Source organism: Haloactinospora alba (genome assembly GCF_006717075.1).
Taxonomy (GTDB): domain Bacteria; phylum Actinomycetota; class Actinomycetes; order Streptosporangiales; family Streptosporangiaceae; genus Haloactinospora; species Haloactinospora alba.
This window is the reverse complement of record NZ_VFQC01000002.1, coordinates 339,112-396,782: the sequence shown is the minus strand read 5'-3', so window position 1 is coordinate 396,782 and position 57,671 is coordinate 339,112. Positions and strand designations below refer to the sequence as shown.

Genomic DNA, 57,671 nt, shown 5'->3' with positions numbered 1-57,671 from the left:
CGCGTCGCGCCCGGCTGCCACACCGCGAAATCGGCACCCACCGGGTCGGTGAACTGCGCCAGCCGTCCCTCACCACCGACGTCGCCGGGCTCCACCCGAACCGTCCCGCCGGCGCGCCGCACCGTGCTCGCGGTCTTCTCCGCGTCGGGGGTGGCGAAATAAACCGTCCAGGAAGGCCGGGCGCCCTCTTCGGTGAGCGGGCCGACAGCGGCCACGGTCCTCCCGCCCGACCGGAAGGCGCCGTAACCGCCCGGCTCCGGGCCGAACGGGTGGTACTCCCACCCGAACACCGCGCCGTAGAAGGCGACGGCGGCGTCGGTGTCGGTCGCACCCAGGTCGATCCAGCACGGTGAACCGGTCGCGAAGTCAGTGGTGGTCATGGTTCTTCCCCTCGTGTCGTTACTGGTGCCGCCAGCATGTAACCGCGCACCACTGACATTCACCCGGCGGAAGTTTCCGAACACGCCAAATCTTTCCCAAACCGGCCGGACCGCCCGGCCTGGAGGGCCCCCTTCCCGAAGCCGAGCACACACCCGGCCCGTTCCGCCGCGGCACAGCCGGGGCGACGCGGCGGAACGGTGCGGTACTGCCGGTACGGGTCACGCGCGGGCGGTGTCCAACACCCGTTCGGCGAGCTCGAGAGCGCCGTCCACCTCTGTGGCGACGTTCATCATCTCCACGAACGCGTGGTCGACCCCCGCCTCGCGTTCCGCGCGCACGAGGGCCTCGGCGATCTCGTCGACCGATGCGGTAGCGGTGGGATACACCCGCAGCACCATGCCGAGTTCGGCGGGATCACGACCCGCCTCCGATGCCCTGGTGCGGATGTCCGCCATGGGAGCGGTGATCGCCGTCGGGTCGAACGGCCCCGTCCCGGGGGCGACCACCGGCAGCCACCCGTCCGCGCGGCGGGCGACGCGCTGCATGGCCGCGGGGGCGAACGCGCCGAGGTACACGGGAGGGCGGGGGCGTTGCACCGGTTTGAGGTCGCTGTGGGTTGCCGGGACCCGCCAGTGCTTTCCCTCGTACTGGGCCGGGTTCTCGGACCAGAGGACCTCGAGGGCGTCCAGACACTCGTCCAGGCGCGCTCCACGCTCCTTCATGGGCACTCCCGCCGCCTGGTACTCCTCGGGGGACCACCCCGTCCCGAACCCGGGGAGGAGCCGACCACCGCTGAGACGGTCGATCGTGGTGAGGGAGCGAGCGAGCACCGCGGGCGCGTACCAGGGGGCGTTGAGGACGTTCGCGCCGACACTCACCCGTTCGGTGACCGTCGCGGCCACCGCCATGAGGGCGAAGGGGTCGAGGACGGCGTGGAACTCCTCGGGGATGGAGTCCGAACCGAAGTACCCGACACTGGGGTTGACCGGACCCAACAACCGGTCACCCACCCACAGGCTGTCGGCGCCGATCCGTTCGGCCTCGCGCGCGAAACGTGCGACGTCGTGCGTCTCGTGCGCGAGTGCTCCCATCTGCGGCAGAGTGAAGCCAATACGCATCAGGACCTCCTGTCCCGAACACTCCGGTTCCTGGGGGTAGCAACCGGAAACCCAGCACCATGCGGCTCCTCGTCACACGGGCTACCTGCCCCGCGGTCACTCAACGCCGCATGGACGTACACCGAGTGGGCAACATCACCGCACGCCCCGCCATTCCCCGGCTGTCGCGGATCGAGGAGAACGCGCGCGTACCTCCTGGCGAGCCGCTGGTCCGGGCCATAGCAGGGAGCGGGGAACACCAACGGCTCTACTCCGGAGGAGGACCGGGGAGGAAACGCACGGCGGGCCGGTTCCGGGGACCGTTCGGGTCCACCGTCGAACGCACGCCATAGACCTCGGCGATGAGCGACTCGGTGACGACCCGTGCGGGAGGCCCGGCAGCCACGGCGCGCCCCTCGGCCAGAACCACCAGCGCGTCGCAGTACATCGATGCCAGGTTGAGGTCGTGGAGGGCCATCACGGTGGTGACCGGGAGGCGCACGACGAGCTCCAGCAGGTCCAGCTGGTTGCGGATGTCCAGATGGTTGGTGGGTTCGTCCAGAAGCAGCTCCCGCGGTTCCTGGGCGAGCGCCCGAGCGATCTGGACACGCTGACGTTCCCCGCCGGAGAGGGTCTGCCAGGACTGTTCGGCCCTGTGGTCCAGGCCCACGCGGTGCAGGGCGCCGCGCACCACCTCCTCGTCGGAGGCCGTGGGTCCCGCCCAACCGCGCCGGTGCGGAATCCGGCCCAACCTCACCACGTCGGAGACCGTCAGGTCGACTTCTGTCGAGGAGTGCTGCTCCACCACAGCCACCCGGCGGGCCATCTCCCGCCTTCCCAGTTCCGTGATCGGTGTGCCGTCCAGACTCACCGCTCCCGAGCTGGTGTCGCGCACTCCCGAAAGCAACCTCAACAGCGACGATTTCCCCGACCCGTTGGGGCCCAACAACCCCACGGTCGCCCCGCTGCCGGCGGTCAGGCTCACCCCGTCGACGATCAGCCTCCCCCCGGCGGTCCAGGACACGTCCTGGGCGCACAAGCTCACAGCACACCCTCCGAAAGCGCGGTTACCACGGTCTGCGGGCACGGTGCAGGATCAACACGAACACCGGAACACCGATCAGCGAGGTCATCACACCGACCGGCAGTTCCTGCGGCTCGAACAGGGCGCGCGCCACAGTGTCCACCCACATCATGAACACGGCCCCTGCCAACGCCGTCGTCGGCAGCAGGAACCGGTGCCCCGGACCGACCAGGGCCCGTGCGGCGTGGGGCAGTACGAGCCCGACGAACCCGATCGCGCCGCACGCGCTCACCAGCACCGCGGTCAGCAGCGCCGCGGCGACCAGCAGGAGGGTTCGTGCGCGGGCCACAAACACCCCCAGAGAGGCGGCGGCGTCGTCACCGAAGGCGAACGCGTCCAGTGCGGTGGCGCGAGCGGCGAACACGAGGTACGCGACCGTCAGCGCGCCCGCGCACACCGCCACGTCGAGCCAGGAGGCCCCGCTCAGGGAGCCGAGCAGCCAGAACAGCACACCACGCGTCTCCTCGGCGGTCCCGGAGGAGAAGACGATGAACGACGTCAGGGAGGAGAAGAGCTGCATCACGGCCACCCCGGACAGGATGACCTTAGCGGTCGTGCCACCGGAGACCTTGCTCAGCAGCATCACCAACGCGAACGCCAGGCACGCTCCCGCGAAGGCTCCCACGGACAACGACAGGGTGCCGCCGACCCCGACGATCACCACCAGGACCGCACCCGTGGAGGCCCCGGAGGACACACCGAGCACGAACGGGTCAGCGAGAGGGTTGCGCAGCAGGGACTGCATCACCGCACCACACATCCCGAGCCCGGCGCCGCAGAGCGCGGCCAACAGGGTGCGCGGCAGCCTCAGGTCCCACACGATTCCCTCGCGGATCACCGACATGCCCGACTCGGAGCCGCCCAGCCGCGCCACGATCACCGACGCGACCTCGGACACGGATATCCCCGCCGGCCCGATGGTGATCGTCACCGCGATCGAGAGCGCGATCAGCGCTACACCGGAAACGGTGACGGCCGTGGTGCCGAGCCGGTGCCGGACACGCACGGTTCCCGGCATCGGTCACTCCCCCGGTGCGTCGTCGGTGAGGGCCGCCGCCACCTGCTCGATGCCCTCGACCGTGCGGATCGAGGGGTTCATCGCGGCCCCGCTGACCACGACGTAGCGCTCCTCCTCGACCGCACGCATGTGCTGTGTGACCGGGTTGTCCTCAAGGAAGGAGATCTTCTCCTCGGCACTCTCCGCGCTCTGGCTCTCCCGGGTCAGATCCCCGATGACCAGTACGTCCGGATCGTGATCGGCCACGCTCTCCCAGTTGACCTGCGGCCACTCCTTGGTCGTAGCGTCGAGGACGTTCTCGGCGCCGACCGTCTCGGTGATGATGCCAGGGGCACCACAACAACCGCCCATGTAGGGCGTTTCGGAGTTGGCGAACCAGTACATGACCGTCGTTCCGGAAGCGTCGACATCCCGGCTCGCCTCACCGACGCGTTCCTTCAGGTCCGTGACGAGCTCCTCGCCCCGGTCCTCGACACCGAACACCCGCGCCAGCTCCCGAACCTCCCCGTATATGTCGCCCATTCCCAGCGGCTCTTCACGGACGCCGTCCCCGGAGCCGCTGTTGTCCTTGACGCAGTCGGACGGGGAGACGTAGGTGGGCACGCCGAGGTCCTCGAAGTCGTCGCGTTCGGCGACACCACCCGTACCGAGAGTGGATTCGAACGACGCCGCGACGAAGTCGGGTTCCTCCTCGAGGACCCGCTCGAACGAGGGAGCGTTCTCGGCCAGACGGGGAACGCGCTCTTCCTCCTCCTCGAGCCCCTCCATGACCGGATCGGTCCACGTCGCGGTCCCCACCATGCGGTCGGCCAACCCCAACGACAGCATGATCTCGGTGGTCCCCTGGTTCAACGAGACCGCGCGTTCGGGAGCGAGACCCTCCTCCACCTCGTGGCCGCAGTTGTCGATGACGGCCCCCGCCGAGGTGTCCCGTTCCTCGGACGGGGTCCCGCAGGCGCCAAGCACCGTGACAGCGGCGAACACCGCCGTGGCGGACCGGATGGACGGGTACGTGGGCCGGAGAACGTTCGGATACACCGAAAACCCTTCTCACATGGGGTCCGTGCGCGGGACCCGTGTACATGGCACTGACCCGTGCCGCTGACGCGGGCCAGTGGTCGGCAGGTTTTCGGACTCGGAATCTCCCGGTCGGGGCGCCTTCCCGGATCCGTGTGGCCCAGTGGCGTCCGGCCCCGACCGTCATCCTCACCGCTGCGCGCCAGTTCCGGACTCACACCGGATTCCCTGTGCCCCACCGGGGACGGCCGACCGGGAGGGAGCGTATCAACCCGGGTGCTCCATCCGTTACGGGGCAGGGTTCCCCTCCGCCGCAGGCACTGCACCACCCGTTCACTCCGGGTCGCCGGTGACGACGAGGTCCGCACGGTGCCGGGTTCGCGCGACCACCTCGGCGTTGGGTTCGTCGCTGCGCGCCACCCACTCCCGCGCCTCGCGCGGTTCCTTACCGTGCCGCACGTGCCGCGCCACCAGTCGGGACCTGCGTTCCTCCTCACCGGGAGCCAGGAACCACACCTCGTCGAGAAGGCTCCGGACCTCGGCCCACGGCCCGGTGTCCAACAGGAGGTAGTTGCCCTCGGTGACCACCAGCGGCACCTCCGGGCCGACCGGAATGGCGCCCGCGTAGGACTCCTCGACCTCGCGGTGGAACTCCGGCGCGTACACCGTGTCGGGCCCCCGGTCGCGCAACCGCCGCAACAGTGCCGCGTATCCCGCGGCGTCGAAGGTCTCCGGCGCACCCTTGCGGTCCCGGAGGCCGAGGCGGGCAAGCTCGGTCTCGGCCAGGTGGAAACCGTCCATGGGCACCAGCGCCGCCGCCCCGGACAGCTCCGCGCACACCTGTTCTGCCAGGGTTCCCTTCCCTGCTCCGGGTGCGCCCGCGATCCCCAGCAACCGCCGGCCACCGTCCCGGGCCAGCGCCCGCGCCCGCTCTACCAGCTCCACGCGCGAGTACCGCCGTCGTGTCTCCCCAGAGGTCACGGCACCTCCCCACACTCCACAGCCCTGGTTGGCGTTTCCCAACCTAGGGCACGCGCCAGTACCGTCCCGTGTCGGTACGGCCCGGTGGTGGGGAGGTGACCCAGCGCTACCTGCCGTGGCGTTCTGACGGTCCCGAGCGTCCCGAACGGGCCAACAGGAAACCCGACACCGGAACGGGCAGCACGAGCGACGCGCACCAAATGTGCACGAGACACACGAGGGCCGCCCGGGCGTGGACCCGGACGGCCGTCAGGGATCGCATGACCTGCTAATTCGTTTGTGGAGCCAACTTCACACAATACGACCCCCGCCCCCGGTCATCGAAGGACCGACCATCGATCTGCCCTCCGGGCCTGTGCAGGGAAAACCGGGGGGTGAGGCCAAGCCCGACACTGCTAGGGCCAGCGATGGGAGTGACCGATGAGGTCGCCTCCCGCTGGGTCACCACCGTCGCGGTGCTGCTGCTGGCGCTGATCGCCGCGGTGGTCTCCTGGGCGAATCCGCGTGCGATCCGCGGGGCGAGCCCAGGATCGGCAGTCCGATTCCGATGACCAACGTGGCCACGCCGAGTTCCAGGACGGGGATGATCAGGGGCACGCCGATCGAGGCCAAACGGAAGGTGGACAGCGAGTAGAGGATGGAGGCCCCGACTCGGCACGGTCCCGGGGGGCATGCCCGGATATTGGGCGGCGGGTTGTCGGCCGACGATCCGGGCAAGCATGCCGGTTCGGGGTAAGGCTGGTACGACCTCTGGCGACGGCGCGGTACCGGGACGGCGTCGCCGGAGCCGGCCCGTCGCCGCGGCTCCGGCATCGGTGGGGATCGCATGGGGTGAAGGCGATCCACATGTACCTCGCGCTGCCGCAACGCACGTGGCAGCGCTTTTCATCATGCCGCTGAAGCCCACCTACCGATGCGAGCCGGACAGCCCCCGGTCGGCGGTGATGCCTGCACCAATCCCGCGCTGGCGCGCGCACGGGGTGCCTGCTCCCCAGCGCGGCTCCTAGGTTGTTGCTGCCGGTCACGAGCGCACCGGGCGGAGCCGGAAACATGACGACGAACACCTTCACCCACCCGTCCGACCCTCCCGATTGGAACACCGTGATCTCGACGAAAGGCCTGCATAAGAGATATACGAAGACGGTCGCAGTGGACGATCTGTCCTTCGAGGTCCGGCCAGGGATGATCACCGGCTTCCTCGGTCCCAACGGGCTCGGGGAACTCCACCACCATGCGGTTGATGCTCGGCCTCGACCACGGCGGGGGCGAGACCCTGTTCGACGGGGAGCGGTTTACTTCGATTCGTCGGCCGATGCACCACGTCGGCACCCTGTTGGAGGCCACGGGGTTCCACCCCACTCGCACAGCCCGCAACCACTTGAAGATGCTGGGGTTCCCCCTGGAGTGTGGACACCTGGTGTCCACACTCCAGGGGGAACCCCCGACGGAACACTGATCCCGATCGACCGGGTAGCCGCTGATCGGCCCTTCTACTCGGGCAAGCACAAGAAACACGGGATGAACGTGCAGGTGGTAATTGCCTCGGACGGCACACCGCTGTGAGCCTCGGGGGCTTGCTCGGATCGGTGCACGATGTACGCGCAGCCCATCTGTGCGGGGTATTGCGCCGGCTCGCGGACGACGGGTTGGTCGTCCTCGCCGACAGAGGGGATCTCGGCGCTGGCCATGGGATCCTCACCCCTTCCAAGGGACAGAACAAGCCCGAGCGGAGGAAGCAGATCAACTCCGAGCACACCCGCTGGCGCAGTACCGGTAGAGCGCGCCAGCGCTGAGCTGAAGAAGTGGCAGATCCTGCGCAAAATGCACTGCTGTCCGCTACACGCAGGGCAGACCATGTGTGCCGTTCTCGTCCTCCACGAACGCGAAGCCAGATGGAAAAGGATCAGGGGATCCGCACCTTGCGGTCCCGGTGAAGCGAATTCCAGAATAATTCGGGCAAGAGGAGTCCAAACAACGACTCTGTTGGGAGTTCTTCATGGGATCCGGCGCCAAGCGGATCTGGATCGCCGCCGCCGTCGCCATCGCATTAGCCCTGGTGGCGGGAGCTGACAACCTCATTCCGGAATCGTGGCCGGAATGGGCATCGCTGGCTATCGGCGTTGCGGTGATCGTCGGCGGGGTCGCTCTGCCTGTCGCATCGGAGCACCTGAACCGCGAGGCCATGAAGCGCTCCGCTGCTGCCCTCCCTACGGGCGTCAGGTGCGCCCCGGTCCGAAAGATCCACGATCCGCACCTCGGTCTGGGAGTCAATACGCCACGCACGCCCTACGACGATCGAGTCCCGTTCCTACCGTCCTATATCGAGCGGGAAATCGACCCGAAACTGCGTGAAACGCTCAGCGATTCGCATTTCGTGATCATTGCTGGCCCTGTCCGAACCGGAAAAACGCGAGCAGCGTTCGAAGCGCTGAAGCAGCCGCGTTGGCGCAGGCACTTCCTGGTCGCACCGGACCCGGCGGACAAGGAACAGCTCAACGCCGCGGTCGATTTCGTCATCGCGCACCGCAAGAGCGTGCTGTGGCTCGACGACGTCACAAAGTTGATCGATTCCGAGGGGTGGACCAAGCCACTGCGCAACGAGCGCATCTTCCGAGGTTCGCGCCGAATCGTCGCCACGGTGGCCAAGACCAGGGATCCGCGAACCCAGAGTTGGTCTTTCCCCAGTCCCCCCGAGCGCGAGGGGTGGAACGCGATCAGGTACGTGCACCTCCTCCCCGGTGCGGACACCAGTCCGAGAGACCAGAACGCCGCCGAGCGACTGGCGCTCAGCGACCGCCGGCTGGACGACGCGCTGCGCCAGTGGCGGGCCGACAATGTGGACATAGCCGAGCACCTGTCCAGGTCGGCCTCGGATTACGACGGCCACTGGAAGGGGTTCACACATCACTACCCCAAGGCCGCGGCCCTGGTTCAGGCCGCCTGCGATCTGCGACGGCTCGGAATGAACGAGGCACTTCCGCGGACACTGGTGGAACGCGCATCCTTCCTCTACCTGGACGGCTCATGTGCGAACGGCGCCGAGGCGGGATTTCGGTCCGCCTGGGATGAAGCGTTCGACCCGAAGCGGTTCCACGGCTCCGGCGCGGACGGCGAGCGGCCCGGACCGCTCGCTCCCGTCCTCGGCGCCCCCGAACGGTGCAGGCCAGACGAACACCTCGTCGACGCGCTCCAGCGCGACCAGGGGCTGCGAATCGGCGAACGTTCCTGGGGCGAGGTTGTCCGCGCCCTGGCATTCCTTCCCGAGGCCGACTCCGTGCTGCTCTCCAACGCGGTACAGGAGGCGTTCGTGCGCAGGAACTGGGCGCTGGCGCGCGAACTCGCGCCGCGACGGGTCGAGCGCGCGATCGACGAGGTCCGGTCTACAGATGAGGTCTTCTCCATGCGCGTCGAGCTCGCCGTGACCTCGCTGTACGAAGGACGGCGTCCGGAGGAAGCGAGGGAGGCCATAGACGAGATTCTGGCGTGCATGGAGGAGGAAGCCGAGGTGCCGCCGTGGTCGACGGTCAGTGCGCTGACCTACCGCGGCATCCTCGACATGGTCGGAGCGGACATCGGTGCGGCAAGGCAGGCCTTCCAGCGGGCGCTGGCGATCCTCGAGGCCGAGGTCGCCGGCCCGGAGGCCGACCCCATGCTTGCCCACCTGCGCCAAGTCGAGATCGGGGCACTGCTGGCCCAGATACAGGCCGAGGACAGTGCGGAACTGCGTCGACTGTTCGCGCTGTCCGAGGACGGCTACCGCAAGCTGCACCGCGAACTTCCCGCGCAGCACCCATATGTGCTGTTCGCGCAGGCCTGTGTCGGGATGGTCGCCTACCTTGTCGGCGACGACCGGGCCGAACCCTTCCTCAGCGAGGCCACTGAACAGCTGGCGCAGCGGCTGGAGCCGCACCATGAGTTCTCGGTGCAGGCGCGGATGATGCTGTGCACAATGTGGCTGGCCTCCGGCAACCCCGCCCCTGCCGAAGTGTACGCCGAGCAGCTGCTCGGGGATCTGGAACGAGCCCCCGACCAGGGATGGAACGGACGCCTGCTGGCCATCCAGGTGTCGTGTCTGCTCGGGCTCGCGCAGGCATCCAACCCGTTCAAGCGGGAGAAGCAGCCGGTTACGACGCTGCAAAAGGCAGTAGCGCAGGCCCAGGACCTGGGGGCGGAGTTCACGGTCGTACCGCGAGGCTACCTGGCCGCCATCTACCTGGCGAGAAAGCGCTACGAAGAGGCCTGCAACACGCTCCACCCGGTGCACGAGGCGGGCATGCTCGGCGAGCTGGTCTCGCTGCTGCACACCGACCTGAGCAGTGAGCTCATCCTCTTCTACCTCAAGACGCTGCTCACCCGAGGACGCGCTGAGCGCGTCGAGCCGGACCTGCGGCACGTCGTGGAGCGGTGCCGGGAGGACCTGCCAACCGACCACCCAGCGCTCCTTGAAGCGGTCTACCTGGTCGGTACCTGCATGGCTGAGCGAGGAGAGCACATCGAGGCCGAACACTGGTTCGCACAGGCGCTGGCGGTCGATGACACCGGTCAGCGCACCGCTCTCAGCGACACCAGTGACGAGCTCGGCACGTGGGGCCAGGCGGCCTCCCGACGCCTGGCGAGTGGAATGAGCTCGGCGAACGCGGCCATGGCGCGAAACATCGCCGGAGACGGCCCGACGGCGTCGAAGAGGCGCCGGAGTGTGCTGCAGCGCCGCCAGAGCAGGAAGCCAGTGGTTCCCTGCGTCTTCGCGGACTTCCGGACCGACTGGTCCTTCACCGATGAGTTGTGGCCCCCCGGTTCACCGGAGAATCTCGGCCACCTGGAGAAAGCCGCGGTGCAGCGCCTGACCGAGGGGAGGCCCGAGGTCGCTGAGCGGTTGATCCGCTCGGTCACGGTCGTCCGCGACCGCACCGGCAATGAGGGCGACGCTCCCTACGAGAGGAGCACCCTTATGGCCAGGGCCCTCGAGGATCAGGGGAAGCAGACCGAAGCCCGGCGCTGGCGCGAGAGAGCGATCCGCGAACAGGAGCGGCTGCTCGGCGCGACGGATGAGGCGACCCTTGAGGCCAGGGGCGCCCTCGCCGACGCGGACGGCGCCATCGATCGCGTGCGCGCGGTCGACCAACGCTTGCGGGTGGTCCTGGAACGGCCGACCAACCCGCTGTGCGACCCGCACCCGCCTAACCCGAACGCGATCTCGGACATCGAAGAGGAATACCGGGTGCTGCACCGGGAGTTCACCGAAAGCCTGGGAGCCCGGCACGAGTGCACTCAGCAGGCCGCTCACGGGATCGGGACGGCGCTGGCGCTGCAGGGACGGTTCAGCGACGCCCACGAGTACTATTGCGCGGCGATGCGGATCGATCCGCACAGTCTGCACCCCGCCGACGGCACCCGCCGCTGGCGGCCGCCGATGTGGTGGGCCCGGCGCATCGGTTCGTCCCCGTTCTGGGGTATTTCGTGGCTCGCCGAACGGATAGCGCTCAGGTCGCTTGCGGTCCGCCCGGACCGGTGGTTCCTCCTGCCCTCGGGGAAGGCGAAGAAGGCGCCGGCATCGGATCTCGAGGTGTCCGAGCAAGTGGGGATCTGGGGGTTCGAGCACCGCTGGGGGATGGTGGAACTCGCCTCGTGCGGTGAGAACGCTCTCGCCGGAGGCGACACCTGGAACGCGGCGCGGTACCTGCGCGAGGCTGCGACAGCACTTGAACGGGAATGCGGGCCCGACCACGTCTACACGGTCACGACGTTGGGCAAGCTCGGCTTCGCTCTGCAGGACAAGGGGTGCCTGGCGGAGTGCGTCCACGTGTTCCTCACCGTCGCTGAACGGGTGGAGCGCGTCCACGGCCGAGGGTGCGGACCGCGGCTGGCAGCTCAGTACCAGGCGGCGCTGTCGGCGTGGGCCGATGCCGATTTCGCCCGTGCGGCACGCCTGTGCGAGGCGGGGGAGGAAGGCGCGGCTGAGGCCGGCTCCCCGGAAACGCCCGTGAGGTCAGCACTCCGGGTTCTGCGGGCCGCGGCGCAGCTCGAGGCCGGCATGCCGCGCGATGCGGAGGAAACCGCCAGCCGGGCGCTGACCGCACTCCCGTCGGCTCCGCAGGCCGGGGACGCCCTCCCTGCCCTGGGCACACTCGCCGCGGCGCTCCACGGCTGCGCGATCGGTAAACAGGGCCGCGAGGACGAGGCCCGTCCGGTACTCGAACGAGCCGTCGCGGCACTGGCATCCCAGGAGAAGCTGAACGAGGCGGGAACCTGCGACCTGTTCCTGTACGTGTACTCCCAGCTCCGTGCCCGGGATGCCATCGATCCCATCGTCCACCGTGTCGACGATGACGCGATCGCTGCCCGGAAAGCGGGGGAGCCGATGGTGGGCCTGTGCGGATTCGAGTTCCAGCTCAGTGGGACCGACCTGGAAACGGTTCGGCACTGCCCGATCTGCGCCGACACGTTCGAGCGGCTCCCTGGGGAAGCCGCGGCACCCCCTCGCAGCCGCGGCACGTGCGAACAGAAGTGACAGGCGATGGCGCCGACGCCTCGTTCCCGTGGTGATCCCAGAGACTTCTGGAGTGACATGAAAGCACGCACAGCACACAGAACAGGCAAATCGACAGATATCGCCGTTCCTCCTGCGTCATCTCTTGCGGCGCCAACCCATGCTCAGCCCGGACCTCGGCAACCGTCTGCGCCCAGGAATCGCCGTCGTCAGCCAGGCGCCAAGACGCCTGCAAGGCAGCAACATCCCCCGGATCCTCGGTGTAATCCCCAATTCGATGCTCGTCACAGCTCCCCCTGAGGAGAAGGCCTACGAAAGGTCCAGAACCTCACGGTACGTAAACCGGTGCGCACCGTTCGGCCGACGCCGGTCACCGCACTCCACAGCAGTACCGGCCTACCTGCAACGTCTCGTCAACCGTGCTGACTACTAACCATCGGGACGCTGCCGTAAGGGACCAGGGTGAGCTGCGTTCACCCCTTCAGGCGAGCACTCAGGATGCGCAGGAGGCAGGCGCAATTCCACTGGCCACACGACCCCGCAGCGCCGCCACCCCGCCGTACCGCATTCGGCTCCACCAGCGCCCAGCGCTCTCTGGCGGCACGTCCAGGATTCGGGCCACCTGCGTGGCCCGTCCGTCAAGAGCGACCGGCATTCGTACGGAACAAGTGCCCGTTCCTCGGCGGTCCGCAAGCAAGGTCGGGGTGCCACCCGATCGTCTCGGGTGGCACCCCGACCTATGGACGGTTCAACGGGATGCGTCAGTCACGACCGTGAGGGGGCACCAAGAGTCACGGTTGAACGGTCACAACCGCATGCTGGTGTTCAAACCCACGGTCAAGCGGCTCTCGGTCCGTAAGTGCGTCCCCTTGCAACTCTGCAGGTGGCCTGCATCTTTACTTGTGGAGCCAAGGGGAGTCGAACCCCTGACCTCCGGTATGCAAAACCGGCGCTCTGCCAGCTGAGCTATGGCCCCGTCGTGTACGGAACAACCAGTGCGATTGTACCGCCTTCGGCGCCCTCTGGTGCGCTACGGGGCGACCATCCGTTGGGACGGGAAGCAGCGGAGGCGCAGGCGCCCGCAAGGGGACGAACGCACGCCCGCGTCTCCCGGCACGCAGACGACCGCCCCTAACACGCAGGAACGTGTCGTGGACGGTCGAACCACTGTGGCGTCAGCCCTCGTTCGCCGCCGTAGCTTCCGTCCACAGGTCGAGCTCGGCACGGTCGGCCTGGATCTTGCGGTAAACGGCGAAAGCACCGACGGCCACCAGCGCCAGGACAATGATCTTCTTCACGGCGTGGACCCCTTCTGAGATCACGGATATATCGGTCGGGTAAGGACGCGCAGCTCGGAGAGCCGGAGAGAGTCCGTCCGGGGCACCGGCCGGTCTCTCTGCCCGTCCACCCGAGCGAAAGGCGTCAGTAGAGAACTCTATGGGGTTATTCTCCTAGCAGGCTAGCAACCCCTCGACGCGATCCCGGTTCCGAGATGCCCTTTCCGTTCCACGGGAGGGGCGTTTTGCGCGCGTGGGCTTCCCGGAACCACTGTCCCGCCCCGGCTCAGCAGGTGGTGCGGGGCGGTTGTGCCCTGTCGGCGAACACGGGGGTTCGGCCCCTCCTCCGGGGGTGGGGAGGCTGCGCCCCGGCGGGTCGCCTCCTCATCCCAGCAGGGCCATGCGCCTCAACGTCGTGATCGTGTCCTCGGGGGATGAGGCCACCTCCGACAACCGCCGCCACACCTGCTGGCACCCGTCCACGCTCTCTTCCGACTCCACGATGCTGCCACCGTGCGGTGCGTCGACGAACGCGAGGGAGGGCTCCCCCTGGTCGAATCCCAGGATCGTGAACGTCGCCACTGCCCCGGCGTGCAAGCCCACAGCGGCCGGAAGGATCCGGATGTCGACCTGTTCGCAGTCGGAGGCGAGTTCGATCAGGCGGTGGAGCTGCGCGCTTCGCATCTCGGGGTCGGCATCGAGACGGTGGAGCGCGTCCTCCTCCACCAGAGCGTGGTACCGCTCCAGTGTTCCCCGTTCGAAGACCTCCTGGCGTTTCAACGAGGCGGTCACCATCCGCTCCACGGCGGAGGGAACGTGTCCCCGGACGCGCCCCAGCGCCGCGGTGTACTCCGGGGCCTGGAGCAGGTCGGGTATAAGAGAGCCGGAGTATGTTTCTATGGTGACGGCGCCCGATTCATTCCCGACATAAGCCGAAGAAAGAACATCTTCGTACTCCGTCCACCAGGGGTGGAGGCGGGATTCCCGAGCGAGGGTCAGAATCGCCTCACGCCTACCTCCTGTCACTCCGTACAACTTGAGAAGCGCGGACACCTCCATCACCGAGGGCCACTTCCGGATTCCGGTTTCGATATGTCCGAGTTTGGCGGGTGACCACTCGAGGACACCGGCCACGTCAGTAAGGGTCATACCGGCTTGAACGCGTTGTTTGCGCAATTCCGTGGAGAGCCGACGGCGGCGAACAGTAGGGCTCATCATAGCGTCCGATCCGCACACGCTGCGTACTGGTGTTGTGACACCAGAGAAACACTCGTTCCCGTCACGAGCAATAAGGGGAGAGGAATCGGACGCTGAAAACTCGGGTTTTCCGTTTCCCTATAGGCGGCCCTCGTATTTCTGCTCCGGGTGACCCGCAGGAAACGGTCATCCCGAAGAGAGAACCGACGGGAGCACGGTTCTCCGGATTCGTCGGCAGTCAATGTGTCAGTTTGAGCCCGACGATGCCGGAGACCACCAGCAGCAGGCACAGAAGCTTGCCGGCGCTGGCTCCTTCACCCAGCCACATCATCCCGACGATGGCGGTGCCGACCGCACCGATACCCACCCACACGGCATAACCGGTACCGACCGGAATGGACCGCAATGCCAAGGCGAGCCCTCCCATGCTCAGTACGAGCGTGACCGCGAAGATGAGGGTGGGCCACAGCCGGGTGAAACCGTGCGAGGCACTGAGCGCGGTGGCCCACGCGGTTTCCAGCAGTCCGGAGATGATGAGAACTACCCACGCCATATCCGCCTCCGAATCCCAGGTCCGCGCCGTCTTGTCTTTACCGGGTACGGCGCACCTCGTCCGGGAGGTGTATCAGGGTTGGACCGCTCGCAGTGGGAAACGGGAAACAGCGGTCGGGGATTCCGGTAGGGGCGGTGACGTGCGCTACCCTCGCATAAAGAAAGGTGAAAGGCACGTACGATACTGGGAGGGGGCTCCCGGGGTGCCCACTTCCTGTACGTACGAGGAACCCAATGAGTTATCCCATCAACGACACCGAAGAGCTGATCGCCAACGCTGAGGAGGAGTTCCCGCCGTCCCTGCGTTCCCGACTCATCGCGAAACTACGCATGGGGGCGCACATCGACGACGCGGCACGCGAGCTGGGCGTCACTCCGCAACGGATCTTCTCCGCGGCCCGCCTGCTCAGCGCGTTCGGGGAACAACTGGACTCGACTCTGACCGCGGAACGCGACCCGAGTCTTCCGCACGGTACCGTCACCGGCTACAACAAACGCTGCCGTTGTCCACAGTGCCGTGGGGCTGTTAACCGGAACGGGTAGCCCGGGAAGCGCGGAGTTTACCCTCATTTGGTTGGCCGGATCCGGCCACGGAAGCTTATTCACCGTGATGCTGGGGAAAGCACCCCGGCATGAACGAACGTGTGGACTGGGCAGCGATGAGCGACGAAGAGTTCATTGCACTGGTGCGCCAGCTGATGGACACTCCGGCCGATTGGGAACCCGAGGAGAACTAGGTTCGGCTCTGTCTTAGGCGGAGGGCGTCCTCCGCCGAGGGCTAGTGTGCCGGATCACTTTCGGAACAGCTGGGTTCCGCGCTTGTGACGTGCGGATTTGTTCCCGCCCGGGTCGTGCTTCCGGGAGGGTCCGCAGTGATGTCGCACTGCAGGTACGTCCAGCGGGAGTCGGTGTTCGCTGTTGTGGTGGGGTTACAACAGAGGGAATACTTTTCACTGCTTTGAGTAGTGTTCTGTGTGCGTAAAAAGTGGGGTGTGGGTGTGAGGGAAACCCACCCGGGTCTCCACCCCACACCCACACCCCATCACAACGAATGTCCGGCGGTGACCTACTCTCCCACCCCGCACCATAGGGGCAGTACCATCGGCGCAAGAAAGCTTAACGACCGGGTTCGGAATGGCACCGGGTGTTTCCCTTCCGCTCTCACCGCCGTAACCCACACCCACACACGCACACGCGCGCGTGGGGGGACACTCATGAGGGACCAACCACCACCCACAGGCAGCAGCAATCCGTGAAATAGTGTGCGCGAACAACCATGTATCCATGGTGGACAAGCCCTCGGCCCATTAGTACCGGTCAGCTCCACCCCTCACAGAGCTTCCACCTCCGGCCTATCAACCCCATCATCTCTGGGCGGCCTTACCCCCACACAGGGGCGGGAGACCTCATCTCCAAGCAAGCTTCCCACTTAGATGCTTTCAGCGGTTATCTCTCCCGAACGTAGCCAACCAGCCATGCTCCTGGCGGAACAACTGGCACACCAGAGGTTCGTCCGTCCCGGTCCTCTCGTACTAGGGACAGCCCTTGCCAAGTCTCCAACGCGCGCAGCGGATAGGGACCGAACTGTCTCACGACGTTCTAAACCCAGCTCGCGTGCCGCTTTAATGGGCGAACAGCCCAACCCTTGGGACCAACTCCAGCCCCAGGATGCGACGAGCCGACATCGAGGTGCCAAACCATCCCGTCGATACGAACTCTCGGGGAAGATGAGCCTGTTATCCCCGGGGTACCTTTTAGCCGTTGAGCGACACCCCTTCCACACGGTGGTGCCGGATCACTAGTCCCTGCTTTCGCACCTGCTCGACACGTCCGTCTCGCAGTCAAGCTCCCTTGTGCACTTACACTCACCACCTGATTACCAACCAGGCCGAGGGAACCATTGGGCGCCTCCGTTACCTTTTAGGAGGCAACCGCCCCAGTTAAACTACCCACCAGACACGGTCCCCCACCCGGATCACGGGCGCGGGTTGAGGTGTACGACATGATCAGAGTGGTATTTCACCAACGCCTCCACCAACACTGGCGTGTCAGCTTCCCAGGCTCCCACCTATCCTACACAAACCATCCCACACACCAATGTCAAGCTGTAGTGAAGGTCCCGGGGTCTTTCCGTCCTGCTGCGCGAAACGAGCATCTTTACTCGTAGTGCAATTTCACCGGGCCCATGGTTGAGACAGCGGGGAAGTCGTTACGCCATTCGTGCAGGTCGGAACTTACCCGACAAGGAATTTCGCTACCTTAGGATGGTTATAGTTACCACCGCCGTTTACCGGCGCTTAGATTCCCAGCCTCACCCCGCAGGGCTCACCAGTCCTCTTAACGTTCCGGCACCGGGCAGGCGTCAGTCCGTATACCGCGTCTTACGACTTCGCACGGACCTGTGTTTTTAATAAACAGTCGCTTCCCCCTGGTATCTGCGACCCAGCGCAGCTCCCACCGCACGGGTGTTCACCACACCGGGCTCCCCTTCTCCCAAAGTTACGGGGACAATTTGCCGAGTTCCTTAACCATGGTTCACCCGACCGCCTCGGTATTCTCTACCTGACCACCTGCGTCGGTTTCGGGTACGGGCCGCACGCACACTCACTAGAGGCTTTTCTCGACAGCACGGGGCCACTCACTTCGCCACACCGGCTCGACATCACGCCTCACCCCACTGCAGCACGGATTTGCCTATACTGCGGGCTACACGCTTATCCCGGGACAACCACCGCCCGGTAGAGCTCCCCCTCTGCGTCACCCCATCGCTGACCCACACATGGTCGGATCCCACGCCACAACACCACCACACCCGCAGGTGCGACAGCATCATGGTGGTGGTTAGCATACCCACATGCCGGTCCGGACGCATACGCACGGGTACGGGAATATCAACCCGTTATCCATCGACTACGCCTGTCGGCCTCGCCTTAGGTCCCGACTCACCCTGGGCGGATTAACCTGCCCCAGGAACCCTGAGTCACTCGGCGCCAGGGTTTCTCACCCTGGTCTCGCTACTCATGCCTGCATTCGCACTCGCTACCGCTCCACCCCCGGTCACCCGAAGACTTCACCGCAGGCAGCGACGCTCCCCTACCAACCCCACCAACGGTGGGGCTCCACAGCTTCGGCGGTGTGCTTCAGCCCCGCTACATTATCGGCGCATAATCACTTGACCAGTGAGCTATTACGCACTCTTTCAAGGATGGCTGCTTCTAAGCCAACCTCCTGGTTGTCTCAGCAACTACACAACCTTTCCCACTCAGCACACGCTTAGGGGCCTTAGCTGGCGATCTGGGCTGTTTCCCTCTCGACCACGGAGCTTGTCCCCCGCAGTCTCACTGCTGCACTCCCACGTGACGGCATTCGGAGTTTAGCTGATCTCAGTAACCAATACGGCCCATCGACCAACCAGTCGCTCTACCTCCGCCACGCACCATGCAACGCTGCACCTAAATGCATTTCGGGGAGAACCAGCTATCACAGAGTTTGATTGGCCTTTCACCCCTACCCACAGCTCATCCCCCAGGTTTTCAACCCTGGTGGGTGCGGGCCTCCACGACGTCTTACCGACGCTTCACCCTGGCCATGGGTAGCTCACTCCGCTTCGGGTCTGCAGCATGCGACTCACGCCCCATTAGAACTCGCTTTCGCTACGGCTCCCCCACACGGGTTAACCTCGCCACACACCACAACTCGCAGGCTCATTCTTCAATAGGCACGCCATCACCACCCCAACAAGGCAGCTCTGACGGCTTGACAGCACACGGTTTCAAGACCTCTTTCACCACCCCTCACCGGGGCACTTTTCACCTTTCCCTCACGGTACTCGTCCACTATCGGTCACCAGGACGTATTTAGGCTTGACAGGTGGTCCTGCCAGATTCACACGGAATTTCACGGGCTCCGCGCTACTCGGGACCATGCCCACCGCAACCAGCGCAACTCCACCTACGGGACTCTCACCCTCTTTGGTTCCGGATCCCACCGGATTCGACTCACCACACTGGCCCCAGCGGAAGCCGGCAGACTCCCACAGGCACATCCCACAACCCCACACACGCAACAGCTGCCGCCTTGACACGCGCATGGTTTAGCCACATCCCCGTTCGCTCACCACTACTAAGGGAATCACCGTTGTTTTCTCTTCCTGCGGGTACTGAGATGTTTCACTTCCCCGCGTTACCACCAACTGCCCTATACATTCAGACAGAGGCAACCCGACACAACTCGGGCTAGGTTCCCCCATTCGGACACCCACGGATCACCGCTTGGTTGACAACTCCCCATGGACTATCGCGGTCTCCCACGTCCTTCATCGGCGCCTGGTACCAAGGCATCCACCGTATGCCACTACTACTTGGCCACCACAGATACACGATGCTCGCGCACACTATCCACAAATCAAACACCCAGCCACACACCCAACCACAACCACAACCAGACCCAGCAGACACCGCACCCGCACCAGCAGAACCAGACACCCAGCTTCCCGACACCAGCCGGAAAACCACAGCATCCAACCTGCCACCACAGGCCCACGGCACCCACCAAGACCAGCACAGTCTTCGTTGGGGTGGCCAGAAGCACCCCGCACACAGCGGTTGCTCCCTCAGACACCCAACAGCGCGCGTCCCACCCAGCACCAGCACACAGCCAACACCAAGCAGAACCTGTTCGTCTCCATGCTCCCGCTTCCCGACACCACCCGGCCGCTGCCCTCCCCCACAGGGAAAACCCCACAAGAGAAAACACCAGCACGAGCACCCATGCCGGATCCACAAAACACTGAGCCACCCACCCCAAACAACAACAACAAAAACACCACGGGGCAGGCACCAGCTCCTTAGAAAGGAGGTGATCCAGCCGCACCTTCCGGTACGGCTACCTTGTTACGACTTCGTCCCAATCGCCAGCCCCACCTTCACGCACTCCCCCCACAACCGTGGTTGGGCCACACGTTTCGGGTGTTGCCGACTTTCATGACGTGACGGGCGGTGTGTACAAGGCCCGGGAACGTATTCACCGCGGCATTGCTGATCCGCGATTACTAGCGACTCCACCTTCATAGGGTCGAGTTGCAGACCCCAATCCGAACTGAGACCGGCTTTATGGGATTCGCTCCACCTCACGGTATCGCACGCCCACTGTACCGGCCATTGTAGCATGTTTGCAGCCCAAGGCATCAGGGGCATGATGACTTGACGTCGTCCCCACCTTCCTCCGAGTTGACCCCGGCAGTCTCCCATGAGTCCCCACCACCACGTGCTGGCAACATGGAACAAGGGTTGCGCTCGTTGCGGGACTTAACCCAACATCTCACGACACGAGCTGACGACAGCCATGCACCACCTGTCACCGATCCCCAAAAGGACCCACCATCTCTGATGGATTACCGGCGATGTCAAACCTTGGTAAGGTTCTTCGCGTTGCGTCGAATTAAGCAACATGCTCCGCCGCTTGTGCGGGCCCCCGTCAATTCCTTTGAGTTTTAGCCTTGCGGCCGTACTCCCCAGGCGGGGCGCTTAATGCGTTAGCTACGGCACGGAAACCGTGGAAAGTCCCCACACCTAGCGCCCAACGTTTACAGCATGGACTACCAGGGTATCTAATCCTGTTCGCTACCCACGCTTTCGCTCCTCAGCGTCAGGTCAGGCCCAGAGACCCGCCTTCGCCACCGGTGTTCCTCCTGATATCTGCGCATTTCACCGCTACACCAGGAATTCCAGTCTCCCCTACCTGCCTCAAGCATGCCCGTATCCACTGCCAAACCGGAGTTAAGCCCCGGACTTTCACAGCAGACGCGACACGCCGCCTACGAGCTCTTTACGCCCAATAATTCCGGACAACGCTCGGACCCTACGTATTACCGCGGCTGCTGGCACGTAGTTAGCCGGTCCTTATTCCCCACCTACCGTCAACCACACACCACGTGCATGGCCTGCTTCAGTGGTAAAAGAGGTTTACAACCCAAAGGCCGTCATCCCCCACGCGGCGTCGCTGCGTCAGGCTTTCGCCCATTGCGCAAGATTCCCCACTGCTGCCTCCCGTAGGAGTCTGGGCCGTGTCTCAGTCCCAGTGTGGCCGACCGCCCTCTCAGGCCGGCTACCCGTAATCGCCTTGGTAGGCCCTCACCCCACCAACAAGCTGATAGGCCGCGAGCCCATCCCCAACCAGAAAGACACCTTTCCACCACCAACCCATGCGGGCAGTGGTCATATCCGGTATTAGACCGGGTTTCCCCGGCTTATCCCAGAGTCAGGGGCAGGTTACTCACGTGTTACTCACCCGTTCGCCGCTCACCACCCCACCCGAAAGCAGGATGGCGCGCTCGACTTGCATGTGTTAAGCACGCCGCCAGCGTTCGTCCTGAGCCAGGATCAAACTCTCCATTCAGGTCCAACACCCCCACACACCGTGCAGGGGAAAACCCAGATGGCCGAGATCCCGGCCAACCACCCAACCGGGTGGTCATGACCATTCACTAAAACCCGCCCACACCACGTGTGGGCCAGGGGCCAAAACTATCGAAGCACAAGACAAACAAACGCGCTGTTGAGTTCTCAAGAAACAACCGTCCAACCCACACAAACCCCAACGGGCTCTTCCGGGAAAACGGAGTTTTTAACGTTTTTCTGTGTTCTCCACAGTACCACCCGGTGCGTATCCCGGCCAAATCGGTGTGGCGAACACCGTCCGGCCCGCAATTCCGCCACCGTGTGGCTGTGCAGCTTTTCTGAATTCTAGCACCGTTTTCCCCTGAACCATGCACACATCCGTGCGGTTCTGCGGAGGAAAGTAGCGCCTGAATTCCCGCTTCCCACGAACACTGCGGGAAACGAACGGCCGCCCGGCCAGCATCCCGGCCCAAAGCGACCCAACCCACTGTAGCTTCCATCGACCGCTGCACCAAATCTGCCCTCAGTGACATAAGGCACAGACCACGCCTCCCGTTCAGAACGGGAGGAAACGGAAGCTTTTCCCCAGACTAACACCACAACACCGGGGATTCTTCCTGTCAGTTCCCGAAGGCCGCCCACCCACCCGCCTCGCGGCTTCGTGCCCAGGAGCCATTAGAGTGCCCTGATGCGCATCAGCCAGTCCGACGAGTACCCGACGCGGTGCGGCGCACTCCCCGACACACCCGTTGGCGGGTCCCTCCTCACTCCGGTGGTGCACCACCGCATGGAAGGGGGAGCCTCTCTCACCTCTCTGTTCTGGGAGGCGGGACCCGGCTGGCGGATGGCAGCCTCCAGCGTACTCGGCGGAGGTATCGGCCCCCGTTCGTTCGTGCTCAACGCCCAGGTCGCCGACGGCTACCAGCGGATGGACCCGCACAACCACCTGAACGAGATCGCCACCGACGCCGGTGGGACGGGCGACGGGGTCGGCATGATGACCGCCGCCGACGTGACCGCGTTCGGTTTCGCCTCCGACGGAGGGGTCGAGGCGATCGCGACGGTGGGGATAGGACGCCCCATCTGGGCAGCGGACAGAACCGAGCTGGACGAGGCCCGTCTCGGTAGCCCCTCGTACGGGTACCGGCCCGGCACCATCAACATCGTGGTGGCGCTTCCGGCGCTCCTGTCCGACTCGGCCCTCGTCAACACCGTGGCGACAGCGACGGAAGCCAAGGTCCAGGCCGTTCTCGAGGCGGGTTACCCCGGGACGGGAACCGCGTCCGACGCTCTCTGCGTGGCCAGCGCGCTCCCCCGTTCCACCACCGCTCGACAGTCCCCGGAACCTTTCGGCGGTCCACGGTCCCGCTGGGGAGCGCGTACCGCGCGAGCGGTGTACACCGCGATACTGAACAGCACGTTCCAGGGCCACCCGCCAGCGCCGTGACAACACGGAACTCTCGTCCCTGTTGTTTCCCCTTGTTCCCCGCGCGCGGACGCGAGGCGTCGCCCTACCCGCCCCGCGGGGCGTACATGATGACCGCGACACCGAGCAGACACACCACGGCACCGACAATGTCGAACCGGTCGGGGCGATACCCGTCCATCACCACACCCCAGATGAGTGAACCCGCGACGAAAACACCCCCGTAGGCGGCGAGGATCCGCCCGAAGTGGGGGTCGGGTTGCAGTGTCGCCACGAACCCGTACAGCCCCAACGCGAGCACCCCCAGTCCGACCCACAACAGTCCCCGATGCTCCCGGACCCCCTGCCACACCAGCCACGCGCCCCCGATCTCGAACAGGGCGGCTACCGCGAACAGCACGACAGAACGCAGAATCAGCATGAGTGTCCTCACAGGTTCCCCGAGGCGACCGGCCGCTGCCAGTATCCGCCACGGACCCCCCGGACAGGAACGGCGTCCACGGGGCCACGCGGTCCGAGCGGGGCACGGTCCGTCCCACGTCACCCCCCGAAGACGGGAATCCGCTACGGCACACAGGCTCGCGGTTCCGGAGGATCTACGGGGATGTCAGGTGGGGTCCCGTTCCGCTCCCGGCTCCTGCCCCGGCGTCTCGCCGAGCTGCGGCAGGAGCCGGCGCGCCCGCAGCACCAGTTCCAACTCGAACCTGTGGTCGGGGTCCCGTAGCCACTCTCCGAAGAGTTGTTCCAGACGGCGCAGCCGGTAGCGCACCGTCTGCGGGTGGACGTGCAGTCGCTGCGCCACCTCGTTGGCGTTGAAACCGACCTGCAGCCAGACGAGCAACGTGTCGGCCATGCGGTCCCGCTGGACAGGCCGGAGTTCGTACAACGGCGCCAGGCGGTTGCGCGCCATCGCCCGCACCAGCTCGGCGTCGCTGCACAGCATCACCGGCACCAGATGATCGGACCACCGTACGACCCCGGTACCGCCGATCGTGCCCGACCGCATCAGTTCGAGGGTGTCGCGGGCGCGCGAGAGCGAGGCAGCCCCCTCGGTGATGCTTACCGTCGGCCCCAGGGCGGCCCGCCAGTCCCGCAACGCGAGCTCGAGGGAACGCAACCGTCCGGGACCGTCCGGATCGGGCACCACGACACACGGATCCGCCCGGTTGAAATCGGTGAGTGTGTCGGGAGGAAGCATGGGAGCCGCCGCGGAGTCCGGATCCGTGTTGTGCAGCACCGCGACGGATATGCGGCTGGGAACCCGCCACTCGGCGGCCCTGGCCAGGTCGAACACCGCCTCGATGTTCGGGGAGTCGTCTGCCAGCAGGAGGTTGAGCAGGCGTCCGCGGCGGCGCTGCAGTTCGTCGAGAGCGCTGGCCTTGGCCCGGTTGTAGCCCTCCGTGGCCGCAGCGGCGATCTCCTCGAGGAACAGGAACGCCGACTCCCCCAGGACACTGATCTGCTGGCGGGACAGTTCCAGCGTTTCGGACATCATCGTGATGCGGCGCCAGGCGATCACCGCTGCGCTGCGCATCGCCGTCTGCAGGCTGTCCAGGCTGCGTCCCTCGTGCGCCTCTCCCGCGCCGACGGCCCGGAACTCCGCGTGCAGTTCGGCGACGCGGGGGTGCGGTTCGCCGATCCGGCCGAGGAATGCGTTCAACGCCCGTTCCACAGAAGTTCGGGTGACCCGCAGGTACTGGGGGTCGCGGGAGCGAGCGTACTCGGGGATACGCGACTGTATCTCGGCGACGATCTCGTCGCTCGTCGGCGCAAGCGCCTCCCGGAGGCGCGCCCCGAGGTCGGCCGGCATGTCCGCGAGCGGATTGTGTTGAAACTGCGACGTGGGGGATTCGCTGTCCAACACTACCTCCGCCGTTCCACACGAGCCGGGAGCCGTACCGGTTGCGTCCGTTCTCCCACGGTTCCTGCTACGGACGGTCCCCGGCGGTGCCGCCGGGGACCGTCCACGCGGGGATCGCGGTTACTGGATGGTTATGGGGGTGTCCGGCGAGCTCTCGTTGTTCACCTCGTAGTCAGCGGAGAACAGGGCCTCGTCCGAGTCGGTGGGGCAGCCCGTTCCCCCGGTCACGTTCACCGGTGTGCTGACGTCGGAGAAGGACAGTTCGGCGGGATCGCCGTTGGTCCACTCCCCGGTCGCTGTAGCGGGACCGTCCGGCGCACCGACAGCCTCGCACGAGGCCAGTCCGCTGGTCTGCACGACGAGGCCGCCCTGGGGGAGGACCAGGGATGCGGTGCTGGGCGAGCCGCCCTGCGCCTCGATGGTCCATTCGCCCGAGGTCGTTACCTCGGCGTCGACAAGCGGCATGTTCGTCGTGCAGTTGTCGAAACTCGGCGGGTTCACCGCGGAGACCACGGGCCCGTCCGGGTTGGTGTTGTCCTCCGGAACCTTGTTGGCGTCGTCGGTACCGAGCGGGTCGGTGGGGTTCGTCTCGGATGTGTCGCAGGTCACGGTCACGCTGCCGACCGTGAACGCCGCGGAGCTCGTGAGGTGGGCCGAGAAGTAGTCACCCGCCGGTTCCACTGTGGTCGAGGATGCGGCGAAGGCCGCCCCCGAGGCGAGAGCGACCGCTCCCGCGGCTCCCGCCGTGGTCAGCGCAAGCCGCGCGCCTATCCGGTGCGGGGTACGGGTACTGGACGTTTCTCCTTGAAGAATGCGCCACATTGTCAGTTTCCTTCCGGAAAATGGGAGATGCGGGCGGCCCGGCTGTCCGGACCGCCCGTTTTCGGGCTGCGCCGACCGGGGCGGGGGATGAGCTCCGGTAGACGCAGGTCTGGGGAAACCTCGTCAGCCCTGGTTCACCGAGGGAGGTTGGGGGAGTGTTCCGGCCGTGGGGGACGGCTCTTCCGCGGGGTTCTCCTCCCGATCCGGATCGGAACGGGACTCCGGGGTACCGCGACGCTTCCCCCGACGTGACCTCCGCCGACGCGGCGTCGGCTGCCACGCGAACATCAACCCGCCGCCGAGCAGTGCCAGCAGGGTTCCGATGACGAACCCGCCGAGGTTCGACAGGACGAGAGCTCCCAAGCCCACGAGCACGGTCAGCACGCCCGCGATCGTGCGCTGGCCGGGGGTGGCCCAGGTGATCAGGCCGAGAGCGATCAGGAAAACGCCCATCAGCACCGACGTGATCCCGGCCGGCCCCTGAACGAACATCACCGAGGCCGGAGCCAGCGGCAGAGCTGCGATCTCGGCCCCGGACAGCATCGCCAGTACTCCGCCCCAGAAGGGGCGCCGCCGGCGCCAGTTACGGAAGGCGCGCCATCCTCGGCGGACCAGAGAATCCCGTCGAGTCCGCATCAGCTTCCCTTCACTCGACCGCCCCTGGCGAGCGGTTGGGCCTCTTCCGTTCGGAGCTACGCTCGCCCACAGGTCAGAAGCACTCGGAGTCGCCGCGTTCGACGTTCAGATCCAGCCCGGAGAGGCGGAACGTTCCGGCGTTCGCTGCCCAAGCGGTCTGTTCCAGGTCGTTGACGGTGATCGAGTCACCCTGCATGCCGAACAGGTCCTGCATTCCCTGGGCGCCTTCCGGTCCTTTGTCCAGGGTCGAAGCGTCCCGGCCGATTTCCAGCTCGGAGAACTCCGTGTCACCGCTCATCTGGGTCATGTCGATGAAGAGGTCCGAGGATTCGACGGGAGAGCCCTCGGTTCCTGCGGACAACTGCAGTGACACCTGCCCGAGTATGGGGAACTCGGTCAGTACCGACTGGCAGAGGTTGTCGATCTCCGCGTCCTCGATGGCCGCGACGGACACGGGACGCACGTTCTCCCGAACGTCCTCGTCGAGGGACCCGTAAATGGCGACCCCGTCACCGCGCATCTCGTCAGCCGAGATTTTGAACTGCTGCCCCGAGACCGCGAAGGACACCGCCATAGCCCCGTTGGCGGCTCCCAGCAGAAGCGCGCCCGCTCCCGCGAGCGCGGGGACGGTCAGCAGCGCGAAGCGGCCCCAGCTCGTGTGGCTCTGCGCCTGTTCCTGCTCCTCCTGCTCAGGAAACTCTTCCGTTTCTTCGCTCATCCCTGTTCCTCCTTGAGCGGCGTGTCCGTGTTACGGAGCCCGGCCGCGGGGCCCCGCGCCGGCGACGGTGGCGACGACTACGTGTGGGGGATCGGTACCTCGGGCCGGCCAGCGGACACGTTTCCTGTTAAGTGCGAATAATCATGGAATGAACGACCCTCTTTTTCAAGAGGGTTACGGGTAACATTCGGCGGGGGAGTAGGGGTCGGACCTGTTACTGATGTTGCGGTATCAACTCTTCGCCTTTCTGTACTGGAAAAACGCGACACCGGTACGGACCCCCAGCAGGGGCAAACATTTTCCTTTTATCAATGCGGTGATAAAACGCGTCGGTAAATTTCGCACTCGGATTCACGTTGCGATACCGGATCGATACACTTGCTCGATGCTCTGGCTCGGGGGCGTATACCAGACCACAGCTTCCGAGGGAGGACAGGCCAAACTCGCCCGCAACGAAGGGTGTAATAAGGCACCCGAGAACACCGCATATCCCGCGCCCCAGGCCGCCGACGGCAACCCGTCGCAGTGGTCACGGGGCGCTTTTACCACCGACAGTACCGCCAGCCCCGAATAGAGCCCGGTCACATGCCAGTTCCCACACGGAATACGTGGGCCCGGAGACACCTCCCGGACCCGCACCGCCGGTGCCGCACCCACTCCCGCGACACGGCACCGGTCACCGAAAACCTCAGAACGCGTAGTAATGCCACCCCGGAAGGCGCCGGTGATCGCCCGCTGTAGAAACACTCGATCGTATTGTGGCTGTCCGAGGACCGCACATACTCACACGCAGCGTAGCTATCGAAGGGGCCGACATGCCCGCTAGGAGCACTCACCGCGGACTCCGCGGAAAGGGGCATGACCGTTGCCATGGACGCCGCAGGCGTGCCCGCTACCGCGACTCCGGCGAACAGGGCGCCGATCGCGATCGACCCCGCCCGTTGAACACGAGTTCTCATAGTTCCCATCCCGCCATGTCGAGGACTAGGGATTACGAAAGAACTTTTTCCCAAATTTCACACAAACGACCAACGAGAAAAACCCTTCGATCCGGCCCCGGAACTTTCATTCTCTTTCACATAAACTGATTCGCATCCGAGGCAGGGATTTCATGAAAGAATCAAATCGGTGGCGCCCCCTCACCGCGGCCCTTGCTTGAGTGAGAGACATCGGCAACGGCCGGAGTAGGAAACATACCGTTTAGTCATATGAGAGACCTGCTAGTTGTCCCACCAACCACAATGGCACCGCGAAACCGTCCTCACGTGCGGCACGTGCCGGTCGTTTCTCCTCATGATCCCGTATATAGCCATGGCCGCGGAAGGAGGGAATCCACATACGCACCAGTGGTGGGAACCAAGACGGGACTCACTGGACAAGGATCACTCCCCTTGGGAATCAGGCGGAAGTCCGCGCTGTCTCCCCTGTCACGCGAGGCGCGCGCGGGGCAGGACCAAGGCCCTCCCCAGGATGAGCCTCGTGTGAACCAATGTGCTCTCGAAACTCAGTTGGAACGGGGAGAGGGGGGCATGGTGGTGGGACATCCGTGCGATGAGACCACAGCAATGTTGGTCGCTCCAGCAGTGTTCTCGATCGGGCCTCGGGAGTACCCAGACCGAGATCACGCACGAGGCAGCGCCCCAGTAGCTCGGCTAGAAGCGGCGGGGTGGCGTTACCGACGAGTCGCCTCCCTACCCGGAAGGGCCTGTCAATGTGCCATTCATCCGGGAAGCTCTGCAGACGCATCTGTTCCCAGACGGACAGAGGTCTGTTCTCCCAGTGGAAGGGGCCAGTACTTGGGCCGGGAGAGGCAGGAAGTGTCCAGGAAGGCCGGTCCTTCGCGAGCTTGAGAAGGAAGGACCAGAAACGCGTACGCCATCCGAAGAGTTCCTCCCCACCACCGCGGGCGGTCAAGTAGAGGTAGTTGCGTCCTTCCGGGACCGAGGGCAGTAGCCCTGCCCAACGACCGTGAGGCTCGGGCTTCTCATCCGAGGAGAGATCCGCGAGCACATCCCAAGCACGGACTGGGGCGTCGGAGTGCGTGGGCTCTGGCAGACGGGGCTCCAGCCCGTCATCTCGGTAGGCGATGGCGATCGCCCGACGTCTGTGTTGCGGAATCCCGTGATCAGCCGCGTCCACAACGGAGGACGCCAACTGATAATGGGTTCCATGCCGAGCGTTGATGCCGCGAAGCCTCTCCTTGATGAGCGGCCCTGCGCTCCCTCGTCCGTTGAGGAAGCCCGAGACGTTCTCGATCAAAAGCGCGTGTGGAAGGAAGGTCTCCAAGAGAGAGAGCATACCGTACACACACGCGGAACGGCGGTCCATCATGCCGCCACGAGCGCTCGAAGACCATTGGGCAGCTTTGGAGAATGGTTGGCATGGAGGGCCACCGGCGAGCACCTCCAGCTCTCCCACCTCTAAGCCGAGGCCTCGTGGCGTTAGCCAACGGTCCGCGGTCTCGACGTTGCCGTCCCCCACCAGCCTCCATCCCGGCCGATTGTCTCTGAGCACCGCTTTGGCGTCCTCGTCGGTCTCCAATGCGGCGATCGTGGACAGACCAGCGCGCTCAAGACCAATATCGAGTCCGCCTGCTCCAGTGAACAGCGAGAGCACCCGACCGAACGGACCTCCTAGGGGTGACAGGATGGGCTCCCCTCTCTCAAGGACGTGCGATGGGTGCCTCAGGATACTGGGATTTGGTCAGCACATGAAAGCTGAGGCTGAGCGTACCCAAAGTCCGAATTGCATCCAAATTGAGGAATCGTGGTGCCACGACCCATTCTTGTCCGATATCGTCTGCTCACTGACGCGTACCGGGCTTGGGGAGCAAATGCACTATGAAGACTGGAACGCCCTTCTCACCACGCACTTCTTCAATGAGACCGCGGCTCATACGCCAGTCTACTTGTTCGTCGATGACGATCTCCTAAGGGAGATCAGCCCTCCTGGCATGATCGATGCCTCCGCCCATGATCCAGTGGCCGACTTCGAGACCGCGGTGCGTACCGTCATATATGGGAACGACCCCTTCGGTCTCATCTTCGAGAGAACGTTGGGATGGCGCGATAAGGGACGACCAGGCCACCCGCCCTTCGTCGGAGTCCTCGCCGCCACCGTGCTCGCGGCTTCCCGCATGACCAGCGCTCCCGGGGTAGGGCGAGGGAATCACTCTTTCTACCGCCCGCTTCGGAGGATCCTGAAATTACCAGGAACTGGGATTCCCGAGGGATATGACGTCGTCATTCGCCGCCTCTGGGAAGAGCTGGAGACATGGCTCAACGATCATGGGGGACGCTATGGGTCACCCACCGCGCACACCCACTCCACTCTCACCTATGTGGGATGGGCTTTATCGCAATCCGTCCTCTCCCGGGACGATCACGACCGCATCGTCGATTTCCTCCACGAGCAAGGGCCAGCCTCTCGGAAGCTGGATACGGAGAGCTTGATCGGAGAGTTCGAGGTCTGGGCGTATAGACACCACATCACACAACGGCTCCGCAGGGCATTGACTGATAAGAGCACGCGTCTGCTGGTAGGCGAGGTGATCCAGCGTGAGCTAGAGAGTTCCGGGAGGAGTCCGTCACGAGACAGCACCGCCGCTTCCTCCTCCCACAACCGGAGGCCGCCGGGAGCGTTCTCTCAAAATCCTGCACCTCTTCGGCTCACCTGGCCCGATGACGGCATGCCCGACGGTGTCGCCATCCAGCTGGACTCGGTAGGCGAAGACATCAAACGCCAACTCATCGAAGATGGAGTGGCGGACCCACATACCACTGGTTGGGTGGAACTGTTCTCGCAGGACGAGATCACGCCTGGCAAGACCTTCACCATATCGGTGGCGGGAAACATACTCACACTGCCAGGACGAGATTGCTACGTTCTCGAGGCCGACGAGCTTCTTGGGGTGTGGCGAGAGGTGCCATATGCGGAGGTCGGCATCGAGCACCGGGTCCTCGTTCGAGAGGAGCTGGCCCAGCAGGCTAAGAGTGTCATGAGCGAGTGCGGCTCGCAGCGGCACCGAAGCCCTCGTCGCGTCCCTGTCCCCGAGGGATGGGTCGGGTTCTCCGAGTACATACCCAAACAAGCGGAGGACACTGTCATGGACTCCCTGGGTGCCTTGGCACCTCCACGTCACCATGGCGCTCGTCTGGTGGGTGGGCTCCCTCTGACCCCACACAGCAACGAGTATCTCCCCGGCGGCGTTCCTGATCTAGTCGTCCCTGTTTCCCCATGTTCGGGAAACGTCGGTCTCACTCTCCAAGGGAGACCATTGAACGTGGCTGAGGCTCGCTCAGGCGGCAGAGTGATCTTGAGCGAGCACATCGAATCGGTGGGATCACACACGATCGAGGCTGGGCCAAGGAGCCTCACCATCAACGTCACACGAGGCCAACGGAACTCCGTTCCCTCTCCTTCGCTCGTTCTCCCATTACGACAGGATGGAATGTTCTCCCTCCGTCCACACCGCTATACCGAGACACGTCATGACTCTCCCAAGACCAAGGACATCGGTCCCGAGGACTCGTTGAGCACGACGTTGTGCGGTGCGCTGATCTCGCCACCCTCCCGGAGTCCTGTCCCTCCCCGTCCGCGTTCCCCGGGCATTCGGGGAGAGGAGGGTTCCCTCCCCGAGTTGTCCAACGAGAGTAGCGAGGTCAAGACCACCTCATGGGATCTACTCCTCGAATGGTGCTCCGAGTACGGGAACGGCACGTTCGAGGCGTTCCGCCGCGCGCACGATTGGTTATCCGAACGGTATGCCCCTTGCACCGGCAAGTGGAGCAGGACGCTCTCCCGGCTCCAGCGCTTGGGACACGTAGAGGTCGATTGGGAATACCGTCGATGGTCTGTCGCGCCAACCGTGCTCGCCACTCTGTCCGACGAAGCCCACATGATGCTCGTGGGTGCGCGGTCACGACGTCTGCTTGAGCGTATCGACCACCTTGCTGAGGAAGAGGATCCTCACCTCCGCGCCCTGGCTAAGGACATCGCCGCCGATCCCCCGCGTCCTCAGAGGAATGGTCCACCTGTTCGCATGGTCTCCGCTGAGGGGAGACACGCGCAGGAACTCTGCTCGTTCTTGGGCATCGGCTGGGCTCCGCGTGCCGCTGAGCAGCTCGCGGCACGGCTGCCGACCCTCAAGGCGATGCTCGACGAGGGACAACCGGTGACAGGACCCGCGGGAGAGAACCCTCATTTCCTTCGCCCGGAGGATCCAGAGCCGTGGCAACCCGTAACCAAGGCAGAACAGTGGGGAGCTTACCAATACGAGGGTCATGGAAAGTGCCGCTACGCTTATCACATTCGGGGCACGAGTTTCATCGCTGATAAGCACGCCGTCATATACGCCGGCCTATTTCGAAGCCGGAGGCGTGTGGTGTCCTACGATCCAGAGCACCGAGAGTTACGCGTCGACGCTCGCTTCCCTCTCCCACTCCTGCATGCTCGCGCGGCGATCCTCAGTAGCGGCACGCTGCCTCGGTACGAACGATCTGACCGAGCTGAGCACTCCTATCAGGTCCATCCAGCGATCGAGCCAAGGGTCGCTGATCAGATCATCGGATCCCTCCAGCAGGACGCCTTCGACCTCCACTGATCGTTTCCTGCCTCTGCACCAGAAATCCCTATCGCGCGGAGGAAAGACGTGACCGGAATCACCCCTCTTCAGATCCACGCGCAGCTCGCCGAATACCTCAACCGCTACTACGAGACCGCATACTCGCTGCGCAATCCCTCGATCCAAGAGGACATACGACGATTGTTCGCCACGCCGGGCGTATTGTTCCAGGAACCATTCCTAGAACTACTTCCCGAGTACCGCAACGATGGTGACGACATCGGTGCGCTGTGCGATTCCATGGACATTCCGGAACTCGCGGAGTTGGTCGGGCTGGGCCTGATGTCCGGGATCCATCGGCCCTACATCCACCAAGCTGAGGCATTGCGCCAAAGTCTGCGTGGGAGGGACGTCGTGGTCGCCTCGGGAACTGGCTCCGGGAAGACGGAGGCGTTCCTTCTTCCGGTGCTCGCTCGCTTGGTCCAAGAGTCTCGGTCCTGGAAACCCAGCAGTATGACCGGGGAAGAGAACGCCTGGTGGCGCGATTCAGCGGAATGGCGTTCCCAACGTAAGGGAGAGGGACGGGCCGCCGCAATGCGCGCCATCTTCCTCTACCCGATGAACGCGCTCGTCGAGGATCAGATCATGCGTCTTCGGTCCAGCCTTGACGCCCCCGAGGTCCGGAGCTGGCTAGATGCCAACCGTGGCGGGAATCGCTTTTACTTCGGACGCTACACCGGACGTACCCCCGTCCCTGGCCCCCGCGACCCGCGAAGGTCCGAAGAACTCAAGAAGGACATGAGCGAGCTGGAGCGCCGATACGCTGCGCTGGACCAGCGCGTTCGGGACAACGGCACGGATGATCCCGACCCTCGCTACTTCCTACAGCGCCCGTTCGGAGCGGAAATGCGCTCACGCTGGGACATGCACGCCGCGCCACCGGATCTCCTCATAACGAACTACAGCATGCTCAACATCATGCTGATGCGCACGGATGAGGAAGACATGTTCGAGGACACTCGGCGTTGGCTCGCCGAGTCCAATCAGAATGTCCTCACTCTCGTCATCGACGAACTCCATATGTACCGCGGCACGCAAGGAGCCGAGGTAGCCTACCTACTTCGCAAGCTCCTGGACCGGCTTGGCCTGCGGGCTGACTCACCACAGCTCTCCATCGTCGCCACCTCCGCGTCGTTCGACGGCAGTGACCCAGAGGATAGCCAGTTCCTCAGCGACTTCTTCGGCCGTGACTCCGATCGGTTCCGAGTCCTTCAAGGTGAGCAGACTCCCGCCGAGGGTCACACCGATCTGTTGCAGTGGCGGGGACGACTTCGTGAGACTGAGCCGAGACTACCGCCTCTTTCCGAGGTCCAATCCGCTCTGCGACACGCCTTCGCGGATCCAGAAGGCGATGGCCTGCGCGCTCGCTCGCTTCCCGAGGTAGCGCGCTCCGTCCTCCCTGGTCTAGAGAAGGGTGAGGCGGAGGAGTCGCTGGACACACTGGTAGGCCTACTGGATAACGCTGAGGACTCCCGCGTCCGACTGCGACTCCACCTATTCCTGCGCAACGTCACCGGAATGTGGGCATGCAGCGATTCGCGATGCTCCGAGTTGCCCCAGCAGCTTCAGGAGTCGGACGAACGACGCGTGGGTGTGATCTACAGCCATCCGCGCTACGCATGCGAGTGTGGCGCCCGCGTACTCGAGCTGCTCTACTGTGACACTTGCGGGGAGATCTATCTCGGAGGTTTCAGCGCTCCCAGCACGCGGACCCAAGCTGACGAGCGCTACCTCGTGTCCACCATGACGAACTTGGAGTCACTTCCCGACAAGACGACCCAACGGCGCTATGCCGGCTCTTATCACATATTCCTGCCTACTCGGGGGACTCGTCCTGATATCGACGAATCGTCGATCAGACGAACAGGAGGGAAAGCAAACCAGCCGGACGCCAAACGACCGATCTACACCTTCAGCTTCAAGAAGGCACGGCTCGATCCCATCAACGGCCGGGTCACCACCGCCCGTGTGCCCTCTCCAGAGGTCAATGGGTACGCGCTGCGCATCAGCTCGAGCATTCCCGAGGCCCTCCCTCGGATCGGAGCTCTTCCCACGATCTGTCCAGCCTGCGGGGAAGACCGCGAGATGTTCGCGAACAGGCGTGCCTTCGAGGACCCCTCACGATCACAGTCGCCGATCCGAACAATGGGAACCGGTTTCGCGAAGACGAACCAGGTACTCTCGGACGCCTTGCACCGGTTGCTCACCACCAACCTGGTCGTGTTCTCCGACAGCCGACAGGATGCCGCGCGCATCTCCGCCGGGTTAGAGGAGTCCCACCACCACGACCTCGTCCGGCAACTGGTGATCCGACGCGTCGATGCGATCGATGATCCTGTGGAGCCGGCGAGGCGCTGGGCATGCGATGGTGACCAAGACGAGGAGGCGAGGCAGGCGTTCTGGCGGGTGTCAAACGAGGCCCCGCACGTCATCCAAGCGCTCTTCCAACTCAACGGGGCCCCGGACGATCAGGACGCCCTCACGACTGTGGCGAGCTACCGAGCATCGCTGGAGGGACCAACGTTGGTCGAACTCGCGAACGGGGTCGATCGCGAGGCCGTGTATCTGGGTGTCAACCCGGGAGGACCAGCTCCCTCGCTCGCGCGCTCGTCCGAAGGGCGCCGGTGGACCGAACTCTACGACTGGGATGGGGTTGTTCCCGCACCAAGATCACATGACAAACTCAGTGGGGACCTCCAAAAGCTTAGATCAGACATCGACAAGAGTACCCTCACGTTAGTCCAGCGGGCAGTGTTCGCGGGTGGTGGACGTGATTTGGAATCGCTCGGGGTCGCTCATGCGAAGGTCGCGTTGCCCCAGAGGAACTCCGTACTCGCTCCAGAGGCGTTCCAGCAGGCGTGCCTATCTGTCGTTCGACTGCTCGGCATTCGCCGTCAATTCCCCGAACAGCGTGAGCATCCGCCCTCTTCTCTACACCGCGCGGCGCGCGACTATCTGAGTGCGGTAGCGGAACACCATGGTGTCGGATTCGAGAGCCTAAAGGAGGAAGTGGTAGGGACATTGGAGGTCGAGAACGACGCATACCGCCTCCAAGGCAAGGATATATGCGTGGTTCCGGCCCCCGATGCCGAATGGTGTTGCGACACGTGCAGTCGCAGACACCTACACGCCTCAGCGGGCATATGCGCGTTCTGCCATACGCCACTGGGAAAATCCACCGAACGCACTGGGAAAGCCGAGGAGCTGGACTACTACGGTTTCCTCGCGCGTGCGGCGGGTCGTCCTTTCCGGCTTCACTGCGAAGAGCTGACCGGACAGACCGACAAGGACAAGGCCCAGGATCGACAGGCCCTGTTCCAAGGGGTCTTCCTCAGTGGTCAGGAGATCGAACGCGTCGACGCCATCGACCTCCTCAGCGTCACCACGACGATGGAGGCCGGTGTGGACATCGGCGGTCTCCGCAGTGTGGTGATGGCCAACATGCCGCCGCAACGATTCAACTATCAGCAGCGAGTCGGCCGTGCGGGGCGCCGCCACGACCACCTCTCGATCGCCCTGACCCTGTGTCGGGGCACCCGAACCCATGATGACCACTACTTTCAGCATCCTGAGCGCATCACTGGGGACCCGCCACCCAGCCCCTACGTGGATCTTAAACATCCGGAGATCACACGGCGGTCCCTAGCCGCCGAGCTACTCCGCCGTGCTTTTCGGGCCATCGATCCTCCTCGCGGCTGGGATCCGACTCGCGATGTCCATGGGAGTTTCGGCCGTGTCGGTGATTGGGGAAACGTTGCAGACGCTGTCAAGGAGTGGCTGCGCACCCATGAGGAGACCGCGGTCAAGATCGCGAAGGCATTGCTCCACGGCCAGGACGACGCCGAGGTCCGATCCATCGAATTGGCCTCGTGGGCCGCTCACGAGCTGGGAGAGCGCATCGACAGGGTCGTCGATGCGACCCTCACACACCACCCACTCGCGCAGACGCTGGCCCAATCCGGGCTGCTCCCGATGTTCGGCTTTCCCACCCGTGTTCGCTATCTTCACCAGGAGGTGCCCACGTCGAACTCCCGCACCCCAGATAACACGATCGACCGGGACATCGAAATCGCGATCTCCGAGTGGGCCCCCGGCGGAGAGGTCGTCAAGGACAAGAGGCTCCACACCGTGGTGGGCCTGACAGGATATGAGCGCCAAGGCAGACAGTGGCGGCCGGTGGACTCCCCGGAGGGGGAACCGCTCCGGGTGAGCATGTGCGCGCAGTGCCTCTCCTTGAGCCTCGACCCATCCGCTGAGACAGCATGTCCGGCCTGCGGTACCCCAGCGGATGGCGAGCATTACCGTGTCCTAGACGCTTGCCAGCCCCTAGGGTTCCGCACTAGTTACGCTCCAAAAGACTACGACGGGACCTTCGAGTTCGTGCCACCAGCGAACGCGGCGCGTCTGACATTCGACAGCGGGAGTGAGATCGACTCACGCACGCAGGAAGCCGCTCAGGTGCGCAGCGGATCGGGACGCGTCGTCGTGGTCAACGCGGGAGATGGCGGAGGTTTCCGTCTCGGACGCGTGCCTGGAATGGACGGCCTCATCGACACCGATCTACTAGCCGACAGCGATCGCGCGCGAGATCTTGGGTTACCCCGCAAGGATCCCCACGACGAGCGACGAATCGCGCTCGCGTCATCCAAGCCAACCGATGTCCTTTTGATTGGCTTGAGCGACAGACCTAGAGGGATATCGCTCGACCCGCGACGGATGGCGGGACGAGCCGCGTGGGTGTCCTTAGCGTCGCTACTTCGAAAGTCGGCCGCGCAAGAACTCGACGTGGACGGCAAGGAGTTCTCCGCAGGATGCTATCCCCACCGTGCTCCTGACGGCTATGTCAGCGCCGAGGCTTTCCTAGCCGACAGCTTGGAGAACGGGGCGGGATACTCGACCTGGCTCGGCGATCATCCGGATCGGCTACTTCAAGCATTGAAACGTGGAGCTGCGGACCTGCGGACCCACGGGGGGCGAGCCGGAGGGCCGAGTCCCTGTGACTCCTCGTGCTATGACTGCCTTCGCGACCACGGAAACGCGGGGTATCATCCGCTTCTCGACTGGCGGCTGGCGGAGCAGATGGTGCGCATGCTCGGGGGCGAGCAGCTCGATCTATCCATTGATCGCAAGTACGCGCATCGACTCGCGCGAGGATTCGCCACCAGCTTCACGCACTGGGACTGTTCCCTCGTTGGAGGGATTCCTGTACTTCGTGACCAGAAGGGGGATCTGGCGGTGCTTGTCATACATCCCTTGGAGGAGTGGACAGGCACGGACCGATCGCCTGCGATCGAGCACGCGCTGGCCTCACTCGCTCAGGAGGGCTTCCCGACGTTCGAGGCGTTCCAGGAATCACGCCAGACCTGGGAACCAGAGGGACCGGTCTCCGTCGCGGTCGATACCTTTGAGATGCTGCGACGCCCAGGATGGATCGAGTCTCGGCTCCAAGCCATGATGACGTTCTGAGTTGGCGGGATGATTCTAGCTTCTCACGAGGCCAACGCTAGTGGGGCGAGAGGAGTAACCTAACGAGGTTCGTTCTGACATACTCGCCTTGGTGAACGACTCTTGGGCCACTACTCCAGCGAGCCGCGCGGTCATGCGAGGGAACCGTGGATACGATACAGGGCCAGAGATGGCGCTGCGCAGGGCCCTGCACTCGATGGGACTACGGTATCGGGTCAACACACGTCCACTGAGCGAGGTTCGCCGGACCGCAGACGTCGTCTTCACTCGCGCCCGGGTGGCGGTTTTCCTCGACGGCTGCTTCTGGCACGGATGTCCTGAGCACTATCGTCCTGTTCAAGGGCGCAATAGCGAATACTGGAGATCCAAAATCGCTAGGAACCAGGAGCGCGACAGGGAGACTGACCGGCTCCTGGAGCAGGCGGGATGGACCGTCGTTCGAGTTTGGGAACACGAGGACCCGGTTGAGAACGCCAAACGCATCGAGACTCTGGTGCGTCGAGACTGATATGACCGCTCTCTGACCCCTGACCTTGCGATCGGTCCTCTCCTCTTCACCCCACGCTCAAACAGGGTGCGAGATGACCGCGGTGAGGACGAAGCCGCCTCGCAGGAAGAGAGTTCCACCTGCGCGGCCCCGACTCCTCGACTATGCCCGGAACCATCACCTGTATCCGGCGTTCGTCCTGAACGCCGCTCTACAAACCTCGACACGATAAGGTTCTTGAACTCACCCGGGATGACGCCGTCCTGGGACACGGCGTCATGTCGCTACACCGACAGATCCAGCAGGTCAATGACTCTCCTGAGCTGGCAGAGGTGAGGACACAGGACAGCCGACGGGGAGTACCGCTGCCGCCGTGGGCTCGAGGCGCTCTTCGATGACAGTGACGACGAGGAGGAGTAACCGCGTTGCTGTCACTACTGCTATCAAAAGGCCCCTGCCGTTATCCGACAGGGGCCTTTTCGCAGCTTATGATGGTGGGCGCACCTGGACTTGAACCAGGGGCCTCATCCTTATCAGGGATGCGCTCTGACCGTCTGAGCTATGCGCCCTCGCTCCGGTGGGACTCTACCGCATCACCGGCGTCTAAGCGAACCGGGAGCGGGACCCCGGCGACGACCGCCACTGGTTCCCACCGGAAACCGAGTTTACCCGCTGTCCGGCGGTGCTTCCACCGGAGGAGGAGGCTGGTCGACCGCTACTCGGTCTCGGAGAGCGTCACGTCGATACCACCCACCAGATCAGCCGCGAGGTTGTACAACATCGCCGCGACCGTGGACAGCGCGGTGATGAGGATGATGTTCAACGCGCCGATCAGCCCCGTGTAGCCGAGCACCCGGGCGGGGGAGAACCAGTTCTCCGGAGAGACGGCGACCTCCTCTCCCTCACCACCGTCGGTCAACGACGAGATCACGTCCGACACCGCGTCGAACACCCCCAGGCCGGAGAGGATCGCGTAAATCACGCCGACCGCGACGAACAGGATGATGAAGCACACCAGCGAGGTGACGAAGCTGAACTTCATCACCGACCACGGCTCCACCCGTCCCACGGTGAGGTGCGCCTTCCGGGTGGACGTGGTGGCCTTGACCGCCGGCCCCTGGTTCTTCGGCGCCGCCGCGGACGGGCCGTTCCCGCCCGCTCCCTGCTTCGCGGAGGCGCCAGCGGCGGCGCTTCCGGCAGTGGGGGCGGCTCCACCGGAACCGCTCTGCTTCTGGGAACCGTTCTTGCCTCCCGGGGTTCCGTCCCCGGCGGAAGGAGCCTTCCCCCCGTTCGCCTCCGGAGTCGCGGATTCCCCTTGGGTGTTGTCAGACATGGCTACGCTTCCGCTGCACTTTCCCTATGTCGATGGTGCGAAACCGGGTAGCGGGGGATGCGGCGTACCCTACCCGGCGGGATCCGGGTCGCGGTTCCCGCCGGTTCGATGCATTCCACGCTAACCGGACACACGGACGTTGAGGTCAGCTCTGCGCGTCCTCGGCAGCGCCACCCTCGGTTTCCTCCGCACCGGCGGCTTCCTCCACACCGGCTTCTTCGGTGTCGTCGGTTTCGGCGTTACGCGCCACCGCCACCACCTGGTTCCCCTTCTCGAGGTTCACCAGGCGGACCCCCATGGTGGCGCGGCCGGAACGCTTCACCTCGGAACTGTGCGTACGGATGACACCTCCGTTGGAGGTGATCGCGAACACCTCGTCCTCGTCCGACGAGACCATCAGAGCCCCGACGAGCCCGCCGCGCGCGTCCACCACCTTGGCGGTGAGCACACCCTTCCCGCCCCGGTTCTGCACCGGGTACTGGTTGGCGGGGGTGCGTTTCGCGTAGCCGCCCTCGGTCGCGACGAGGACGTCGGCCGTCCCCTCGGACTCCCGGATGACGTTCATGCTGAGCAGGTGGGCGCCCTCGAGGAAACGCATCCCGATGACACCACTGGTGGCGCGCCCCATCGGCCGCAGTGACTCGTCCGAGGCCGGGAACCGGATGGCCTGGGCGTCGCTGCTGATCAGCAGCAGGTCGTCGCTGGGGAACACCAGCCGCGCGGCGATCAGCTCGTCGTCCTCCCGCAGGTTGATCGCGATGATCCCCGCCGAACGGGACGAGTCGAACTCTTCCAGCCTGGACTTCTTCACCAGGCCATCACGGGTGGCCAGCACCAGGTACGGCGCGTCGTCATAGTCACGCAGCGCCATGACCTGGGCTATCTCCTCGTCCGGCTGGAACGGGAGCAGGTTGGCGACGTGCTGGCCGCGCGCGTCCCGCGCGGCCTCCGGCAGTTCGTAGGCCTTCGTGCGGTAGACGCGCCCCTTGTTGGTGAAGAACAGGATCCAGTTGTGCGTCGTGGTGACGAAGAAGTGCTGGACGATGTCGTCCTGTCTGAGCTGGGCACCGCGAACGCCCTTCCCGCCGCGCTTCTGCGCCCGGTAGCCGTCCAGCCGGGTGCGTTTCGCGTAGCCGCCGCGGGAGATGGTGACGACCACGTCCTCCTCCGCGATGAAGTCCTCCGCGCGCATGTCCCCCTCGAACGGGACGATCTGCGTGCGCCGGTCGTCCCCGTACCTGGAGACGATCTCGGCGAGCTCGTCGCGGACGATGGTGCGCTGCCGGGGAGGGGAGGCCAGGATGTCGTTGTAGTCCTCGATCTGGCGCATCAGCTCCTCGTACTCCGAGGTGAGCTGCTGGCGCTCCATCGCGGCGAGCTTGCGGAGCTGCATGTCCAGGATCGCCCTGGCCTGGAGGTCGTCGATCTCCAGCAGGCCGGACAGGCCCGCCCTGGCCTCGTCCGCGGAGGCGCTGCCCCGGATGAGCGCGATGACCTCGTCGATCCGGTCGATGGCCTTCAACAGCCCGCGCAGGATGTGGGCGCGCTCCTCGGCCTTGCGCAGCAGGTAGCGCGTGCGCCGGACGACGACGTCGATCTGGTGCTCCACCCAGTACCGGATGAGCTGGTCCAGACGCAGCGTTTTCGGCACCCCGTCGACCAGGGCCAGCATGTTGGCCCCGAAGGTCTCCTGCAGCTGGGTGTGCTTGTACAGGTTGTTCAGCACGACCTTGGCGACGGCGTCCCGCTTGAGGACGATGACGAGGCGCTGGCCGGTGCGGCCACTGCTCTCGTCCTTGACGTCGGAGATGCCGGAGACCTTGCCGTCCTTGACGAGCTCGGCGATCTTCAGCGCGAGGTTGTCCGGGTTGACCTGGTACGGCAGTTCGGTCACGACCAAGCACTGGCGGCCGCGGCTGTCCTCCTCGACCTCGACCACCGCCCGCATCGTGATGGAGCCGCGCCCCGTGCGGTAGGCCTCCTCGATGCCGCGGGTCCCCACGACGAGACCGTCGGTGGGGAAGTCGGGGCCCTTGATCCGCGCGATCAGGGCGTCCAGGAGCTCCTCGTCGGAGGCCTCCGGGTTCTCCAGGAACCAGTTCACCCCGTTGGCGACCTCCCGCAGGTTGTGCGGGGGGATGTTGGTGGCCATCCCGACGGCGATGCCGGAGGACCCGTTGACCAGCAGGTTGGGGAAGCGGGACGGCAGAACGACCGGCTCCTGGGAACGCCCGTCGTAGTTGGGCCGGAAGTCGACGGTCTCCTTGTCGATGTCCCGCAGCATCTCCATGGCCAGCGGCGCCAGTTTGCACTCGGTGTAGCGCATCGCCGCGGCCGGGTCGTTGCCCTTGGAGCCGAAGTTCCCGTTGCCGTCCACGAGCGGCATCCGCATCGACCACGACTGGGCGAGCCGCACGAGAGTGTCGTAGATCGCGCTGTCGCCGTGGGGGTGGTAGTTACCCATGACGTCACCCACCACGCGGGCGCACTTGAAGTACCCCCGGTCCGGGCGGAACCCGCCGTCGTACATCGCGTACAGCACGCGTTGGTGCACGGGTTTCAGTCCGTCGCGGACGTCGGGCAGGGCGCGACCGACGATGACCGACATCGCGTAGTCCAGGTAGCTGCGCTGCATCTCGACCTGGATGTCGACGGGGTCGATCCGCTGGCCGCGGGGTTCGGTTTCCTCGGGAGCATCCGGGGTGTTCGCATCCGTCACTGGATGTCGGTCCTTTTCGTGAGAGTCGTTCGCTGCCGTTGGGGCGTCTGGCCGTGTTCCGGGACTAGATGTCCAGGAACCGGACGTCGCGGGCGTTGCGCTGGATGAAGGAACGCCGCGACTCGACGTCCTCTCCCATGAGCACGCTGAACATCTCGTCGGCCTGTGCGGCGTCGTCCAGCGTCACCTGGAGCAGCACCCGCCCGTCGGGGTCCATCGTGGTGTCCCACAGCTCGTTGGCGTTCATCTCGCCCAGGCCCTTGAACCGTTGCACCAGGTCCCGCGGGCGGGGGTCCTTCCTGCCCGCCGCGATGCCGGCCTCGGTGAGCTCGTCGCGTTCCCGCTCGGAGTAGGCGTAGTCGGCCTCCTTCCCGCGCTGGTCCCACTTGATCTTGTAGAGGGGCGGCAGGGCGAGGTAGACGTAACCGGCCTCGATCAGCGGCTTCATGAAGCGGAACAGCAGGGTCAGCAGCAGGGTACGGATGTGCTGGCCGTCCACGTCGGCGTCGGCCATCACGATGATCTTCTTGTACCGCAGCTTGGTGATGTCGAAGTCGTCGTGGATGCCGCTCCCCAGGGCGGTGATGATCGCCTGGACCTCGTTGTTCTTCAGGATCCGGTCCACCCGGGACTTCTCCACGTTGAGGATCTTGCCCCGGATCGGGAGGATCGCCTGGTAGTTCGGGTCACGCCCGCCCTTGGCGGAACCGCCGGCGGAGTCGCCCTCCACGATGTAGAGCTCGCACTTGTCCGGGTCGGTGGACTGGCAGTCCGAGAGTTTGCCCGGCAGGGAGGTGGACTCCAGCAGCGTCTTGCGCCGGGTCAGGTCCCGGGCCTGCCGGGCGGCGATGCGCGCGCGGGCGGCCTGGCTGGCCTTGGTGACGATGTCCTTGGCCTCACCGGGGTTGCGGTCGAACCAGTCCTTCAGGTGCTCGTTGGCCACCCGCTGCACGAACGACTTCGCCTCGGTGTTGCCGAGCTTGGTCTTGGTCTGCCCCTCGAACTGCGGGTCGGCCAGCTTCACCGAGATGATCGCGGTCAGCCCTTCCCGGATGTCGTCACCGGTGAGGTTGTCGTCCTTCTCCCGCAGCAGCTTCTGGTCCCGGGCGTAGCGGTTCACGACCGAGGTGAGCGCCGTTCGGAACCCCTCCTCGTGCGTCCCGCCCTCGGCCGTGTTGATCGTGTTGGCGAAGGTGTGCACGGAGGCGGTGTAGGACTGGTTCCACTGCATGGCGATCTCGACCGAGATCCCCTCGCCGTCCTCCTCCACGTCGATGATGGAGGCGTGCGCCGGCTCCTTCTTCGCGTTGATGTGCTCGACGAAGTCCGAGATCCCGTTGGCGTAGTGGTACGTGTGCACCACCGGGGTGTCGGCGACGTACTCCGGCCGTTCGTCGCGCAGCGTGATGGACAGTCCCTTGTTCAGGAACGCCATCTCCTGCATCCGCCGCGCGAGGGTCTCGAAACTGTAGGCGGTCGTCTCGAAGATGCTGTCGTCCGCCCAGAACGTCATCTGGGTACCGGTCCGGTCGGTTTCCTCCCCCTGGACGAGGTCGGTCACCGGGCGGGCCCTGCGGTAGCTCTGCCGCCACACGTGGCCGTCCTGGCACACCTCCACCTCGAGGGCCGTCGCCAACGCGTTGACGACGGAGACACCCACACCGTGCAGGCCGCCGGAGACGGCATAGGACTTGCCGTCGAACTTCCCGCCGGAGTGCAGCGTGGTGAGCACGACCTCAACGGCGGGGCGCTGCTCCACCGGTTGCAGGCCGACCGGGATACCGCGGCCGTTGTCGGCGACCCGGACCCCGCCGTCCGACAGCAGGGTCACCTCGATCGCGTTGGCGTGGCCGGCGAGCGCCTCGTCCACCGAGTTGTCGACCACCTCGTAGACCAGGTGGTGCAAGCCCCGTTCACCGGTGGACCCGATGTACATACCGGGGCGTTTACGCACCGCCTCGAGCCCCTCAAGTACAGTGATCGATCGAGCATCGTAGGCCAAGTGGAAACACCCTCCTGCTGGGAACGCCCGCCGGGCGGCGAGAACAGTGCCTCCGGAACGGCCGCCGCTGCACAGAACCCCAGCGGGGACCGCTCGCTTTCCAGATGCATGCCCCCCCACCCCTGGAGTGGGACTCGCCGGCGGAAGCGTCCGAAGAACCTTCTCCATGATACCGCGCGCGCAGCCAGAGATTGGCATCCACAGCGCTGTATCGCTTCACAACGCACGAGCGGAAGAGGATGCGACTCCCTCCACAGCCCCCGTGCCATGCACCGGCTCGAGGTAGCGCTCAGCCCGCCCGACGGCGTCCCGGTCCGCGCCCCCGCCCGGGCCCGCGGACCGTGATGCTGCGCACGGTGCCGTCCCCCAGCTCGTCGTTGAGTCGTCGCAGCAGGTCACGCACCATGGCCCGCGCGTGTGTGGCCATCGTGGCCGAGTCGGCCGCGACGACCAGCTCCCCGCCCTCGTAGGACACCGGCGTGAGGTGCTGGGCGTTGAACTCGCCGACGATCTCGGACCACCGGCCGAACACGCCTCCCACGGCGACCTGTTCCTGCCACCCGCGTTCCTCCAGCCAGGCGCGCACCGCCTCACCGAAGGGTTGCGGCTCCCCGCGGCGTGAGCGCCGCCGCCGGGGACGCTGGGGTCGACCGTCGGTGGCAGCGCCGCGCTCCTTGGCCTGCGCACGCGCCTGGGCGAGCGCCTGGCGCGCGAGGTCGGCCCCGCTCGGGGCCGCGCGCTCGTCCTGTCCGCCGCTTCCGGCACCGGCATCAGTCACGTGTCACACCCCCCTGTTCCACCCGGAAGCGGGTTCCGTGCAGTTCGTCGGGAATGTCGTCGGCGACGGCCGCGCTCACCAGGACCTGTTCGGCGTGCTGGACGCGGTTGGCCAGCCGGCGCCGCCGCGCGGCGTCGAGCTCGGAGAAGACGTCGTCCAGGATCAGCACGGGGTCGTCACCGTCGGCACGCAGCAGCTCGAAACTGGCCAGCCTGAGGGCGAGGGCGTACGACCAGGACTCCCCCTGACTCGCGTACCCCTTGGCGGGAAGGTCGCCCAGGGCCAGTTGGAGATCGTCGCGGTGCGGCCCCACCAGGCTCACCCCCCGCTGCAGCTCCTGGTCCCGGGACGAGCGCAACGCCTCACGCAGCGCTTGGGCGAACCCCTCGACGTCGTGGGGCATCCCCGCGTCCTCGGGCAGGGCGGAACACGCGTAGCGCAGGACCGGTGGACCCGGGGCCGCCGCGAGTTCCTCGTAGGCGCCGGCGACCAGCGGTTGCAGTTCGGCGACCAGCGCCGCGCGGGCCGCGAGGAGTTCCGCGCCGGCCGTGGCCAGCTGTTCGTCCCACACGTCCAGTGTCGACAGGTCGGGTTTCTTCCCCTTGTTGAGGAACTGGGCCGAGGCCGACTTCAACAGGGCGTTGCGCTGTTTCACTATCCGTTCGTAGTCGGTGCGCACCCCGGCGAACCGCGGCGCCCGGGCGACGAGCAGGTCGTCCAGGTAACGGCGCCGCTCCGTCGGGTCGCCCTTCACGAGGGTGAGGTCCTCCGGCGCGAACAGGACGGTGCGCAGCACGCCCAGGATCTCCCTGGGACGGGTGGCGGGGGCCCGGTTCAGGCGGGCCCGGTTGGCCCGGCCGGAGTTGATCTCCAACTCGAGGACGGCCCGCTGCTCGCCCCGGTTCACGGCGGCCCGCACGACGGCGCGCTGTGCTCCCTTGCGGATGAGGGGAGTGTCGGTCGCCACCCGGTGGCTGCTCAGGCTCGCCAGGTAACCGAGCGCCTCCACCAGGTTGGTCTTGCCCTCGCCGTTGGCTCCCACGAACATGGCCGTTCCTGGTTCGAGCTCCAGGTACACCGACTCGTAGGAGCGGTAGTCGGCCAGCTGCAGGTGTGACACGTACATCCGGCCTCCAGCTACCCTGCCTGCCTACGCGGAACCGCGGGGGTCACTCGCGCGGGGTGTCCGCGGCCTCGGCGGAGTCGTCGCTGGGAGCGACGGCGTGGCCGCCGAACTGGTTGCGCAACGCGGCGATGACCCGCATGGCGGGGCTGTCCTCCTGACGGGAGGAGAACCGCGCGTACAGGGCCGCGGTGATGGCCGGGGCCGGAACGGCGTGGTCCACGGCGGCCTGCACCGTCCACCGGCCCTCTCCCGAGTCGTCGGCGTAGCCGCGCAGGGAGGCGAGCTCGGGGTCCTCGTTCAGCGCGCGGACCAGCAGGTCGAGCAGCCAGGACCGCACCACGGTGCCCTCCCGCCAGCTGTCGAAGGTACCCACGACGTCGTCCACGATCCCGGACGAGGCCATGAGCTCGTAGCCCTCGGCGAAGGCCTGCATCATGCCGTACTCGATGCCGTTGTGCACCATCTTCACGAAGTGGCCCGCCCCGACGGCTCCGGCGTGCACGTAACCGCCGCCCGAGTCGGGGGTGAGCGCGGTGAGGACGGGCTCGACGCGGGCGATGTCCTCGGCCGCTCCGCCGACCATGACTCCGTAACCGTTGTCCCGGCCCCACACGCCGCCGCTCACACCGGCGTCGATGTAGGAGATCCCCGACCTCTGCAGCTCGTCGGCGCGCTGCCGGTCGTGCGCGTAGTGCGAGTTCCCGCCCTCCACGATGAGGTCGCCGGGCTCCAGCAGACCGCCGAGCTCCTGGACGGCCTTACTGGTGGGATCTCCGGCCGGAACCATCAGCCAGACGACGCGGGGCGCGTCGAGGCGGCCCACCAGCGCGGAGAGGCTGTCGACGTCCCGACTGTCGGGGTCGGTGTCGTAACCGACGACGTCATGGCCCTTGTCGCGCAACCGCGCCGCCATGTTGCCGCCCATCTTGCCGAGGCCGACCATTCCCACTCGCATACTGGCTCCCTCTCACCTGTGGAACGCGGACGGACAGCGTGAAACCGCTCAGCTGGAGACCCGGACCGGCATGATCAGGTACCGGTAGTCGGAGGTCGCGTCCCCGTCCGGAAGCTTGCCCGTGATGATCGCGGGCTTCGTCGAGGTGGTGAACTGCAGCTGGGCGATGTCGGAGTCGATGGCGTTCAGTCCGTCGAGGAGGAAGGTGGAGTTGAACGCGATCTGGATCTCGTCGCCCTCGAAGCTGGCTTCCAGGCTCTCCACAGCCTGTGCCTCGTCGCCGGTGCCGGCTTCCAGCACGAGCTGGCCCTCGCCGAAGGAGAGCCGCAGCGGGGTGTTGCGTTCCGCGACGAGCGAGACGCGTTTGACGGCCTCGATGAACTCCGACTTCTGCACCTCGGCGACCGCGTTGAACGACTCCGGCAGCAGCGCCCGGTACTTGGGGAACTCCCCGTCGAGCAGGCGGGTGGTGGTCCGCCGTCCGCCACCCTCGAAACCGATCATGCCCTCCCCGCTGTCGGCGTCGGACAGCGCGAGCGCGACCTCGGCGGCGCCGGTGAGGGACTTGGCGGTGTCCAGCAGGGCCTTGGCCGGGACGAGAGCGACCGCGGAGACCTCCGGGTTCTGGGGCTTCCAGGAGAGTTCGCGCACGGCGAGGCGGTAGCGGTCGGTGGAGGCGAGCGTGATGGTCTCACCCTCGATCTCGATCCTCACGCCGGTGAGCATCGGCAGGGTGTCGTCCCGGCCGGCGGCGACGGCTACCTGGCGCACGGCGGCGGCGAAGACGTCGCTGCCGATCGAGCCGGTGACGTTGGGCATCTCCGGAAGGGTGGGGTAGTCCTCCACCGGGAGCGTGAGCAGGGTGAACTTCGCGCTTCCGCAGGAGACGACGACCTTGCTGCTGTCACTGCTGATTTCCACAGTCTGGGGAGGAAGGTTCCGCACGATCTCCGCGAGCAGCCGTCCCGACACCAGCGTGGTTCCGGGTTCCTCGACGTCGATGTCCACCGAGACCTGGGCGGAGGCCTCGTAGTCGAAGCTGGACAGTCTCAGCCGCTGTTGCCCCTCGGTGTCGTCGGCCTCGAGAAGCATCCCCGCGAGGACGGGGACGGACGGCCGGGCCGGCAGGGTACGCGCGGTCCAGGCGACGGCCTCAGCCAACACATCGCATTCGACCCGGAACTTCACTACTGGGACTCACCTTCCTCGACACATCGAACCCCGGAGGGACCACCGTACCCGGGGTGCTCCCCTCACGGTGCCCATCGCTACGGGTTGTCGCCAACTCGGCGCGAAGCGGCGTGTGAGGCCGGGTTGTCCACAGAAAAGCCCCGAACCGGTTATTGAACCGCGCGGGGGATGTACAAGGGGAGTAGTAATAGTAGGGGCTGTGGAAAGTGTGGATAACCAAGAGATCCGCAGGTCACTCCGGAAAAGTTATCCACCGCGGCTTGTGGGTGAACCTTGGGAAAACTGCACAGGCCTGTGGATGTTGGTAGGCGGTCCACTGGTTTTCCACGGGTTGTCCACCGCTCGTCCACCGGTTTTCCACGAGTTATCCACCGGATCGGTGCCCACAGCTCCCCAAGCCGGGATGTCGGCCTGTTGTTTCCTCCACGTGGGATCCACAAGTTGTACACAACAGAAGCCGGGTTATCCCCAGGAAATCCCCAAGGTTTTCCCCAAGTTGTCCACAAGCAGGCGACGACCGCCGGTCTAGCCGTTACGTGATTGTTGCTTGATGCGGTTGGTGAGTTCGGTGACCTGGTTATAGATCGAACGGCGTTCTGCCATGAGGGAGCGGATCTTGCGGTCGGCGTGCATCACCGTGGTGTGGTCGCGCCCTCCGAACTGCTGACCGATCTTGGGGAGGGAGAGGTCGGTCAGTTCGCGGCACAGGTACATGGCGATCTGCCGCGCCGTGACCAGCACACGCGAGCGTGACGTCCCGCACAGGTCCTCACTGCTCAACCCGAAGTAGGAGGCGCTCTGCGCCATGATCGTGGAGGCGGTGATCTCCGGTTCCTCGTCGTCGGGGATGAGTTCCTGCAGCACGATTCCGGTCAGGTGCAGGTCCACCGACTGCCGGTTCAGGCTGGCGAACGCGGTGACCCGGATGAGGGCGCCCTCGAGCTCCCGGATGTTGGTGGCGATCTTGCTGGCGATGAGCTCCAGGACCTCCGGAGGGGCCGACAGTCCCTCCTGGGCCGCCTTCTTCCGCAGGATCGCGATGCGGGTCTCCAGCTCCGGAGGCTGGACGTCCGTGATCAGTCCCCACTCGAACCGGTTGCGCAGCCGGTCCTCCAACGTGACGAGCTGCTTGGGCGGGCGGTCACTGGAGACGACGATCTGCTTGTTGGAGTTGTGCAGCGTGTTGAAGGTGTGGAAGAACTCTTCCTGTGTCTGCTCCTTGTTCTCCAGGAACTGGATGTCGTCCACGAGCAGGACGTCGATGTCGCGGTAGCGCCGGCGGAAGTCGTCCGCCTTGCCGTCCCGGATCGAGTTGATGAACTCGTTGGTGAACTCCTCGGAGCTGACGTAGCGCACCCGGGCCCCGTCGTAGAGGCGCTGGGTGTAGTGCCCGATGGCGTGCAGCAGGTGGGTCTTGCCCAGCCCGGAGCCGCCGTAGATGAACAGGGGGTTGTACGCCTTGGCGGGTGCTTCGGCCACCGCGACCGCGGCCGCGTGGGCGAACCGGTTGCTCGACCCGATGACGAAGGTGTCGAACGTGTACTTCGGGTTGAGCCGGGCCGGTTCGGCCGCGGTGTGCGGCTGGTTCCCCCCGGAGGTGTCCGGTGCGCTCGGTACCGGGGGAGGTGGAACCTGGCCGTGTTCCTCGTCGGGGTCCTCCACCACGTTCGTGCCCTCGGGAGTGGGGGAGAGGTCGTCCCGGGTGTGGGCGCTTCCGTCGTCCGCGGCACCGTGGCCGGCGTCCGGCGTGACGGCGGGAACCGGGTCGGCGGGAACCGGGTCGGCGGGTTCCTCCTCGACGGCCGGGTGGCCGAAGTGCCCGTCGGGGAGGGCCTCGGTCGTGGCCGGCGTCCCCGGGTGGTCCTCGGGCACGTGGGGGAGCGGTTGCTGGTGTGTCGCGGGCTGGGAACCGGCCGCCGGCGACTCCTGGTCGCGGGACGGGGGCTGGCCGTCGCCCGCCGGAGCGTCGGGCACCACCGCCGGGGGTTCCGGAGCGCTCGGGGACGCGAGTGGTGTCCCCGAGGCCGGCGGCGTGCCGGTGGGAGGAGCCGGCTGTACCGCGGTCGGATCGACGGTCACGGCGACGCGGATCTCGCGGCCCAGCTGGCTCGAGAGCGCCTGGCTGATGGCGGCGCGCAGCCGGGTCTCCAGTACTTCCTTGGCGAATTCGTTGGGTGCGGCGAGTAGTGCTGTGTCCTCGATGAGCCCGAGCGGTCGGGTCTGCGGCAGCCAGGCTCGCTGCTGTGGCGGGAGCGCGCTGCTGTCGAGCTCGTCCAACACGTTCGACCACACCATTGCGAGGTTGACCTGTCCCTCAGACACGATGACCTGCCATGGTTCGTCCCCTTCTCCCGATATTCCTGCTTCCACAGCCCTGTGGACTCATCCACAAGCTGTGTACGGCGCCGTACACAGCCTCGCAGATGTCTGGCCAATCCCGCTTGGTTATCCACAATTGCCAGGTCATGGCGTTTTTTCTTGGGGAGTGGGTGCGGGTTGGCCGGGGATTCGCCCTGGGGATCGTGGAGTCCGCCTCCAACGTTATCCACAACTTGCTCGTGACTGGTTCTTGTGGACAACACGGGGGGCCAGAGTTTTCCACAGGATGAGGACGGTTGGGGGTGCGGTATCATCGCTGGAGAGAGGGCCGGGCGATTTGACCACCGTCGTGATGGCCCGTACCTTTGTTATGTTCAGGTAGCGATCTGTCGGTGCGCGAGACGCGCTGGGTCGCACCGGCGTAGTTCTATCCACACCCTGGAGTCCAGCAGTGAGCAAGCGTACGTATCAGCCGAACAACCGCCGTCGTGCGAAGGTTCATGGCTTCCGGAAACGCATGCGGACCCGTGCTGGACGCGCGATCATCTCCGCGCGCCGGAACAAGGGACGCGCACGGCTGACCGTGAGCCACTGAGCCGCACGCGTCGAGCATAGACTTGCGGACCGGTTCGCCCGGACGGGCGGCCGGTCCTCATTCTTGTGTCAAGGACCGATCCGATGTTGTCGCCTCAGAACCGTATGCGGCAGAGTGCCGAGTTCAGCCGTGTTATGCGCGCTGGGCGACGTTCCGGCCGGGACGGTCTCAGCGTTGTCTACCTCGACTCCTCCCGCGGGTCGGGTTGTGACGACGAACCGCCGCGGGTCGGGTTCATCGTGAGCAAAGCCGTCGGGAACGCTGTGGTCCGCAACCGTGTACAGCGTCGGTTGCGGCACCTCATGCGGGAGCGGATCCCGTTTCTTCCGGCAGGTAGCCTGCTAGTAGTGCGGGCCAAACCATTGGCCGCGTCCCACGGACACGACACCCTGGCCGCGCAGCTCGACGGTGCGATCGCTGCGGCGAAGCGTCCGAAAGATCGGCGAGCGCGCGGATCGCACAAGGGCAGGCGGGCTCATGAGTGACGACAGACCGAACCTCGCGGCGCGACTACTGATCTGGCCGATTCTCGGATACCAGCGGTTCATCAGCCCGGTTCTTCCCCCGGTCTGCCGGTTCTATCCAACCTGCAGCGCCTACTCCCTGGAGGCGCTGCAGGAGCACGGCGCGTTGCGCGGATCGTGGCTGACGCTGCGTCGGCTCGCGCGCTGCCACCCGTTCCATCCGGGAGGACTCGACCCGGTGCCGCCGCGAGGTGGTGGTGTCGAACGAACCACTGATGCCGGTCTGGTGACCGGTAGGGGTGCCGAATCCGGCCCAACGGGCCTGTAGCTGAACCGAAGTAAGAGGAGTTGGCCGGTGCTGGACTGGCTTTACGACATCGTCGGCTGGGTGCTGATCAAGATCCACGCGGGTCTGTCTTTCGTGGGCTTCGACCCGGACGGTGGATGGGCGTGGGGCCTGTCCATCGTGTTGCTCACCGTCCTGATGCGAATGATCATGGTTCCGCTGTTCGTCAAGCAGATGCGCACGCAGCGGAAGATGCAGGAGATGCAGCCGGAGATGACCCGGCTACGGGAGAAATACAAGAACGACAAACAGCGCCAGCAGCAAGAGATGATGAAGCTCTACCAGGAGAGCGGCACCAACCCGGTGATGGGCTGCCTCCCGCTCTTGCTGCAGATGCCGGTGTTCTTCGCTCTCTTCCAGGTGCTGCGCGGGGTCGCCAACGGCGAGGCGACCCACGGTTTCACCGCGGATCTCGTGCACAGTGCCCAGGGGGCGCTGATCTTCCACGCGCCGCTGGCGGCGCAGTTCACCACCTCCGCGGAGGAGCTGGCCACCTACGGTGCCGACTCCCCGATCATGGCCAAGAGCATCATCGTCATCGCGTGCGTGATCATGGGGACCACCACGTTCTTGACCATGCGCCAGAGCATCAAGCGCAGCACGTCGCAGATGCCGGACAACCCGATGATGCAGTCGCAGAAGTTCATGATGTACCTGGCGCCGGCGTTCGGCCTCTTCGGGTTGGGGATGCCGATCGGCGTGCTCATCTACTGGGTGAGCTCCAACGTGTGGACGATGGCCCAGCAGCACTTCCTGTACCGGAAGCATCCGGCCCCCGGAGACAGCGACACGCCGAACGGCACTTCCTCCGGCGGTTCGGCGAAGGGCGCGCTCGGCAAGCGCAAGGAATCCGCGCCCGAGCCGGTTGAGCAGCCTAAGATCGAACGCAAACAGCCGAAGAAGCAGCCCCGGTCGAAGCGCACCGGGAACAAGCCGCAACAGTGACGCGGTCGGGAACCAGAGCCCGGGACTGAGAACCCCAGTGCTGAACGCGTACGACCGGCCGGATCTGACGACGTAAGGAGACAGCTCGCTGTGAGCAAGCAGAGCACTGAGGAGGCGGAGGAGCCCCGCACGGGCGTGGCCGTGGCCGATGCGCCTCAGCGGGAGGAGTCCGCTGGGACAGGTGTTGATGTCCAGGAACTGGAACGGGAAGGCGACATCGCGGCCGATTACATCGAGGGCTTGCTCGACATCGCCGACTTCGACGGGGACATCGACATGGATGTCGAGGGCGAGCGGGCAATGGTCTCGGTCGTCGGCGCTACCCTGCAGGAGCTGATCGGTGAGGACGGGGAGGTACTGGAGGCGCTCCAGGAACTGACCCGTCTCGCGGTCCACCGCCAGACCGGGCATCGTAGCCGGTTGATGCTGGATGTCGGAGGGTACCGTGATTCCCGTCGCAATACGCTGCGTCGCGTGGGCAGTGACGCGGCCAACGAGGTGAAGAAGTCCGGCACCTCCAAGGAACTGGAGCCGATGAGCCCGTTCGACCGCAAGGTCGTACACGACGCTGTCGCCGCAGCGGGGCTGGTCAGCGAGTCCGAGGGGGAGGAACCGAACCGCTATGTGGTGATCTACCCCGCGTCCTGACACCCGTCGGCTAGTCGGCGTTTGTCGCGTTGGTTTCACGTGAAACCTCTGGCGCCCCTCACACTAGGATTGTGGGGGGCGTTTTTGTCTCGTTCGGATGCTTTTACGCTCGTGCGGTTACGTTGACGTACAGGTTCGCGGTAGCGGTGGACGGCGACCTACGGATACGAAGGCCAAGGTGGTGAGTGATGACCTCGGGTGCCGGTGCTGCGCCGCCCGAGCGGGCGGTGACGGTGTTCGATGACGCGCTGCCTGGGGTGGAACGCTATGCGGATCTGCTCGCCAGTGTCGGGGTGGAACGAGGTTTGCTCGGGCCCCGGGAGGTCCCCCGGTTGTGGGAACGGCACCTCATGAACTGTGCCGTGGTCGAGGAGCTGGTTCCGCACGGGGCGACCGTCGTGGATGTGGGCTCCGGCGCGGGGCTTCCCGGCGTGATCCTGGGGATCACACGTCCGGACCTGTCCGTCGTCCTGCTGGAACCGCTGCTGCGGCGCACGATTTTCCTGCGCGAGTGTGTCGAACAGCTTGACCTGCCGAACGTGACGGTGTGGCGCGGTCGCGCGGAGGAGGTCGCCTCGGACCTGCGTGCCGACATCGTGACGGCCCGAGCCGTCGCACCGCTGTCGAAACTGGTTGGTTGGGCGCTTCCGCTGCTGCGTACGGGAGGGAGCCTCCTGGCGCTGAAGGGGGAGCAGGCGGAGACCGAACTGGAGAACTCGCGCGCCTATTTGTCGCGACAACGCCCGAACACCGCTGAGGTGATGCGCGTGGGGGAAGGTAAGGTCGATCCCGCTACCACGGTCGTTCGCGTCACGGTGACATCCGAGGGCGCCCCGACCACCACGTCCAAGTCGCGGCGTGCGCCGGGCGGTAGGAAGAAGCGCGGACGGAAGAGGTGAACTCATTCGTGCCCACAAACCAGTCCGACGGCATTGATCGGGTCCGTGAGCCCGATGTTTCACGTGAAACGCATGGAATGACCTCCTCGGAGGGCTCCGAGGTGGAGGGTGACACACCGATCGCCCAGCAGGCACGAGTGGCGATGTCAGTCCGCGGCCAAAGTGACGAGACCTGGCCGCGCCCGCCGGGATGCCGCATCGTCGGTATCGCCAACCAGAAAGGCGGGGTCGGTAAGACGACCAGTACTGTCAACATCGCCGCGTCGTTGGCTATGCACGGCAACCGTGTGCTCGTTGTCGACCTCGACCCCCAGGGGAACGCCTCAACAGCCCTGGGGATGGAACGCGGCGAGGGTAACCGCTCCATCTACCATGCCCTGGTGGAGGACACCGAGATCCGGGAACTGGTACAGCCGGTGACGGATATCCCCAACCTGTGGTGCGTTCCGGCAACCATCGATCTGGCCGGTGCGGAGATCGAGCTCGTCACCCTCGTGGCTCGTGAGTCCCGGCTGAAACGGGCGCTCAGCGTCTACGAGAGCAGCGAACTGGACTACATCCTGGTGGACTGCCCGCCGTCGCTCGGCCTCCTGACGGTGAACGCGCTGGTGGCCTGCGATGAGGTGATGATTCCGATCCAGTGTGAGTACTACGCACTGGAGGGGCTCGGCCAGCTGCTCCACAACATCGAGTTGGTGAAGTCGCACCTCAACCCGTCCCTGAGCATCACCACGATTCTGTTGACGATGTACGACGGCCGGACCCGGTTGGCCGCACAGGTCGCGGACGAAGTGCGTCAGTATTTCGGGGAACTGGTACTCAAGACAGCGGTGCCGCGGAGTGTCCGGGTGTCGGAGGCGCCGAGCTACGGGCAGTCCGTCATGACCTACGATCCGGCTTCCACCGGTGCCCTCGCCCATATGGAGGCGGCACGCGAGATCGCGTACCGTGCCGAGGATGCGGCAGCAGCTGAGTACGGGATGTGAAGGGAGACACGGGTGAGCCAACAGCCGCGTGGTTTGGGGAAAGGTCTGGGAGCGCTCATCCCGCAGGGGCCGGCGGAAGAGGAGACACCGGACGCGTCGGAAGCGCTGGCCGCGGCCCCGGAATCGGTGGACGGCGCCTATCTGCAGGAGATCGAGGTCGACTCGATCACTCCGAACCCGCGCCAGCCCCGGGACAATTTCGACGAGGAAGCACTCGAGGAACTACAGGCCTCCATCGTTGAGGTCGGCCTGTTGCAACCCGTGGTCGTCCGGAAACTCGGTCCGCAGCACCACGAGCTCATCATGGGGGAGCGACGGTGGCGCGCCAGTAAAGAGGCGGGGCTGGAACGCATACCCGCGATTGTCCGTCACACCGCGGACAACGAGTTGCTGCGGGACGCCCTGCTGGAGAACCTGCACCGGGAACAGCTCAACCCGCTGGAGGAAGCGGCCGCCTATCAGCAGCTCCTGGACGATTTCGGGGCGACGCACGACGTACTGGCGCAGCGCGTCGGCCGCTCCCGCCCGCATATCACCAACATGCTGCGGTTGTTGAACCTGTCTCCCGCGGTGCAGCGGCGGGTTGCCGCTGGTGTGCTCAGCGCCGGGCACGCCCGCGCGTTGCTGTCGGTGGAGGACTCCGACACCCAGGACCGGCTGGCCCGGCGGATCGTCGAGGAGGGGATGTCGGTCCGGGCGTTGGAGGATCTCATCACGCTCGGGGCGACACAGGAGCAGGAAAGCACCTCCCAGCGCCGTGCTCCCGCCCGTTCGGAGACACCGTCCGACGTGGAGGAGTTGGCGGGCCAACTGTCGGATGCCCTGGACACGCGCGTGAAGATCACCATGGGGCGGAGCAAGGGCAAGATCGTTGTCGAGTTCGCGACACGGGAGGACCTCGACCGTGTCGTCAGCACCATGGTGCCGGACGGTGGGCAGAGCTAGGTTCTGTTTGGTGGGCGCCGGTTCTGCTGCGTGACGCTGCTTGCTGCCGCGCTGGCCGCGCTCGCTCCGGTCGGCAGTGTCCACCGCACGGAGAACAAGGCTCGTTTCACGTGAAACGGCTTCCGGCCGTGGGGGAACCGGCGGGGTCCACACTGGTTCCGCAGAATCGGCGAATCCTGGCCGCGGCCCGTGGGTCCCGGATGTCGCTGTGCCAGACGAGCGAGCTTGTGCCGTGATCCGGCGGTGTTCGCCGTGCGGCGGTTCGACCGGCTCCCCGCGGGGACGGCGGGGCCTCGAGCAGGGCCGCGTGCTGTGCTGGGCGCGGGGTGGGGTCCCCGTGAACCCCACGGCGCAAACGAACGGCGGCCTTCGCACAGTCATGCGAAGGCCGCCGAAGTGGGCCAGTCAGGCTCTCGAGCCGCCCGCGTCCGTGTCCTGGTCGCTCTGTGGCCAGTCGGGAGGTCGGTGGTGCCTGACAGCGCCGTTTCACGTGAAACGGCGCGTTGTTAGATGTAGTCTTCCAGGTCCTGCAGCAGCTTCTTCTTGGGCTTGGCGCCCATGATCTGCTTGACGACCTCGCCCCCCTGGAACACGTTCATCGTCGGGATCTGCATGACGCCGTACTGACGCGGGACGTTGGGCTGTTCGTCAATGTTGAGCTTGACGATGGAGAGTTTGTCCCCGTGCTCCTCGGCGATCTCTTCCAGGATCGGGGTGATCTGGCGGCACGGGGCGCACCACTCGGCCCAGAAGTCGACGAGTACCGGCTTGTCACTTTTCAGAACGTCGGTCTCGAACGTGGCGTCGGTGGTTTCTTTGAGGTTGGACATAGTGGGTACTCCTTACAACAGGACGCGGTCGGAAAGTCCGGAGCTGACCGAACGGCTCAGTT

The 57,671-nt window shown here is 65.4% G+C and carries 44 protein-coding genes, 2 tRNA genes, 3 rRNA genes and 2 riboswitches (2 of these 51 only partly in view); of the genes, 19 read left to right on the top strand and 30 right to left on the bottom strand.

Annotation, left to right across the window (positions count from 1 at the left end; all coding sequences use genetic code 11):
* The 6 genes from FHX37_RS19430 to FHX37_RS19405 all read right to left on the bottom strand — a co-directional run.
* Positions 1-380 carry the beginning of a VOC family protein gene (locus FHX37_RS19430; RefSeq protein ID WP_141925648.1) on the bottom strand. Its footprint begins 412 nt before the window's first position, so 380 of the gene's 792 nt are visible here — the first part of the coding sequence; its start codon is at positions 378-380; its stop codon lies off the left edge, out of view.
* Between the two features lie 219 nt (positions 381-599).
* The gene (locus FHX37_RS19425; protein ID WP_141925647.1) at positions 600-1,499 is read right to left on the bottom strand and encodes a TIGR03619 family F420-dependent LLM class oxidoreductase; all 900 of its coding nucleotides are present in this window, start codon (positions 1,497-1,499) and stop codon (positions 600-602) included.
* Between the two features lie 247 nt (positions 1,500-1,746).
* On the bottom strand, positions 1,747-2,523 hold the full coding sequence (locus FHX37_RS19420) for an ABC transporter ATP-binding protein (RefSeq protein WP_141925646.1): 777 nt from the start codon (positions 2,521-2,523) through the stop codon (positions 1,747-1,749).
* Positions 2,524-2,545: 22 nt separating this feature from the next.
* Positions 2,546-3,580: a FecCD family ABC transporter permease gene (locus FHX37_RS19415; RefSeq protein WP_141925645.1), complete on the bottom strand. Its 1,035-nt coding sequence runs from the start codon at positions 3,578-3,580 to the stop codon at positions 2,546-2,548.
* A gap of 3 nt (positions 3,581-3,583) precedes the next feature.
* Positions 3,584-4,618: an ABC transporter substrate-binding protein gene (locus FHX37_RS19410; RefSeq protein ID WP_141925644.1), complete on the bottom strand. Its 1,035-nt coding sequence runs from the start codon at positions 4,616-4,618 to the stop codon at positions 3,584-3,586.
* Positions 4,619-4,683: 65 nt separating this feature from the next.
* A riboswitch (cobalamin riboswitch) is annotated at positions 4,684-4,865 on the bottom strand.
* Positions 4,866-4,930: 65 nt separating this feature from the next.
* The gene (locus FHX37_RS19405) at positions 4,931-5,578 is read right to left on the bottom strand and encodes a nucleoside/nucleotide kinase family protein (RefSeq protein ID WP_246062446.1); all 648 of its coding nucleotides are present in this window, start codon (positions 5,576-5,578) and stop codon (positions 4,931-4,933) included.
* 407 nt (positions 5,579-5,985) lie between these two features.
* Here FHX37_RS19405 and FHX37_RS23020 point away from each other — a divergent pair, with 407 nt between their 5' ends.
* From FHX37_RS23020 to FHX37_RS19385, 5 genes are all read left to right on the top strand, one after another.
* Positions 5,986-6,129 carry a hypothetical protein gene (locus tag FHX37_RS23020; RefSeq protein WP_170181647.1) on the top strand — a complete coding sequence of 48 codons (144 nt, stop codon included), beginning with the start codon at positions 5,986-5,988 and terminating at the stop codon, positions 6,127-6,129.
* Positions 6,130-6,809: 680 nt separating this feature from the next.
* Positions 6,810-7,034: a hypothetical protein gene (locus FHX37_RS19400; protein WP_141925643.1), complete on the top strand. Its 225-nt coding sequence runs from the start codon at positions 6,810-6,812 to the stop codon at positions 7,032-7,034.
* Positions 6,983-7,141: a transposase family protein gene (locus FHX37_RS23920; RefSeq protein ID WP_141925642.1), complete on the top strand. Its 159-nt coding sequence runs from the start codon at positions 6,983-6,985 to the stop codon at positions 7,139-7,141. The genes FHX37_RS19400 and FHX37_RS23920 overlap by 52 nt, the downstream gene beginning before the upstream one ends.
* Positions 7,142-7,164: 23 nt before the next feature.
* On the top strand, positions 7,165-7,371 hold the full coding sequence (locus FHX37_RS23750; protein ID WP_170181646.1) for a hypothetical protein: 207 nt from the start codon (positions 7,165-7,167) through the stop codon (positions 7,369-7,371).
* Positions 7,372-7,574: 203 nt separating this feature from the next.
* Positions 7,575-12,086 carry a tetratricopeptide repeat protein gene (locus tag FHX37_RS19385; protein ID WP_141925640.1) on the top strand — a complete coding sequence of 1,504 codons (4,512 nt, stop codon included), beginning with the start codon at positions 7,575-7,577 and terminating at the stop codon, positions 12,084-12,086.
* Between the two features lie 882 nt (positions 12,087-12,968).
* Here FHX37_RS19385 and FHX37_RS19380 read toward each other — a convergent pair.
* The 4 genes from FHX37_RS19380 to FHX37_RS19370 all read right to left on the bottom strand — a co-directional run bounded on the left by FHX37_RS19380 (position 12,969) and on the right by FHX37_RS19370 (position 15,092).
* Positions 12,969-13,041 (bottom strand) — tRNA-Ala (locus FHX37_RS19380).
* A gap of 199 nt (positions 13,042-13,240) precedes the next feature.
* Positions 13,241-13,363: a DLW-39 family protein gene (locus FHX37_RS23310; RefSeq protein ID WP_211351963.1), complete on the bottom strand. Its 123-nt coding sequence runs from the start codon at positions 13,361-13,363 to the stop codon at positions 13,241-13,243.
* Positions 13,364-13,726: 363 nt separating this feature from the next.
* Complete coding sequence (locus FHX37_RS19375; protein WP_246062445.1) at positions 13,727-14,491, bottom strand: helix-turn-helix domain-containing protein; 765 nt, start codon at positions 14,489-14,491, stop codon at positions 13,727-13,729.
* Positions 14,492-14,777: 286 nt separating this feature from the next.
* Complete coding sequence (locus FHX37_RS19370; protein WP_141925638.1) at positions 14,778-15,092, bottom strand: DMT family transporter; 315 nt, start codon at positions 15,090-15,092, stop codon at positions 14,778-14,780.
* 20 nt (positions 15,093-15,112) lie between these two features.
* Positions 15,113-15,182: riboswitch (guanidine-III (ykkC-III) riboswitch) on the bottom strand.
* A gap of 143 nt (positions 15,183-15,325) precedes the next feature.
* On the opposite strand from FHX37_RS19370, the gene FHX37_RS19365 reads away from it, so the two are divergent.
* The gene (locus FHX37_RS19365) at positions 15,326-15,634 is read left to right on the top strand and encodes a hypothetical protein (RefSeq protein ID WP_141925637.1); all 309 of its coding nucleotides are present in this window, start codon (positions 15,326-15,328) and stop codon (positions 15,632-15,634) included.
* A 510-nt stretch (positions 15,635-16,144) separates the two neighbouring features.
* On the opposite strand, the gene rrf is transcribed toward FHX37_RS19365, so the two are convergent.
* From rrf to FHX37_RS19350, 3 genes are all read right to left on the bottom strand, one after another.
* A 5S ribosomal RNA gene (gene rrf, locus FHX37_RS19360) occupies positions 16,145-16,263 on the bottom strand.
* 114 nt (positions 16,264-16,377) lie between these two features.
* Positions 16,378-19,458, bottom strand: a 23S ribosomal RNA gene (locus FHX37_RS19355).
* Between the two features lie 483 nt (positions 19,459-19,941).
* Positions 19,942-21,487: ribosomal RNA gene (locus tag FHX37_RS19350) — 16S ribosomal RNA — on the bottom strand.
* The 16S, 23S and 5S rRNA genes sit together here, the layout of an rRNA operon.
* 789 nt (positions 21,488-22,276) lie before the next feature.
* Between FHX37_RS19350 and FHX37_RS19345 the strand changes: the two genes are divergently transcribed.
* Positions 22,277-22,936, top strand: a complete 660-nt coding sequence (locus FHX37_RS19345) for an adenosylcobinamide amidohydrolase (RefSeq protein WP_246062473.1) — start codon at positions 22,277-22,279, stop codon at positions 22,934-22,936.
* Positions 22,937-23,000: 64 nt separating this feature from the next.
* On the opposite strand, the gene FHX37_RS19340 is transcribed toward FHX37_RS19345, so the two are convergent.
* From FHX37_RS19340 to FHX37_RS19320, 5 genes are all read right to left on the bottom strand, one after another.
* Complete coding sequence (locus FHX37_RS19340; protein ID WP_141925635.1) at positions 23,001-23,336, bottom strand: YnfA family protein; 336 nt, start codon at positions 23,334-23,336, stop codon at positions 23,001-23,003.
* Between the two features lie 186 nt (positions 23,337-23,522).
* Positions 23,523-24,725 (bottom strand): PucR family transcriptional regulator, encoded by a 1,203-nt coding sequence (locus tag FHX37_RS19335; RefSeq protein ID WP_141925634.1) that lies wholly within the window; start codon positions 24,723-24,725, stop codon positions 23,523-23,525.
* Between the two features lie 171 nt (positions 24,726-24,896).
* On the bottom strand, positions 24,897-25,598 hold the full coding sequence (locus tag FHX37_RS19330; RefSeq protein ID WP_246062444.1) for a hypothetical protein: 702 nt from the start codon (positions 25,596-25,598) through the stop codon (positions 24,897-24,899).
* Positions 25,599-25,721: 123 nt separating this feature from the next.
* Positions 25,722-26,234 carry a DUF6114 domain-containing protein gene (locus FHX37_RS19325; protein ID WP_211351962.1) on the bottom strand — a complete coding sequence of 171 codons (513 nt, stop codon included), beginning with the start codon at positions 26,232-26,234 and terminating at the stop codon, positions 25,722-25,724.
* Between the two features lie 73 nt (positions 26,235-26,307).
* Complete coding sequence (locus FHX37_RS19320; protein ID WP_141925633.1) at positions 26,308-26,952, bottom strand: DUF6230 family protein; 645 nt, start codon at positions 26,950-26,952, stop codon at positions 26,308-26,310.
* 385 nt (positions 26,953-27,337) lie between these two features.
* Between FHX37_RS19320 and FHX37_RS19315 the strand changes: the two genes are divergently transcribed.
* Positions 27,338-27,526, top strand: coding sequence for a hypothetical protein (locus tag FHX37_RS19315; RefSeq protein ID WP_141925632.1), 189 nt, complete (start codon positions 27,338-27,340; stop codon positions 27,524-27,526).
* Between the two features lie 824 nt (positions 27,527-28,350).
* Here the strand turns inward: FHX37_RS19315 and FHX37_RS24165 are convergent.
* Entirely contained in the window at positions 28,351-29,568 is a 1,218-nt protein-coding gene (locus FHX37_RS24165; RefSeq protein ID WP_141925631.1) for a DNA cytosine methyltransferase, read from the bottom strand.
* A gap of 217 nt (positions 29,569-29,785) precedes the next feature.
* On the opposite strand from FHX37_RS24165, the gene FHX37_RS19305 reads away from it, so the two are divergent.
* From FHX37_RS19305 to FHX37_RS19295, 3 genes are all read left to right on the top strand, one after another.
* Positions 29,786-32,554, top strand: a complete 2,769-nt coding sequence (locus FHX37_RS19305; RefSeq protein ID WP_141925630.1) for a hypothetical protein — start codon at positions 29,786-29,788, stop codon at positions 32,552-32,554.
* Between the two features lie 48 nt (positions 32,555-32,602).
* Entirely contained in the window at positions 32,603-38,041 is a 5,439-nt protein-coding gene (locus tag FHX37_RS19300; protein WP_141925629.1) for a DEAD/DEAH box helicase, read from the top strand.
* 91 nt (positions 38,042-38,132) lie between these two features.
* Complete coding sequence (locus FHX37_RS19295; protein WP_281288326.1) at positions 38,133-38,549, top strand: very short patch repair endonuclease; 417 nt, start codon at positions 38,133-38,135, stop codon at positions 38,547-38,549.
* 471 nt (positions 38,550-39,020) lie between these two features.
* Here the strand turns inward: FHX37_RS19295 and FHX37_RS19290 are convergent.
* The 9 genes from FHX37_RS19290 to dnaA form a co-directional block, all read right to left on the bottom strand.
* A tRNA-Ile gene (locus FHX37_RS19290) sits at positions 39,021-39,097 on the bottom strand.
* 146 nt (positions 39,098-39,243) lie between these two features.
* Positions 39,244-39,861, bottom strand: a complete 618-nt coding sequence (locus FHX37_RS19285; protein WP_141925627.1) for a DUF3566 domain-containing protein — start codon at positions 39,859-39,861, stop codon at positions 39,244-39,246.
* Positions 39,862-40,006: 145 nt separating this feature from the next.
* A complete protein-coding gene (gene gyrA, locus FHX37_RS19280; RefSeq protein ID WP_141925626.1) occupies positions 40,007-42,580 on the bottom strand; it encodes a DNA gyrase subunit A in 2,574 nt (857 codons plus the stop codon).
* A gap of 64 nt (positions 42,581-42,644) precedes the next feature.
* Positions 42,645-44,582: a DNA topoisomerase (ATP-hydrolyzing) subunit B gene (gyrB, locus tag FHX37_RS19275; protein WP_141925625.1), complete on the bottom strand. Its 1,938-nt coding sequence runs from the start codon at positions 44,580-44,582 to the stop codon at positions 42,645-42,647.
* A gap of 289 nt (positions 44,583-44,871) precedes the next feature.
* Entirely contained in the window at positions 44,872-45,360 is a 489-nt protein-coding gene (locus FHX37_RS19270; RefSeq protein WP_141925624.1) for a DUF721 domain-containing protein, read from the bottom strand.
* A complete protein-coding gene (gene recF / locus FHX37_RS19265; RefSeq protein ID WP_141925623.1) occupies positions 45,353-46,486 on the bottom strand; it encodes a DNA replication/repair protein RecF in 1,134 nt (377 codons plus the stop codon). Before recF ends, FHX37_RS19270 begins: the two co-directional genes overlap by 8 nt.
* Before the next feature lie 43 nt (positions 46,487-46,529).
* Positions 46,530-47,441 (bottom strand): phosphogluconate dehydrogenase (NAD(+)-dependent, decarboxylating), encoded by a 912-nt coding sequence (gene gnd / locus FHX37_RS19260; RefSeq protein WP_141925622.1) that lies wholly within the window; start codon positions 47,439-47,441, stop codon positions 46,530-46,532.
* A 48-nt stretch (positions 47,442-47,489) separates the two neighbouring features.
* Entirely contained in the window at positions 47,490-48,629 is a 1,140-nt protein-coding gene (gene dnaN / locus FHX37_RS19255; protein WP_141925621.1) for a DNA polymerase III subunit beta, read from the bottom strand.
* A gap of 528 nt (positions 48,630-49,157) precedes the next feature.
* Positions 49,158-50,954: a chromosomal replication initiator protein DnaA gene (gene dnaA / locus FHX37_RS19250; RefSeq protein WP_141925620.1), complete on the bottom strand. Its 1,797-nt coding sequence runs from the start codon at positions 50,952-50,954 to the stop codon at positions 49,158-49,160.
* Positions 50,955-51,402: 448 nt separating this feature from the next.
* Between dnaA and rpmH the strand changes: the two genes are divergently transcribed.
* From rpmH to FHX37_RS19210, 8 genes are all read left to right on the top strand, one after another.
* Positions 51,403-51,546 carry a 50S ribosomal protein L34 gene (gene rpmH, locus FHX37_RS19245; protein ID WP_141925619.1) on the top strand — a complete coding sequence of 48 codons (144 nt, stop codon included), beginning with the start codon at positions 51,403-51,405 and terminating at the stop codon, positions 51,544-51,546.
* 83 nt (positions 51,547-51,629) lie between these two features.
* Positions 51,630-52,031 carry a ribonuclease P protein component gene (rnpA, locus tag FHX37_RS19240; protein WP_141925618.1) on the top strand — a complete coding sequence of 134 codons (402 nt, stop codon included), beginning with the start codon at positions 51,630-51,632 and terminating at the stop codon, positions 52,029-52,031.
* Positions 52,024-52,338 (top strand): membrane protein insertion efficiency factor YidD, encoded by a 315-nt coding sequence (yidD, locus tag FHX37_RS19235; protein WP_141925617.1) that lies wholly within the window; start codon positions 52,024-52,026, stop codon positions 52,336-52,338. The genes rnpA and yidD overlap by 8 nt, the downstream gene beginning before the upstream one ends.
* 27 nt (positions 52,339-52,365) lie before the next feature.
* On the top strand, positions 52,366-53,301 hold the full coding sequence (yidC, locus tag FHX37_RS19230) for a membrane protein insertase YidC (protein ID WP_141925616.1): 936 nt from the start codon (positions 52,366-52,368) through the stop codon (positions 53,299-53,301).
* Between the two features lie 141 nt (positions 53,302-53,442).
* Positions 53,443-53,949 (top strand): Jag family protein, encoded by a 507-nt coding sequence (locus tag FHX37_RS19225; protein ID WP_394344523.1) that lies wholly within the window; start codon positions 53,443-53,445, stop codon positions 53,947-53,949.
* 188 nt (positions 53,950-54,137) lie between these two features.
* A complete protein-coding gene (rsmG, locus tag FHX37_RS19220; protein ID WP_141925614.1) occupies positions 54,138-54,848 on the top strand; it encodes a 16S rRNA (guanine(527)-N(7))-methyltransferase RsmG in 711 nt (236 codons plus the stop codon).
* A 143-nt stretch (positions 54,849-54,991) separates the two neighbouring features.
* Positions 54,992-55,834: a ParA family protein gene (locus tag FHX37_RS19215; RefSeq protein WP_246062470.1), complete on the top strand. Its 843-nt coding sequence runs from the start codon at positions 54,992-54,994 to the stop codon at positions 55,832-55,834.
* 12 nt (positions 55,835-55,846) lie between these two features.
* Complete coding sequence (locus tag FHX37_RS19210; protein WP_141925612.1) at positions 55,847-56,779, top strand: ParB/RepB/Spo0J family partition protein; 933 nt, start codon at positions 55,847-55,849, stop codon at positions 56,777-56,779.
* A gap of 506 nt (positions 56,780-57,285) precedes the next feature.
* On the opposite strand, the gene trxA is transcribed toward FHX37_RS19210, so the two are convergent.
* Positions 57,286-57,609 (bottom strand): thioredoxin, encoded by a 324-nt coding sequence (trxA, locus tag FHX37_RS19205; RefSeq protein WP_141925611.1) that lies wholly within the window; start codon positions 57,607-57,609, stop codon positions 57,286-57,288.
* A gap of 56 nt (positions 57,610-57,665) precedes the next feature.
* Positions 57,666-57,671, bottom strand: the 3' portion of a protein-coding gene (gene trxB, locus FHX37_RS19200; RefSeq protein ID WP_141925610.1) for a thioredoxin-disulfide reductase. 927 nt of this gene lie beyond the right edge of the window; 6 of the gene's 933 nt are visible here — the last part of the coding sequence; the start codon falls outside the window, past its right edge; it ends in the stop codon at positions 57,666-57,668.

Coding starts and splice junctions, on each gene's coding strand:
- FHX37_RS19425 (WP_141925647.1), bottom strand. CDS start 1,499: ATGCGTATTGGCTTCACTCTGCCGCAGATGGGAGCACTCGCGCACGAG.
- FHX37_RS19415 (WP_141925645.1), bottom strand. CDS start 3,580: ATGCCGGGAACCGTGCGTGTCCGGCACCGGCTCGGCACCACGGCCGTC.
- FHX37_RS23020 (WP_170181647.1), top strand. CDS start 5,986: ATGGGAGTGACCGATGAGGTCGCCTCCCGCTGGGTCACCACCGTCGCG.
- FHX37_RS19400 (WP_141925643.1), top strand. CDS start 6,810: ATGCGGTTGATGCTCGGCCTCGACCACGGCGGGGGCGAGACCCTGTTC.
- FHX37_RS19385 (WP_141925640.1), top strand. CDS start 7,575: ATGGGATCCGGCGCCAAGCGGATCTGGATCGCCGCCGCCGTCGCCATC.
- FHX37_RS19375 (WP_246062445.1), bottom strand. CDS start 14,491: ATGACCCTTACTGACGTGGCCGGTGTCCTCGAGTGGTCACCCGCCAAA.
- FHX37_RS19370 (WP_141925638.1), bottom strand. CDS start 15,092: ATGGCGTGGGTAGTTCTCATCATCTCCGGACTGCTGGAAACCGCGTGG.
- FHX37_RS19365 (WP_141925637.1), top strand. CDS start 15,326: ATGAGTTATCCCATCAACGACACCGAAGAGCTGATCGCCAACGCTGAG.
- FHX37_RS19345 (WP_246062473.1), top strand. CDS start 22,277: ATGGAAGGGGGAGCCTCTCTCACCTCTCTGTTCTGGGAGGCGGGACCC.
- FHX37_RS19340 (WP_141925635.1), bottom strand. CDS start 23,336: ATGCTGATTCTGCGTTCTGTCGTGCTGTTCGCGGTAGCCGCCCTGTTC.
- FHX37_RS19335 (WP_141925634.1), bottom strand. CDS start 24,725: ATGCCGGCCGACCTCGGGGCGCGCCTCCGGGAGGCGCTTGCGCCGACG.
- FHX37_RS19330 (WP_246062444.1), bottom strand. CDS start 25,598: ATGTGGCGCATTCTTCAAGGAGAAACGTCCAGTACCCGTACCCCGCAC.
- FHX37_RS19325 (WP_211351962.1), bottom strand. CDS start 26,234: ATGCGGACTCGACGGGATTCTCTGGTCCGCCGAGGATGGCGCGCCTTC.
- FHX37_RS19320 (WP_141925633.1), bottom strand. CDS start 26,952: ATGAGCGAAGAAACGGAAGAGTTTCCTGAGCAGGAGGAGCAGGAACAG.
- FHX37_RS19315 (WP_141925632.1), top strand. CDS start 27,338: ATGCTCTGGCTCGGGGGCGTATACCAGACCACAGCTTCCGAGGGAGGA.
- FHX37_RS19305 (WP_141925630.1), top strand. CDS start 29,786: ATGCACTATGAAGACTGGAACGCCCTTCTCACCACGCACTTCTTCAAT.
- FHX37_RS19285 (WP_141925627.1), bottom strand. CDS start 39,861: ATGTCTGACAACACCCAAGGGGAATCCGCGACTCCGGAGGCGAACGGG.
- recF (WP_141925623.1), bottom strand. CDS start 46,486: ATGTACGTGTCACACCTGCAGCTGGCCGACTACCGCTCCTACGAGTCG.
- gnd (WP_141925622.1), bottom strand. CDS start 47,441: ATGCGAGTGGGAATGGTCGGCCTCGGCAAGATGGGCGGCAACATGGCG.
- rnpA (WP_141925618.1), top strand. CDS start 51,630: ATGTTGTCGCCTCAGAACCGTATGCGGCAGAGTGCCGAGTTCAGCCGT.
- yidD (WP_141925617.1), top strand. CDS start 52,024: ATGAGTGACGACAGACCGAACCTCGCGGCGCGACTACTGATCTGGCCG.
- rsmG (WP_141925614.1), top strand. CDS start 54,138: ATGACCTCGGGTGCCGGTGCTGCGCCGCCCGAGCGGGCGGTGACGGTG.
- FHX37_RS19215 (WP_246062470.1), top strand. CDS start 54,992: ATGTCAGTCCGCGGCCAAAGTGACGAGACCTGGCCGCGCCCGCCGGGA.
- trxA (WP_141925611.1), bottom strand. CDS start 57,609: ATGTCCAACCTCAAAGAAACCACCGACGCCACGTTCGAGACCGACGTT.